Annotated in this window: 39 protein-coding genes, 1 tRNA gene and 1 rRNA gene; 17 read left to right on the forward strand and 24 right to left on the reverse strand. The window is 41.6% G+C overall.

The window, feature by feature from the left end; translation table 11 throughout:
- The 8 genes from NXH67_RS07075 to NXH67_RS07110 all read left to right on the forward strand — a co-directional run.
- Window positions 1–106, forward strand: a 23S ribosomal RNA gene (locus tag NXH67_RS07075); the annotation flags it as partial.
- A 165-nt stretch (window positions 107–271) separates the two neighbouring features.
- Window positions 272–345, forward strand: a tRNA-Asp gene (locus NXH67_RS07080).
- A gap of 171 nt (window positions 346–516) precedes the next feature.
- Window positions 517–804, forward strand: coding sequence for a hypothetical protein (locus NXH67_RS07085; RefSeq protein WP_022779868.1), 288 nt, complete (start codon window positions 517–519; stop codon window positions 802–804).
- Entirely contained in the window at window positions 801–1,211 is a 411-nt protein-coding gene (locus tag NXH67_RS07090) for an SMI1/KNR4 family protein (protein WP_272796891.1), read from the forward strand. Before NXH67_RS07085 ends, NXH67_RS07090 begins: the two co-directional genes overlap by 4 nt.
- 97 nt (window positions 1,212–1,308) lie before the next feature.
- Window positions 1,309–1,935 (forward strand): TetR/AcrR family transcriptional regulator, encoded by a 627-nt coding sequence (locus NXH67_RS07095; RefSeq protein WP_022779870.1) that lies wholly within the window; start codon window positions 1,309–1,311, stop codon window positions 1,933–1,935.
- A gap of 32 nt (window positions 1,936–1,967) precedes the next feature.
- Entirely contained in the window at window positions 1,968–2,816 is an 849-nt protein-coding gene (locus tag NXH67_RS07100; RefSeq protein ID WP_026668865.1) for an ABC transporter ATP-binding protein, read from the forward strand.
- A gap of 13 nt (window positions 2,817–2,829) precedes the next feature.
- On the forward strand, window positions 2,830–3,510 hold the full coding sequence (locus NXH67_RS07105) for a fluoroquinolone export ABC transporter permease subunit (protein ID WP_272796892.1): 681 nt from the start codon (window positions 2,830–2,832) through the stop codon (window positions 3,508–3,510).
- 4 nt (window positions 3,511–3,514) lie between these two features.
- Window positions 3,515–4,228, forward strand: a complete 714-nt coding sequence (locus NXH67_RS07110) for a hypothetical protein (protein WP_272796893.1) — start codon at window positions 3,515–3,517, stop codon at window positions 4,226–4,228.
- Between the two features lie 233 nt (window positions 4,229–4,461).
- Here NXH67_RS07110 and NXH67_RS07115 read toward each other — a convergent pair whose 3' ends face one another.
- Window positions 4,462–4,680: a hypothetical protein gene (locus tag NXH67_RS07115; protein ID WP_022779874.1), complete on the reverse strand. Its 219-nt coding sequence runs from the start codon at window positions 4,678–4,680 to the stop codon at window positions 4,462–4,464.
- A 267-nt stretch (window positions 4,681–4,947) separates the two neighbouring features.
- Between NXH67_RS07115 and NXH67_RS07120 the strand changes: the two genes are divergently transcribed.
- The 6 genes from NXH67_RS07120 to NXH67_RS07145 all read left to right on the forward strand — a co-directional run bounded on the left by NXH67_RS07120 (window position 4,948) and on the right by NXH67_RS07145 (window position 14,593).
- Entirely contained in the window at window positions 4,948–6,714 is a 1,767-nt protein-coding gene (locus NXH67_RS07120) for an ABC transporter substrate-binding protein (protein ID WP_272796894.1), read from the forward strand.
- On the forward strand, window positions 6,711–8,576 hold the full coding sequence (locus NXH67_RS07125) for a sensor histidine kinase (protein WP_272796895.1): 1,866 nt from the start codon (window positions 6,711–6,713) through the stop codon (window positions 8,574–8,576). The genes NXH67_RS07120 and NXH67_RS07125 overlap by 4 nt, the downstream gene beginning before the upstream one ends.
- A gap of 132 nt (window positions 8,577–8,708) precedes the next feature.
- Entirely contained in the window at window positions 8,709–10,145 is a 1,437-nt protein-coding gene (locus NXH67_RS07130) for an ABC transporter permease subunit (protein ID WP_272796896.1), read from the forward strand.
- Between the two features lie 12 nt (window positions 10,146–10,157).
- Complete coding sequence (locus NXH67_RS07135) at window positions 10,158–11,084, forward strand: carbohydrate ABC transporter permease (RefSeq protein WP_272796897.1); 927 nt, start codon at window positions 10,158–10,160, stop codon at window positions 11,082–11,084.
- A gap of 47 nt (window positions 11,085–11,131) precedes the next feature.
- Complete coding sequence (locus NXH67_RS07140) at window positions 11,132–12,943, forward strand: ABC transporter substrate-binding protein (protein WP_022779879.1); 1,812 nt, start codon at window positions 11,132–11,134, stop codon at window positions 12,941–12,943.
- Window positions 12,944–13,060: 117 nt separating this feature from the next.
- On the forward strand, window positions 13,061–14,593 hold the full coding sequence (locus NXH67_RS07145; protein WP_272796898.1) for a response regulator transcription factor: 1,533 nt from the start codon (window positions 13,061–13,063) through the stop codon (window positions 14,591–14,593).
- 323 nt (window positions 14,594–14,916) lie between these two features.
- Here the strand turns inward: NXH67_RS07145 and NXH67_RS07150 are convergent, their stop codons facing one another.
- From NXH67_RS07150 to NXH67_RS07180, 8 genes are all read right to left on the reverse strand, one after another.
- Complete coding sequence (locus NXH67_RS07150; RefSeq protein ID WP_272796899.1) at window positions 14,917–16,005, reverse strand: tyrosine-type recombinase/integrase; 1,089 nt, start codon at window positions 16,003–16,005, stop codon at window positions 14,917–14,919.
- A 246-nt stretch (window positions 16,006–16,251) separates the two neighbouring features.
- On the reverse strand, window positions 16,252–17,943 hold the full coding sequence (locus NXH67_RS07155) for an MATE family efflux transporter (RefSeq protein WP_272796900.1): 1,692 nt from the start codon (window positions 17,941–17,943) through the stop codon (window positions 16,252–16,254).
- An 11-nt stretch (window positions 17,944–17,954) separates the two neighbouring features.
- Entirely contained in the window at window positions 17,955–20,273 is a 2,319-nt protein-coding gene (locus NXH67_RS07160) for an AMP-binding protein (protein WP_272796901.1), read from the reverse strand.
- A 63-nt stretch (window positions 20,274–20,336) separates the two neighbouring features.
- On the reverse strand, window positions 20,337–20,561 hold the full coding sequence (locus NXH67_RS18445; RefSeq protein WP_442870182.1) for a GH25 family lysozyme: 225 nt from the start codon (window positions 20,559–20,561) through the stop codon (window positions 20,337–20,339).
- Window positions 20,558–20,980: a GH25 family lysozyme gene (locus NXH67_RS07165; protein WP_272796902.1), complete on the reverse strand. Its 423-nt coding sequence runs from the start codon at window positions 20,978–20,980 to the stop codon at window positions 20,558–20,560. Before NXH67_RS07165 ends, NXH67_RS18445 begins: the two co-directional genes overlap by 4 nt.
- Before the next feature lie 18 nt (window positions 20,981–20,998).
- On the reverse strand, window positions 20,999–21,934 hold the full coding sequence (locus NXH67_RS07170) for a phosphatase PAP2 family protein (protein ID WP_272796903.1): 936 nt from the start codon (window positions 21,932–21,934) through the stop codon (window positions 20,999–21,001).
- Between the two features lie 29 nt (window positions 21,935–21,963).
- A complete protein-coding gene (locus NXH67_RS07175) occupies window positions 21,964–22,635 on the reverse strand; it encodes a M15 family metallopeptidase (RefSeq protein WP_272796904.1) in 672 nt (223 codons plus the stop codon).
- Window position 22,636: 1 nt separating this feature from the next.
- The gene (locus NXH67_RS07180) at window positions 22,637–23,848 is read right to left on the reverse strand and encodes a DUF819 family protein (RefSeq protein WP_272796905.1); all 1,212 of its coding nucleotides are present in this window, start codon (window positions 23,846–23,848) and stop codon (window positions 22,637–22,639) included.
- Between the two features lie 1,535 nt (window positions 23,849–25,383).
- On the opposite strand from NXH67_RS07180, the gene NXH67_RS07185 reads away from it, so the two are divergent.
- A complete protein-coding gene (locus tag NXH67_RS07185; RefSeq protein ID WP_207643597.1) occupies window positions 25,384–26,310 on the forward strand; it encodes a CPBP family intramembrane glutamic endopeptidase in 927 nt (308 codons plus the stop codon).
- 46 nt (window positions 26,311–26,356) lie between these two features.
- Here NXH67_RS07185 and NXH67_RS07190 read toward each other — a convergent pair whose 3' ends face one another.
- The 6 genes from NXH67_RS07190 to NXH67_RS07215 form a co-directional block, all read right to left on the reverse strand.
- Window positions 26,357–27,205, reverse strand: a complete 849-nt coding sequence (locus NXH67_RS07190) for a CPBP family intramembrane glutamic endopeptidase (RefSeq protein WP_272796906.1) — start codon at window positions 27,203–27,205, stop codon at window positions 26,357–26,359.
- Between the two features lie 51 nt (window positions 27,206–27,256).
- Window positions 27,257–29,869 (reverse strand): clostripain-related cysteine peptidase, encoded by a 2,613-nt coding sequence (locus tag NXH67_RS07195; protein ID WP_272796907.1) that lies wholly within the window; start codon window positions 29,867–29,869, stop codon window positions 27,257–27,259.
- A gap of 85 nt (window positions 29,870–29,954) precedes the next feature.
- A complete protein-coding gene (locus tag NXH67_RS07200) occupies window positions 29,955–32,597 on the reverse strand; it encodes a mechanosensitive ion channel family protein (protein WP_272796908.1) in 2,643 nt (880 codons plus the stop codon).
- 40 nt (window positions 32,598–32,637) lie between these two features.
- Window positions 32,638–33,174: a DUF308 domain-containing protein gene (locus NXH67_RS07205; protein WP_272796909.1), complete on the reverse strand. Its 537-nt coding sequence runs from the start codon at window positions 33,172–33,174 to the stop codon at window positions 32,638–32,640.
- A 15-nt stretch (window positions 33,175–33,189) separates the two neighbouring features.
- A complete protein-coding gene (locus tag NXH67_RS07210) occupies window positions 33,190–34,275 on the reverse strand; it encodes a DUF6765 family protein (protein ID WP_272796910.1) in 1,086 nt (361 codons plus the stop codon).
- A 7-nt stretch (window positions 34,276–34,282) separates the two neighbouring features.
- Window positions 34,283–34,786, reverse strand: coding sequence for a hypothetical protein (locus NXH67_RS07215; protein ID WP_272796911.1), 504 nt, complete (start codon window positions 34,784–34,786; stop codon window positions 34,283–34,285).
- Window positions 34,787–35,020: 234 nt separating this feature from the next.
- Between NXH67_RS07215 and NXH67_RS07220 the strand changes: the two genes are divergently transcribed.
- Window positions 35,021–36,292, forward strand: coding sequence for a hypothetical protein (locus NXH67_RS07220; RefSeq protein WP_272796912.1), 1,272 nt, complete (start codon window positions 35,021–35,023; stop codon window positions 36,290–36,292).
- A gap of 169 nt (window positions 36,293–36,461) precedes the next feature.
- On the opposite strand, the gene NXH67_RS07225 is transcribed toward NXH67_RS07220, so the two are convergent.
- Window positions 36,462–37,946, reverse strand: a complete 1,485-nt coding sequence (locus NXH67_RS07225) for an ATP-grasp domain-containing protein (RefSeq protein WP_272796913.1) — start codon at window positions 37,944–37,946, stop codon at window positions 36,462–36,464.
- Window positions 37,943–39,688: an MATE family efflux transporter gene (locus tag NXH67_RS07230; protein WP_272796914.1), complete on the reverse strand. Its 1,746-nt coding sequence runs from the start codon at window positions 39,686–39,688 to the stop codon at window positions 37,943–37,945. The genes NXH67_RS07225 and NXH67_RS07230 overlap by 4 nt, the downstream gene beginning before the upstream one ends.
- Before the next feature lie 432 nt (window positions 39,689–40,120).
- Here NXH67_RS07230 and NXH67_RS07235 point away from each other — a divergent pair, with 432 nt between their 5' ends.
- Entirely contained in the window at window positions 40,121–40,420 is a 300-nt protein-coding gene (locus NXH67_RS07235) for a type II toxin-antitoxin system RelE/ParE family toxin (RefSeq protein WP_051689341.1), read from the forward strand.
- Between the two features lie 34 nt (window positions 40,421–40,454).
- Here the strand turns inward: NXH67_RS07235 and NXH67_RS07240 are convergent, their stop codons facing one another.
- The 7 genes from NXH67_RS07240 to NXH67_RS07270 form a co-directional block, all read right to left on the reverse strand.
- Window positions 40,455–41,837, reverse strand: coding sequence for a hypothetical protein (locus NXH67_RS07240; protein WP_272796915.1), 1,383 nt, complete (start codon window positions 41,835–41,837; stop codon window positions 40,455–40,457).
- Window positions 41,830–42,837, reverse strand: a complete 1,008-nt coding sequence (locus NXH67_RS07245) for an ATP-binding protein (protein ID WP_272796916.1) — start codon at window positions 42,835–42,837, stop codon at window positions 41,830–41,832. Before NXH67_RS07245 ends, NXH67_RS07240 begins: the two co-directional genes overlap by 8 nt.
- Window positions 42,834–44,777: a hypothetical protein gene (locus NXH67_RS07250; RefSeq protein WP_272796917.1), complete on the reverse strand. Its 1,944-nt coding sequence runs from the start codon at window positions 44,775–44,777 to the stop codon at window positions 42,834–42,836. The genes NXH67_RS07245 and NXH67_RS07250 overlap by 4 nt, the downstream gene beginning before the upstream one ends.
- Window positions 44,758–45,414, reverse strand: coding sequence for a hypothetical protein (locus tag NXH67_RS07255; protein ID WP_272796918.1), 657 nt, complete (start codon window positions 45,412–45,414; stop codon window positions 44,758–44,760). The genes NXH67_RS07250 and NXH67_RS07255 overlap by 20 nt, the downstream gene beginning before the upstream one ends.
- 488 nt (window positions 45,415–45,902) lie before the next feature.
- Window positions 45,903–46,391 carry a cupin domain-containing protein gene (locus NXH67_RS07260; RefSeq protein ID WP_272796919.1) on the reverse strand — a complete coding sequence of 163 codons (489 nt, stop codon included), beginning with the start codon at window positions 46,389–46,391 and terminating at the stop codon, window positions 45,903–45,905.
- Window positions 46,392–46,648: 257 nt separating this feature from the next.
- Window positions 46,649–46,780: a hypothetical protein gene (locus tag NXH67_RS07265; RefSeq protein ID WP_022779882.1), complete on the reverse strand. Its 132-nt coding sequence runs from the start codon at window positions 46,778–46,780 to the stop codon at window positions 46,649–46,651.
- Between the two features lie 80 nt (window positions 46,781–46,860).
- Window positions 46,861–47,391: a GNAT family N-acetyltransferase gene (locus NXH67_RS07270; RefSeq protein WP_330676637.1), complete on the reverse strand. Its 531-nt coding sequence runs from the start codon at window positions 47,389–47,391 to the stop codon at window positions 46,861–46,863.
- Window positions 47,392–47,603 lie beyond the last annotated feature (212 nt).

The following is a 47,603-nucleotide window of genomic DNA, read 5'->3' on the forward strand; positions in this document are numbered from 1 at the left end:
CGCAAGCAGTAAGACCCCTTAGAGAGTATGAGGTTAGATAGGCACAAGGTGTAAGCACGGTAACGTGTTCAGCTGATGTGTACTAATAGGTCGAGGGCTTATCCAACGAATAGTTGGTATAGGAACAAAGGGAAATGGATTAAGATATTCAGTGTTCGTGCTGTGTTGCTTAATGAAGTATTTTTGAATTTAGCGACACACATACCGAAATTATAGACGAAGTATTTTTGAGTCATAATTTCGGTAGTTTGAAGGTTTCATTCAATATAATGGCCCGGTGGCTCAGCTGGTTAGAGCGCCGCCCTGTCACGGCGGAGGTCAGGGGTTCGAACCCCCTTCGGGTCGTCAATATATATCAAAAAATCCGATCTCATGTGAGGTCGGTTTTTTGTTTGCGGAAAATATTTACTATTTGAACGCTTCCTTAGAAATTTCTTCAAATTAGATGTTGGCAATTGCCAAGAGCTGTGTATGCGGCTATAATTGGGAGATAATCGTTCAAGGAGGATGAAAAAAATGGCTAATATTTCAGAAGAGAAGTGCATAGATGCACTTAAGGAAATCTTGGTCAGGTGTTTTGGGGATGAGAACAAGGTAGTTGTAGGAGATTATGCCGAGTGCGCAACCTGCCTGGAGAAGCAGGATGAGGGCTGGGAACTCTATCACGGAGAGAGGCTCAATCATTACAATTCACAGTTTTTTGGGGATATCAAGGACGCATGCCTTGCTGCAATAGACAAGGCCGGTTATCCCGAGGATATGCAGGAAGCAAAGAATGAATTTCTGAGAGTCTGCGAATTATGATTAGACAGATTGTTGAAGAACTTGACGGTAAGGGCAGGATGGAATATCTGGAGCCTGCTTCTGACGAGCAGATAGAAGAATTTGAAACTCGAAATGGTCTGGTTCTTCCGGCTGCTTTCAAAGAATGGCTGAGACTAAGCGACGGCGGAGAATTATTTTTGCCTGCAGGACTTCAGATATATGGAGTAGCCCATAAACCACTTATAGAAGTCGGACTAGGCGACAGACCGGATGACAGCTATGTGGTAATAGGTGCTCTGGCATCAGGAGATCCGGTTTTATGCCAAAAAGGAAGTGAACAGATCTCAATATATAACCTGGAAGGCGGGTGTATTGAGGAAGATGAGATCTACCCGGATTTCGGTGCTTTTCTTTCAGATCTGCAGGAATTATTAGGAATCTGGTGATTAATAAAGTCAATGCGTGAGATTAATGCATTGACTTTATTTTTTTGTGGTGCTATTATGACTAAAAATATGAATTTAGTCAAAAAGAGGAAATGCGATGCCAAAAACATATTCGGAAAGTGAAAGAGAACAGATAATCCTTCGGCTTAAAAAGGCTGCCAACGAGCTTATGATGCAAAAAGGCGTGAAAAAAGCCACTGTAGATGAACTGGTTCAGCTGGCAGGTATCCCCAAGGGAACGTTTTATCTGTTTTATCCCTGTAAGGAAGTACTGTTTTTTGATGCCGCTCAGGATTTTCATGTTCAGGTGGATGAGTATATTTCCGGCGGTCTTATGAGAATAATCAGGGAACATCATATAGACCCCTCTCAGGACGGTGCATTCGCTGAAGTTGTGGATGAGATAGCAGATGTTATTCTTGGGGCCATGGAGATTACTACAAGTTCCTGCCTCAAGGTTCTTCTTGAACCGGAGGCTATGAACCTGGTTTTGTCCAAGCTTCCCGATGATCTTCTTGAAAGGCACAGAGAGCAGGACAAGCACATGGGAGCCGGAATTCTTGAACAGCTGGCTGCCAGAAAGGGGTTAAATGTTGAGGCGGTTGTAGGTTCTTTTTCCATGATACTGTTTGGTTCCATGTACAAGCATGTTATTGGCGAAGAGAATATGAGAGAAAGTATGCGGATGCTAATTAAAGGTCTGGTAATACAGATTTTGGCATAAGGAGGAGGCAAATGACCATGACAGATCAGAAAGTGATAGATGTACAGAACGTTAATTTCAGCTACAGTAAGACTCCTTTTCTCAAAGATATTTCATTTTCTGTGAATAAGGGAGAGATATTCGGATTCCTGGGGCCTTCGGGAGCAGGAAAGAGCACCCTGCAGAAGGTACTTACGGGAATCTGCACTAACTATGAAGGCAGCGCCACTATTCTTGGCGTCGAGAGTAAGGATCACAGCAAAGATTTCTATGAAAAGATTGGTGTGGATTTCGAGTTCCCGAGCCTGTTTGAGAAGCTGACGGCAAGAGAAAATCTCAAATATTTTGCATCTCTGTATAGCGGAGAGAAGAGAGATATTGATGAACTGCTTAGAGAAGTAGGGCTATATGAGCATGCTGACAAGAAGGTATCAGCTTTTTCCAAGGGTATGAAGTCCAGGCTCAATTTCATTAAATCTCTGGTCCATGACCCGGAGGTGCTGTTTCTCGACGAGCCCACAAGCGGCCTGGACCCAAATAATTCCAAGATCATGAAGGATCTTATCAGAAAAGAGAAGGAGAAGGGGAAAACAATAATCCTGACCACTCATAACATGCAGGATGCCACTGAACTCTGCGACAGAGTCGTGTTTATCGTGAACGGGCAAATGAAAGCGCTGGATACACCTCACAATTTTATTATGAGCCGCGGGGCGGTAAGGGTTACCTATACATATCTGGAAAACGGCGTTGAGCGGACAGTCAGCACGATTCTTTCAAATATCAGCTGTGATGAAATACTAAGGAAACTGATAGAAGAGAACCGCATAACATCAATTCACAGCGCGGAGCCTACACTTAACGATATTTTCATTGAGATAACAGGAACACATCTGGACTGACGGAGATAAGAATATGAGACAAGCAAATGTAATTAAGGGCGACATTTTTTTCCAATGGAAATACGGATTTTATCTGCTGTATATCCTGTGCATATTGGTGTATATGATCATTTTCTCTTTTTTCGAGGGGAATCTTAAGAATATTATCGTGGCCTGTTGTGTGTATTCCGATCCGGCGGCTATGGGTATGTTCTTTATGGGAGCGCTGATCCTTCTGGAAAAAAGTCAGCATGTTACCAGCTCCATAGTGATCTCCCCGGTAACGCCTACGCAGTACATAGTCGGCAAAGTTCTTTCGTTTGCGCCGATATCTGAAATAGTGGGACTTATCCTGATTATCTTTGGGCACACCGCAAATGTTCTTCTGTTTATGGTGGGTATTCTGCTTGGATCGGCAATTTTCAGTCTCTGCGGAATAATCGTGGGAACAATGGTCAGCAATCTGAATCAGTATATTCTGGGAACAGTACCGTTTGAACTGGTGGGCTTTGCGCCGGTCATTGCATACAGGGCAGGCGTGTTCTGGGATAATCCGCTTATGCTGATCCATCCGGGATGTGCTGCTATGCAACTGTTAGAAGGTAATGCGAACATGGCATTTTTATCAATTATCAGTCTTGTGATCTGGACTTATGTGATATACAGAATAGCTGATAAGTGTGTTAAAAAAATGTATCAACAGGTAGGAGAATAAGATTATGACCGCTACATACAAAATGTTCAGATATATGGTAAAACAGATAGCCGGGGATCTGATGCTGGCGATGCTGGTTATTATGCCATTCATAGTCGGTGGACTCTTTAAATATGGGATTCCGATCCTGGAAGAAAAGATTCTGGCCGGATTTGGCTACGGAGAAGTGTTAAGGCCTTATTATGACCTGTTTAGCTGGCTGCTGGCCATGTTGACGGGAATGATGTTTGCCTTTATAGGTGGATTGGTAGTTCTGGGAGAGATTGATGAGGGCATAGCTAAATACATCATAGTAACGCCTCCCGGTGAAAGAGGTTATCTTAACTCAAGAATAGTATTGCCGGCAGTTATCTCAGGAATAATGACAGCATTTTTAGTTATGGTATTTGCGATTAACAGGCTTGATTTAATAACAACGGTTGTTATGGTATTATCCACGGCTTTTTGCGGCATTATCACGGCTTTTCTGGTGGTGTCTATATCTTCAAACAAGGTTGAGGGCATGGCAGTGGGTAAATTATCAGGCCTCTTTGGAATAACTTTTTTCGCACCGTTCTTTATTAAAGGGGCAGTAAGGTATATTTTTGTGATATTTCCCATGTATCATGTGGGAAGATGGACCCAAACCGGGAACATGTTGTACCTGATTCCCGCAGGAGGATTGTTTATGATCTGGAGTATCGTTTTGTATAAGATGTTCAGGAAAAAGTTTGGATAAGATAGTTGAAGATGTAGAAGCTCTCTCTTGTTTGCTTTTTTTATGTTGGTAGGGTAGAAGTTTATTATTCGAGAAGTGGTATAGAGGAAAAGGCTATTGATTTATTTTTGTATAATATTATCCTTCGCATAACTATTATATTCCAAAAAAAATCAATTAATTAAATAGCAGATATGCTTCCTGATTGTCTTTTGACCATGATACATATCTGCTTGTTTTTTTATCATATTTAATTATTTAACTTTAACAGGAATGAGCTTAAGATCGCCTGTGCCAAAGAACAAGGAATTTCTTATCATACCTATTCTGTATAGATTTAATATATAGAACATTGTACACATAACAGTAATAATTCCGAAGGTACTGATAAGTTCCTCAACTGTTGGCGCATAGCCATGTTTTCTTGTGTAATTACCGACATATTCCGCAATTTCTGCTTCAAGTCTACTCATATTTACAACCTTTCTTGATTCATTTGTGCTGTATTTAGTTGTTTCATTTAGTTTAAAGTGAAAATGTGTCCATTCTGGGGCAGATATATTAAGAAATTATAAAATGGATTATGAAATAAAGCTTTTTGTACCTGGTACCGGGGTTTAAATATTGATTTGAAAAGACCTTTGTCCCGGTGATAAAGGTCTTTTTTATTGCCCGCGGTTATAGACTTTACAGACTCAAACAGATACAATTGCTTTAATGGGAAGTTGGGGGGATACGGTATGAAAGTATGTGAAATCAGCAAAAGGAAAATTTCTGTGTTTTTATCGTTAATAATGGTAGTCTGCACTTTATGTAGTTGCAGACTGCCTTTTTTTGAAGATGATCGCACGCCGGGAGAAAAAAAGTATCCGGAGTTTATCACAATAGATGTTTTTGACGTTCAGTCCAATACCCGGGGAATCCAGCGGGGATGGTTTGCCAAGATCGTCCGTGACAAGTTCAATATGCAGCTTAACATTATAGCTCCCAATCAGGAGGGCCATGGAAATGCCATTTTTGAGAGCATGAGAGCATCAGGGAATATCGGCGATCTTATTTTTATCGGTGCAGAGGATGGAAATCTTCGGGACCTGGTACGAGAAGGCCTTATTCTTGATATGACAGATTATATTAAGGACTGTGATAATCTTTTGAAATATGAGGACCAGATAAGGCTTACCTCTGCTAATGCAGACGCAGAGGGCTTATTTGCCATTCCCAGTGAGATATCCTCCAATACAGAGGTTGGAGAAGCGGATTTCAGCGAGCCCACCAACGCACCCTCCATCAGATGGGATTTGTACAGGGAACTGGGCTATCCGCAGGTTAATACTCTGGAGGAGCTTTTGCCTGTACTGTCAAAGATGCAGCAAAATGCAGTAAAAAGCGACAGTGGAAAAAACGTCTATGCTTTCAGCCTTTTTTCTGACTGGGACGGAGATATAATGCAAAATGCAGGAGCCATTGCTTCGCTGTATGGATATGATATTCTTGGATTTGTTCTGATGGATCCTGAAACCGGCGAAATGGAAAGCGTTGCAGATGAGAACTCTGCTTATTTCAGAGCGCTGGATTTCTTTTTCGAGGCTAATCGCCTGGGGCTTGTGGACCCCGATTCACCTTATCAGAATTATGATACTGTTGCCTCCAAATACAGAGACGGTGCGGTTCTTTACTCTTTTTGGCCCTGGATGGGGCAGTCACTCTACAATTCAGAGACAAGACTTCGTGAAGGAAAAGGATTTGCGTCCCTGAAAATTGAAGATGCCAGTTACGTTACCTGGGGAAATGATCCCGGGGGCAAGCAGAGTTTTTCCATGATGATCGGTAAAAACACCAAGGATCCCCAGAGAATGGTGGATTTTGCCAACTGGCTTTTTTCCAGGGAAGGTATCGAGTGCAGCGGCTCACCTACAGGAGATTTCAGAGGGCCGGAGGGGTTAACCTGGGAAATGACGGATGATGGGCCCAGATTCACTGAATTTGGAATAAAAGCCTTTATTGATATGGAGGAGAATCTTGAGGTTCCTGAAGAATACGGCGGAGGACTCTGGAGTCAGGGGGTATCTGCCCTTAATTTCAAGCCTGTTGACGTTCAGGACAGCGATGAGAATGGCGTTCCTTACCGGTATCAGCTCTGGGATGACTATACCAGCCGCAGTAAGACTGTGATCTACAGCGATTGGAGCAGACTTTACGGCACGGAGAAGGAGCCAATAGCCTATTTTAGGGAAAACGACATGCTTACGATAATCCCGGGAGTTGAATGGGGAGGATTTGCATATCCTGAGTATCTTCAGACCATTGAAGATCAGTGCCGCCAGACCATTGTCGATCACTCCTGGAAAATGGTATTTGCTTCCACCAGGGCTGATTATGATTTTCTTAAAAAGGACATGCTCAGTACCTTGGATAAGCTTGGGTTCGACCAGGTATTGGAATATAATCTGAAGGCTGCAAAAGAAAAGCAGCAGCTGTTTGACGCTGCATTTAAGGGGGATACATGATGCACAGGGGACGCGTGGGCGGTCAGATGTACCGCGTTTTGATCCTGGCCCTGATAATTCCCATGTTTATTATAGGTGTCGTGTCAGTATCTATCCTTATGAGACAGATGAAGGACAGATATGAGGAACAGTTAAGGGCTGAAAATATCAGGATCAAATCAATAGTATTTGATATAACTTCAATTGTTTATACCAGCCTGGAGCCTATCATATCCTCTCAGGAATACAGGGACATGTTTGCTTCAGACAGCTATCAGGTTGTCACCAAGGGCAGGTATGATGCTCTGGATGCGGCGGTTTCTTCGATAATCCGGACCACAGCCGCAATTTCTTCAATAAATATTTATACCAACAATCCCCAAATACCTACAGGCAGCCATGTGGTCAATGTGGGTATAAGCGGCGCTGAAAGATTCGGAGATAATGCGGATAAAGCGGCCGGCAGCGGAGTTACCGATGATCCCTTCAGCAGGTTTGAGTGGTACAACGATATAGATGATTCAGCCTGGGATTCCTACACCTGTACCCATATTCCGCTGAATGAGTATGAGAATGACTATGAGCTTGCTCTTGTGAGGCGCTTTAATACAGGTTCTTCGGATAACAGGGCTTATATCGTAGTGACGGTGAGCACCAATTATTTAAGAAACAGGCTTCTTACGACGGATAATTATATACTCATCAGTTTGGACAAACATCCTGTGTTTTTTTCATCAAATTACAATGAGCGCGAGATCGAGATGCCGGAGATTGAGGGCAATGGCGTAGATGAGTATAACTTCATGGGCGATATGATGCTTGATGGCAAGCTGGCTCTTACCTGCATTTCCAGCTTTGTGCCCTATAAGATCACTTCAAGATTCTTTGTCCTTACCGGAGATTACACGGCCCATGAGGCCATTAAAGAGATAATGCGAGGCTTTATTCTTGTATTACTTCTGGTAGTAATTGTCCCTTTATTCATAGTCATTCTTTACTCAAGGTATTTCACATCCAGAGTTAATACCCTGAGAGAGGCCATGCACAGAGCCAGTACCGGCAATTATGACATCATTGAGAATATAAGCGGTGATGATGAACTGGCGGATACCTTTAAGGATCTAAAGGCTACCACCCAGCAGATAAGAGAGCAGGAAGCGAGATTTTACGAAACAAAGATCCATGAGCAGCAGCTCATCAATATGCAGCAGAACATGGAATTTAAGATGCTTTCAGGGCAGATCAATCCTCATTTTTTGTACAATACTCTTGAGGCAATCAGGATGCAGGCCATAAGAGGCGGTGACAGGGATGTGGCCACCAGTGTCAAGTATCTTGCCAAAATAATGCATTATGTGCTTGAGAGCACCGGAAAGTCCAACGCAACCCTGGCGGAGGAGCTTACTCATGTGGAAAGTTATCTTCAGATACAGCGGCTCCGGTTCGGGGACCGGATCAACTGGAATTTCTATATTGCAGAGGATTTTGACACATCAAAATATTATCTGTTGCCACTTCTTTTGCAGCCTATAGTGGAAAATGCCGTGAGCCATGGCCTTAAGGATATGGATCAGAACGGACACATTAGCATTATTGTTGAGCCCGAAGGGGAGAAGCTTCTCATTACAGTTAATGATGACGGAAAGGGCATGAGCCCTCAGCAGGTTGAAGAATTGAACCATTCCATCAATGAGAAGAGGCGGGAAGATGACGAAAAAGGAGTAGAGAGTATCGGACTTTATAACATCAACCAGAGGATAAGATATCTTTACGGAAGTGACTATGGTCTTACTATAAGATCAAATCAGGGTAAGGGCACTAGCGTTGAGCTCAGGCTTCCCATAAATACCCAGGCCCGGACCAATGTACAAAATGTACAGTAAAAAAAGTAGGATTAACAGGGTATTTAATTGACAGAGAGTTATATAAAATTGCACGTGTAAGCGATATTAATTATCAGCTTGCAGGTGCAATTTTTATTTGGGGTCTGCGTTTATAGTTGGGGGAGGGGAAACGTGTCTAAAGAAAAACTGGCTGGATATGTCTATTACCCATATCGGGCAATCTCAGTACTGCTTCTGGTAGTTCTCTTTTTTCCTGCGCTTAATGTTGCCAGAATTAGCGGACTCATCAACAGAAGCATTTCTCTTCTTACAACAGGATTTTCCTACGGGAATTTAATCTCCAATTTCGGCAGGGCAATTAAAAAAGGCTGGGTTATGGAATCCACCTTGAAACTTTTGAATATCTCCAGCATGATAATCTGCCTTGGAATTATAGCCTGCGCTGTTGGGGCCTGTTTATCTCTGGGAAACAGAAAATGTAAGTTCTTCGGAAACATACTCAATATAGTCGGAGCCATTGTTTCTGCTGGTTCCATGGCAGGAATATGGTCTGCACATACACAGATTGCAGCAACCACTAAACCCTCCAAGATTGAACCCATGTTTTCCGGATTTTTCTACGTAATGCTGGGAATGCTGTTGCTGATGATCCTCATAGCTGCCTGTGAGCTGTATCTGGTGGGAAAACCCGCCAAGACCGAGAAGTTTGAGATGGAAACAAGATTCAGATTGTTTCTTATGTTCCTTCCCTTTATCCTTCTGGCTTTTGTCTTCAGTTATTTACCTCTCTGGGGATGGAGATATGCTTTTTTCGACTACAAAGCCGGAGATACCTTGTCAATGGATAACTTTGTAGGTTTTAAGTGGTTCCAGCAGCTGATCCGAAACAGATCCACCACAAGGGACATCCTCAGCGTAATGAAAAATACCCTGGCCATGAGTGGACTGGGAATAGCCACCAGCTGGGTTCCCATGGCATTTGCGATTTTTCTTTCTGAGATTAAGAATGACAAATTCAGAAGAATTGTACAGACTTTTACCACCATTCCCAATTTCATCAGCTGGGTTCTGGTATTTGCCATTGCTTTCTGTATTTTCTCCACAGACGGTTTTATCAGTTCTCTTATGATGAATCTTGGTGTCTGGACCGAAGGAAAAAACTTCCTGATGGACGGAAGCCATATCTGGATAAAGATGCTTCTTTGGGGAATGTGGAAGGGCCTGGGCTGGAGCGCCATCATCTATATCGCGGGAATTGCCGGTATAGACCAGCAGCTGTATGAAGCGGCAATAGTGGATGGTGCGGGGCGCTTCCAGAAAATGTGGCATGTAACAGTGCCGGGACTTATGCCTACTTTCTATGTGCTTCTTCTCATGGCTGTGGCAGGAATCCTTTCTAACGGAATGGATCAGTACCTGGTATTTGAAAATTCCTCCAATACAACACAGATCATGGTTCTGGATCTGTATGTTTATAAGATGGGTATCGTTAAAGGTGCAATTCCTTTATCCACCGTTGTGGGAATGCTTAAATCCGTCATCAGTGTGACTCTTTTGTATGGGGCAAATACCATATCAAAAGTGATAAGAGGTGAGACCATAGTTTAATGGGGGAACGAAATGAGTAAGAAGAGCCGGAAAAAAATAAAGCTGAAATTCGGTGACGTTGTTTTTAACATCATCAATTACTCCGCATTTGCTGCTTTTACCCTTATATGCATTTTTCCCTTTTACTATCTGTTCATCAATACCATCAGTGACAATGAACTGGTGAGAAAGGGACTTATCAACTTTGTGCCAAGGGGCATACATTTTGAAAACTACATTCGCCTTTTGCAGGTAAATGACCTGTTTGGTTCCTTTGCGGTGACCCTGGCAAGAACCATATTCGGAACAATTCTCATGGTGCTGGCATCAGCCTTTGTGGGATATCTGGTTACCCAACAGGAAATGTGGGGAAGAAGCTTCTGGTACAGGTTCCTTGTAATAACCATGTACTTCAACGCCGGCATAATTCCCTGGTACCTGAATATGGCTATGCTGGGACTTACCAATACCTTTTGGGCATACATAATTCCGGGAATAGTTGCACCCTATAATATCATTCTGGTTAAGACCTATATAGAATCTGCAATTCCGGGTGAACTTGAGGAAAGCGCTGCTTTGGACGGGGCGTCTCATATGAAGATTTTCATGAGCATCATACTTCCTTTGTCCAAGCCTATCCTGGCCACTATTACCATATTCGGTGCTGTGGGCCACTGGAATTCCTTCCAGGATTCACTGATTCTCATGCAGTCGGCGCCAAAGCTCTATACACTTCAGCACAGGCTGTATATATACCTCAATACCACCAGTAATCTGGCCGCTCTTATGAGCGCCGGAAGTACATCAGGAATCAGCAAGAGCGTTATGGACTCTGCGCTGAACGGAAAAGTAATAAAGTACACCATAGCAATGGTTACAATAATTCCTATTCTTTTAGTTTATCCTTTCATGCAGCGGTATTTTGAAAAGGGAATCATGATCGGGGCAGTAAAAGGGTGAAAGAGAACCCTTAAAGATAGTTTTGAAACCAAAAAAGGAGGAAAGCTATGAAAATGAAAAAGTTACTGGCTCTTATTATGACCGGAGCAATGACGCTGTCTCTGGCAGCCTGCGGATCCGCACCTGCTCCCACAGGGGCATCGGAAGGTTCGGAAGGTGAAACAGAAACCACGCAGGGTTCAGGAAGCTCTGAGACCACAACTATTGAAGATGAGAAATCTGCTACCGCAAGCGGAATTGAAGGCGATCTTTCAGACATAATTCCGGATCAGACCGTTACCCTTGACGTTTACGATCAGCTGGCAAACTATTCCGGAGAGCAGACAGGCTGGTTTGGAAAAATAATGCTTGATAAGTTCAATGTTAAGCTCAATATCATCCCTGAAAACGATGGTGTATATGATACCCGTATGGAATCCGGCAATCTCGGAGACTTGGTAATCTGGGGAAATGACGGTGATGATTATCAGCATGCCATCGACAAGGGAATGCTTTTTGACTGGGAAGAGGATGACCTTCTTAACGAGTATGGACCTTACATCGCTGAGAATATGAAGGCTGCTCTTGAAAAGAACAGAGGAATCTCTTCAGACGGAAAGCTCTATGGTTACGGCTTTGACGTAACCCGTTCAGCAGAAGATCCCGGCTCATTCATGTATACCTGGGATTTAAGATATGATCTCTATGAGCAAATCGGGTCCCCTGAGATCAAGGATTTTGACGGACTGGTTGCAGCTCTTGAGAAAATGAAAGAGATCTGTCCTACAGATGACAACGGAAATCCTACTTATGGCGTTTCTCTTTTCAATGACTGGGACGGTGACATGGTAATGTACGTTAAGTCAACCGCAACAGCTTACTACGGATTTGATGAGTTCGGACTGGGATTATATGATCCCGATACACAGTCCTTCCATCCTGTACTTGAGGAGAACGGTCCTTACCTTACAGCTCTTAAGTTCTATAACACACTTTATCAGAAGGGCCTTCTTGATCCCGACTCACAGACACAGGGCTTTAACGGAATGCAGGAGGATTACCAGAACGGTACAGCATTCCTCAACGTATTTAACTTTATGGGCTCCGCACTTTACAATTCACCTGACCATCTTGCAGCAGGAAAGGGTATGTTTCCTGTAAAGCCTGCAGATGCAACACCTATCAGATATGGTCTTAACGTTTACGGTGGAAACAGAATCTGGTCTATAGGCGCCAATACTGAATATCCCGAGCTTTGCATGGCTATCATCAACTGGCTTACAACACCTGAGGGAAGAATGATCTCTGAATACGGTCCTAAGGATGTTTGCTGGTACTATGATGAAAATGGAAAGACCTGCTTTACAGATATAGGCCGCGCCTGCAAGACAGATATTTCAACAGAAATGGGCAATGGCTATGAAGGAACCTATGATGATGGCTCCTTCAAGATGAATAATTCAACCTGGTCACTGGATGCTCCTAACCCTGACAGTAACGGTGAAACCTTCAACTACCGTAACTGGGCAAGCTATTCCACAGAAGCCGGTTCTGACATCGAGCAGGATTGGAGAGACTGGGCAGGAGCTGATACACCGGATGAGTATCTGGACAAGTTTAAATATGTTCTCGCTCCCGGAACCATGTACACCGGCGGCGTTCGCTCAGATGAGCTCCAGGTAGTCTGGGATCAGGTTTCAACCTGTGTAAAGGACAACTCCTGGAAAGCAATCTATGCATCAAGTGACGAGGAGTTTGACGCAATTGTAGCTGATATGAAGCAGCAGGCAGAAGAGTATGGCTATGCGGAATGTATCGCATTCCAGGAAAATGAGGCCAAGCTCAGAGCAGCTGCAGAAGATGATGCAAGATCCAAATGATTCCCATTTTCCTTACATACAATGGAAAGGCTACGGCGCTGTATGCCGTAGCTTTTTCATGTATAATCCTTATGATAGAATGAAAGAAGCTGATAGACCAGGGGAGTATCGCAGAATATGGAAACAGTGCTTATTGTTGATGACGAAGAGAATATTAGAGAAGGCATAAAGCTCATCATAGACTGGGAGGAGCTTGGCTTTGAGATAATCGGGGATGCTTCTAACGGGGAAGACGCTCTTTCCGCAGCAGAAAGGCTTGATCCTACTTTGATAGTTATTGATATGCAGATGCCCAAGGTTCATGGCATTGATGTTATCAAACAGCTTCGTGGCAGGGGATATAAGGGCTATTTTATCATTCTTTCGGGCTATTCTGATTTTGAGTACGCCAGGGAAGCCATCAGAAATAACGTCACTAATTACATTACCAAACCCATTGATGAGGATGATCTTTTAAAAACAGTCAAAACTATTAAGGCAGATATAGAAAAATCCAAAAAAGAAGGCACACGGCTCGGGGAAATTAAGAATAAAGCCAAGAGTGTGATTGTAAGGGATCTGCTGTCGGGCATACCCGTGATGGAAGAGAACCTGACTTCCATGAATTTGCTGTATCCCAGATACCAGGTTATTATCCATGAGACCTACAACGTGGGAAAAGAGGACATCAGATACCGATTATCAGACCTGATATCAGCTTTTTTGGATGAAAAATGCTATGAACTTTCCACAGTAGAGAGAAATGAGTGCATTCTGCTTAAGGGAAGGACTGCTATATCAAAGTTTGAAGATTTTATAATGCATTATCAAAAATCCCCCATAGAATCTGACAGCCCTCTGGACAATATATTTATCGCCATAGGTAATGAATGTGACCTTCCTTCAGAGATTGCCGGTTCCTATGACAGGGCAAAATGGCTCGCCAAGAGAAGATTTTTCTGCGATGAAGGAGAGCATTTTATAAGGGAAGATAAGGCTGATTTTCAGAGTGTTTCAGATGTCAGGGACAATAATGCCCAAAAGGATCTTTGGGAAAAGGTATTGAATGCCGTTGCCTTCGGAAACAGGAATATGATGGTAAATGCTCTGGATGAAATCTACGAGTATGTGAAAAAACATGAGAAAGAAAGCACGGATGCCTGCCTTTTTATGACTGAGATCATGCTTTCCCTAAAGGAAAAAATGACCAGGCAGTATCCGGTTTTATCAGAGGTTTTTGATACCAGCGCCGGAATTATTGAGTTTATTGAGAGCAGGTTCTATCTGTACGAGATAATCCAGTATATTTCCGACACTTTGGACATCGCAATGAACAGGATTTATTGCAGACAGGACGGAGAAAACGTCATCGAGGACATTATCTCATATATTGACAGATTCTATGCGCAGCCCCTGACTTTGGAAGAACTTGCATTGCAATTTGGCTACAATTCAGGCTATTTGGGACGACTTTTTACCAAGACCACAGGCTGTGGATTTACTTATTATCTTAATGAATGCAGGATCAAAAAGGCCAAGGAACTTCTGTCAGAAGGCAAATACAAGGTATACGAGGTGTCACAGCTGGTGGGCTACAGCGATGTGGACTATTTTGGCCGTAAATTCAGAAAACATGCGGGACTTACGCCTGCAGAATTCAAGAAATTGTGAGAAATTGTGAGAAATCGTTAGATTCGTTAGATACTATTCGTTAAACCTGTGTTTAGCGAATAGTAAAAATGTTGTGCTACACTCAGCCAAGTATTAAGTCAATTAAGTGCTGTCCATTTACATAACTTTTGCCAACTCCTTTACAAGAAGTTGGCCAATAGAGTAGAAAAGCACTCTCAGATGACATTTTTTATCTGAAGAGTGCTTATTTTTTTCATCTATATTGCCAACGATGGGAGAATTATCATTGTTTTTGCCAATGATGAGCGTATTTTATTCATGGATTTTGCCAACCATAGGCGTTTTTACAGCACTTTTGCCAATCATAGTCGATTTTTTTCATCCGGATCTGGAGCATAAACATCAACCTGGGAAGCTTGCCTTTTATGTTCTTCCTCAATTGCCGCATAATGTTTGACTGTGGTATTAACATCATTGTGACCAAGGACATCAGCTACCATATATATATCGCTTGTTTTGTTATAAAGCGCTGTGCCATAGGTCCTGCGGAGCTTATGAGGCGTGAGCTTTTGGGAAAGGCCGGTGTTCTTGCCATATTTCTCAATCATATGCTGGATGCTTCTTATAGACATACGTCTATGTTTTAGAGATATGAAAAGAGCCTGGTCTTCAGCGCCTTCTAATAGAGTGGTACGCTCGTTTTTTATATAATCCTTCAAGGTGTTCCTTATTACTTCATTTATATAAAGATGATCCTCATAACCACCTTTTCTTACAATCGTAATGGAATTCTCATTAAAATTGACATCTGCAAGATCTAGTCCGGCACACTCTGACACACGGATTCCGGTATTTAAAAGAAGAGTTACGATAGCCAAGTCTCTCTTTGCGGTGATCTCAGACATTACTCTTGAGTGATAGCTGGCAGAATTAACATTTTCTACAGAATCAATAAGCTTCTGTACCTGTTCTGAATCGAGCCTCCGAATATCTTTTTTCTCCGGATCTTTCTTTTTTACAACGGCTTTAATCGTTGGATCTGCATTAAGATAGTCGTATTTAACCAAATATTTGAAGTAATTCCTAACAGCAGCCATTTTTCTGGCAATTGCACGCTCATTAGCTGGCTTTATATTGCCTGTTTTGTCCGGTTTATGGCCTGAAGCAACATAATTTTGAAATTCATTGATATCCTGAGGTCTAAGATTTTCAATTACTTCAAAAGGAATGTTTCGCAGTTCAAGATTTCTACAGATAGGATTCTTTTCTTTCAAATATTTATAGAAAAACAGAATATCCTGAACATAGTTAAATGCAGTACTTGGCTGATATCTGAGAAGGCATTCATCTACAAATCCATGCACATGCTGAGGCAATAATGCCTTTATATTTTCTGTATCCTGTCTGCGTTTTTGCTTTAAGGAATTGTAATATGCCGAATTTTCGCCCATTTTGCGCCTCCTATAGATATCATAACACAAAAGAGGAATTTTGTGCAATGATATTTGGATATAAAGCAAGGCGGAACAGAATATAAATTCTTCTGCTCCGCCCGTGTTGTCGGTTTAAGCTAAATCTGTAAAATGTTTAAAGATAGCTGTGTAAAAAGTCAAAAGTTCGGCTTTTTACACTTTTTTATTTAAAAAATTAAAGCAGGAAATTGTAAAAAGCCGAACTTTTTAAGATAAATCTGTAAATTATATTTTCAGCCAAGTTGTATTCATTCCCATGATGTACTCATAATTAATCTCAGACGTGATCTTATTCAGAATAAGGATATTCGCCCGTTCCTCTTCATTAACTACATTCATGGGGTTAAAAGGTTCACCAAGGCTCCTGAATAGTATTCGGCTCTCATTATCATAAATCTGTATCATCACATCAATATAATCAAGGTCTTTAGTGTGGTTGACGCTGTATATGTACATCTCTTCGACTAGAAGCGCTGTTTTTTCAATAATTGTATGCTTTTGAACCTTATCTTTATAAAAATCTGCTATCTCCTTCGCTGGCAACATCGGGTTTGTTTTATTAACGGATAATGTCATATACATCTTCTCGTAGTCCGCAGCAACTTTGTCAACAGGTCTTTTGCCACATGTAAAAAGATATATGGCAACCAGTATGCAACAGACGCAGGATGTTAAGGGAAATGCCAGCCATACTCCATCGAGGCCAATCTGCCTCCCGAGAACCGTACCCAGAATAATTACACCAACAGAGCCCTCTGCCAAAGTGAGCGACATAGCATGATATGGTCGGCCGGTGGTATTAAGATAATCTCTTGCAATAATTGCCATTCCTTTAAACAACACGATAAATGAATATATCCTCAGGGCATGTATAGCCACTGCTCTTCCATCCTTAATACTATATAAGCTCACGAATGATCCAGGGAAAGCCAGGATCAGTATTAAAAGAATCACTCCCCACAGCTCTAATATGACAATAGATTTTCTCATTACATATCGCACCGACGCTTCATCTTCCGTGCTGTTAAGCATACTCACAAAATTTCGTACGTTTTCAGACACACCGTTAACTAAAACTGCATATATAGCCAAGAGCTGAAGACAGACAGAAAAAACCTTCATGGCTTCAGTACCACCCATCTGCGTTACAAGACGATTAAAGTACCAATAGTATACAAGTAGTCCCAGCTGTGATAACCCTGGTGGCAGTCCTCTGATGAAGATGTCTTTTATCGATGATGCATCTAACCCTTTAATTCGCGGAAATGTAAAATGATTTTTTTTCAGTATTATTAAAAGAGCTATGAGTGCCACCACATAGCCGCTTATTGTAGCCCACTGCGCTCCTGAAATGCCCATTTTAAAGATTTTTATATAGACCACATCCAGTAACACATTAACCAGATTTGCTGTCAGAACTATCTTGGAAGTAAGGCCGGGATAGCCCATTGAAGGCAAAAAAGATGCAAAGGTCATAACTATTATGGTTATAGGAATAAGTATCAGTGTCGGAATCAGATATAATCTGAAATCATCCATCAGTTCAATGCTGCATCCCAGAGCTGTGCCAAGCTTTCTGAAAAAAATGATTCCCAAAACAGATGCTGTAAGGCTGATTGCTATTGAAAGAATCATAGCTGCGCTATAAATACCGGCTGCCTTCTCACGTTCCATCCTGCCCATAAGTGTGGCATATAAAACTGCTCCTCCACATCCTACAAGCTTTACAGTAAATGATGTAAACTGGACAATCGGTCCGGCATAGTTTTCTATGGCGACAGCATTGGAATCAATAAGATTTGCGACAATTATAGTATCAACAAATTGTTGAATAGCCCCGCCAATTCCTACCAGAAGTGCTGGAAAGAGGTATTTTATGTAGTTTTTTATTATGACTTTATCTGTACGCGCAAACATTTTTCCTCATGTTATACCATATTACTCCAGCCAAGTATTTCTTCGTTCAGGTTCTCAATATGATACTGATCGTAAAACTCTAAGGTCCTTTGCCTTGCCTCAATCAGCATACCTTCGGTAAATACTCCTGGAATTCGAACAGATGCCAGACATATTTGCGCAGCATGAACTCCCCTAACTATCGATTTTATTCTGGAAAGAGCCGCTGTATCAGCCTTGGAATAATATTTTTCAAGAAATATGTCAAACAAAGTCTCTGCTTCAGTCTGAGTCATGTTGTTCCTTGTCTTATACTCCTCCTCAGAACTAAATGATGGAAGAAATACATAATGTGAGAACATGGCAAGAAGGTCAAAAACAGGATGGCCTTTCCCAGAAAAAGAAAGGTCGATAAACCGCAGCTCTTTATCTGTCATTATTGCATTTCCCGTATGACAATCGCAGTGCGCAAATGTTTCTGCAACAGGGATAATTTCAAAGATTGCGCGAATTTTCTTTGCTTCGCTCTCCGAACAGTAATCCTTGCTAAGCTTTCCGGAATAGTACATCGACAAATCCCTGACATCGGGTAAAACAGGATCAGTTATCCGAATCTTGTGTATTGCTTTTACCGATTCAGCAAATTCGGAAATCAGATCAATCCTTTTTTCCGGATTCTCACAGATCATCTGCTCAAGACAGATTCCCGACTCTTTATCCAGCAAAAATCCATATCTGTCATCGGAGCGGATAATTCCATAAGCATCCGCTACAGGAAGGCCGGACATGTACGCTGCATGAGTCTGAGTAAATTCCCTATAAACAAACTCAAATGTGACAAACGGTCTGAAGAGTTTTAATACTTTGTCTTTCCCCATATCAAATACTTCAGCAATCCTGCCCGCACTTATAATCGACATTACAGGATCGGAACGATCACTGAACTGATTCCAGTTCCCTTCCAGTGGTAGAAGTTTTAACTTGTCAACCTTACCTGTTGAGAGCATCGGAAATTCTTTAAGCCTAATATAATTTGTCGGAATCATATACTCAGGAAGAAGTTTAAGCAGCTTCTGCCTCATCGCAACCGGATTGACCATGACGTCATCGGTATAAAAAACTGTAATAGCTGAAATGTCTTTATATACAAAGCCTCTCACTATTATGTGCCCAAGATTACTTACTCTCGACACAGCACCAGCCACTTCATCCGGCTCAATACGATATCCGCCTATCTTGAACATCTCATCTATGCGTCCGCAAATGGTCAGAACTCCATCAGAATCCTTTTTACCAGCATCTTTTGTACGAAACACATAGTCTCTGGATGGTCCATTTCTATCAGGCGCATCGGTCAGATATCCCCTGACGTATCGATTTTTGAAGCATACTTCACCAATTGTTCCGCTTGGTACTTCTTTCCCTTCCTCATCCGCAACAAACACTTCAACCTCAGAATAAGACTTTCCTACTGGTGCAGGTGTCATAGGCTTCGTTAATTCATAAACTGAAAGAAGACACCCTGATTCCGTAGACGCATATGTGTTGTAGCATTTTGTTCCCGGAACAAAAAGCCCGTCAGCTGGTTCCGAGGAAAGAATACACATGTGCCATTGCTCCCGGAATGGCATATGTTTTCTTAAAATAGAGGGCGTCAAATACCCACAGGTTACACCTGCTCTTTGCAGATACTCGTAAAAAACATCATCGCTCTTCGCATACTCATATGGCATCACAGCCAGTGCACAGCCGTGTGCACATGAATAAGCATAGCAAATAGGCATCGCCACAAAGTTCATTGGGCTCATCACCAGAAATGTGTCTGTATCATACATGATTGCTTTGCCATCAATCATGACAGCCTGCCATGCGTTATCCAGAGAACCATATTCGTGTAGTACTCCTTTGGGATGGCCTGTTGTTCCGGATGTGTAAGCGATATAGCAAAGGCTATGACGATTCACTGGCTCATAGCCTTCAAGCGGTGAGAATTTCTGAATTTCCTTCATGCATTCTTCATCCACCAACAATCTGCAATTGGAATTTGCCCGTATATATTCCGTCCGCTGTGGATCATTGCCAGATTCAGTAAGAACAAATGCAGCTCCTGCACGCATTGTTCCAACCATGCAGGCATAAAGCATAAAACCTCGAGGCAGATTATAAAGGACAATATCTTCGGCACCTATTCCTTTTCCCTTAAGCCATGCATATATTTTCCCGGAAAATTCCCATAATTCCAAAAATGAAAATCGCTCCTCCGGATGAAATATTACCGCTGTTTTCTCCGGAGTTTCTTTGACATATTCCTCAAGCTTTTCCAAAGCAGTTAAAAAGTGCCTGTTCTTCATGCCGATAACCAACCTTCCTGACAACATTAAACTCCAAATTATTACAACATAACTAGACATATTTCATCTAGGAATCAATCTAATATCCATATCTACTCTACTAGGAACACCACTTATATTTCCTTCATTCGAGTATTGCCAATATTCAAAATGATAAGGTGTCTGTGGTAACAGTTCATAGTCAGCATACCAAATAGGATATTCAGCTAGTTCCGTTAAATCGAATTCAAATGCTTCCCACAGCATATTACTATATATCATGGGCTGATACCCGGCATCCTTAATCATGCTGCAAAATAGTTTTGTATTTCGCGTAAACTGATCCCCATCACATCATCCGTTCTAGCTACCGCATCCAATATACTTTCAGGATCATATACAACCGGCAATTCTATCTCATGATCTTTAATGATTCTCAAAATGAATTCTGCTTCTTCCTTTGCCTCTTCTTCTGATATCGCTTGTGAAAAGATGTAAACTCCTACATCAAGTCCGGCTGAATGTGCACCCGTTATATACTCTTCAAAACACTTATCCCTGTTTAGTTTTCCTTCTTTTCCATAGCCTCTATATGCAGCTCTTATGATAACAAAATCAACTCCACTTTCCTTAACTTTTTGCCAGTTAATTGCCCCATTGTGATAAGAAACATCTATTCCTATCTTATAATCATAATGATCATCATTTTCATATACGTTCTCCGCCAACACCGTCATTTGTAATTACTAATTTGTATTCTTTGTTATCACAACAGGCCAGATGGCAACAACGAAAAACCACATGATACTTCGCCCAATAAAATTCCCCCAGTGACCGCCTAAAGCCATCACTATCGTTGCTGGGGCAAAGAACTCCTTCCAGGCAAAAGCGATCAGGAAGCCAATAAATCCCAGAATGGGAAGATTTTTTGATCCTGAGGGAATTTCATAATGGATATAATGACGTTCGATGAAGCTTCCCGCCAGAAATCCGATAAACGCGCCACAGGCCTTAAAAGTGTCATTCATCATCTTATTAGGATCAACAAGGAGAACACCGTTCACATAATCCATAGGATAAGGCTTTACTGTGATATAGATAAGCGTAGCTATAACCACCAGTACGCCAATAATCGACAGAATATCCAGTTTTCTGTCATCACCATCTATTTTCCTCTGCCCGTAACCAACTACAAGGAGCATAATCAAAGTCACTGAAAAGCCAACTACCACATCCTGAGGGGTATGAACACCCAAAAAGTTTCGTGAAAAACCTGTAAGGGCAATCAGCACTCCGCATAGAACAGCAAGCCATCTCCGTCTTTTATGCTGCCAAGCTACAGTTGTTCCATAAACAGCCGTTGCCTCCGTCGTATGTCCGCTCGGGAAAGAATATCCTGTAGCAGCAACCTTCGAATCCCCTGCCGGTTCAATCAGATCCGAGCGAATCCAGGGCCTATAGGCACATACCGTCAGCTTTATAATTCCGTTAAGCAAATCACCAATACCAAGAGTCAAAATGAATCGATAGCCCCATTTCCTGTCCACACACCAGAAAATGACAAACGGCAAAAAAGGCATAAGATCCACTGCAACCTTTGAAAGCGCATTAAAAAATTCATCAAACATTCCGCCTGTCGCATTTCTAAGTTCTTGAAGCCATAACAAATACTGAATATCCATCGTTTCCCTCTCCAAATATCAGATATATTTTATTGTTTCTTGTTAGTTGAAGTATTATAGTCCAAAAGCTTTGTGCATACCGGAAATTTGAAGTATCTGTCTTGATAAGGTTCATCAGCCAATGTGAAGTGCCACCACTCGTTTTCGTAAGGCACAAAGCCGGAACGTACCATAATTTCCCTCAAAAGGACACGGTTTGCGCGCTGAGCATCAGTAAGAGCCGGATAATCATAATGGCTGATATCTCCGAAGAAATCGAAATATCCTCCCATATCCACATCACAGCTCTCGGACATGTCAAATAGAGTCAGATCCACAGTGCTTCCTCTGCTGTGGCCTGAGCGTTCTGCAATGAAGCCAAGGTCAAAGAGCTTTTCCTTAGGGATGTCCGGATAAAAGACCTTCTTCATTCGCTTATCTGGCACATCCTTTGCCCATTTTACGAAATGGTTCACGGCCTGTTGCGGCCTGTAGGCATCATAAATCTTAAGACGATATCCGCGACTGATGACATCATCACTGGCAACCTTAAGAGCCGAAGCTGCCTCTTTTGTCAAAAGAGCTGTAGGCTCATTATAGCCATCTATCCTATCCCCTATAAAATTGAACGTCGAAAAGTAGCGAATTTCCAGGATTACATCGGGAACCACATCTGTAACAGCCACAAACCCCGATGAATCCAGATTCTTAGTATCTTCCATATCATGCTCCCAGAATTGAACCAATGATTATACCAAGCCATGTACCTATCACATAACCGAAAGTCCCAACCAGCATACATGGGCCGACAAGCCTAGCCCAGCCTAGAGAAATAGCCATTCCTGCAGCGGTGGTGGGACCTCCGATATTAGCATTTGAAGCTAGTATGATATCTTCCAGGTCTATTCGAAGAAGCTTACCGAAGCCAAAGCAGAACAGCATGTTAAATACCATCAGGATGAAGCAGAACACCAACAGAAGCGGAGCATTCTGAATGATCATGATTATGGAGGCCGGCACACCAATGACGAAGTAGAACAGATAGATAAACCAGGTTCCAACTTCCTTGGCACCATGCATCTCTTTTGCCTTGTCCTCAAAGAGGGATGCGAATACCATTGATACATTGGTAATCCACACATACTGGCTTCCAAAGAAAGTGTTCAGCATCTTTAGAAATCCGTTGCTCTCAGGGATAATCCCGGCCAAGAATCCCGCAATAAGTTTGGAAACAGTAACAACTATTACTGCATATGCCAGAGATGCTGCTATGTCTTTTAATGAGATGTCGTGGCGTTCCCAGTAGCCTGCAGCAAGAGTTTCGCCAGCTTTGTCAGATCCAGCCCGTTCCACCTCATCTATGTGAGGGTGGCTATAATGTCTTTTGAAAAAAGCACTGGAAGCAATGCCAAGCAGTATCATCAGATAAACTGCCATGTTCAGGTTATCTGCTACTGTGGCGGCAGAGATAAGGTCTCCGCTGACGTGAAAGGCATCAGCAATGGCAGTAAAGTTAACGCCTCCACCGATATAAGATCCGGTCATCATGGCTGCAACGCCGGGAAGCCCTTTGACAAGTCCTGACAAAAGCAATGTCCCCACAAAGGCACCAACAAATGTTCCAGCTGCTCCAATGAGGAATATCAAAAGGAGCTTTCCAGTTTCACGCCATATCTTAATGACGTTGGCATCCAGAAGGAGCAGAGGTATCGCCATAGGAACAGCATACCCCCAAACGATATCATCAAATACGGGAGCACTGGTAGGGATGACTTTAAGGTTTGTCAGTAGAACTGCGATGGCCAGAGTGATTATGGCCCCGGTGAGCCTGGCAGCCCATTTGTATTTCTGTTCAAGATAGATAGCCAGAAAGCTTGATAAAAAAAGAATCGATAATAATGCCCAATTGTTATCAGATGTTATCAGAGTGTTCAAAAATACAATTCCTCCTCAAATGGTGTGCTGCTGCATTCCAATTACTTGTTAATGATTTATGGATTTATGCAGCTTTTTATGCACTAAAAGGTATTTATCACGATTCTTAAATTGTTATAAAAGCTCAAATACATTGCATAACCATCAATGTTTACATCTCTTTTTATTTTACTATATTTCGTCACTTGACAGTCTTAAATAAATATAAAAAGTGCGCAACAGCTGTGCTTTGCCGTTGTGCACTCTAAATAAGCTCTTTTTGAATTCTGAGGAATTCTAAAAGAGAAAACCTATATCTTTTCTATCAGCCTGTCAGGTCTTTTCCTCCAGGCAGTTAAGCTTAGCAATAAATGCATCTATTGATTCGTCACTTAAAGAATATCTGATGAAATCAAGATCCAGATCCTGTGTGGCTCTACGAACATTACAAGATACTTGGAACCATATTTATTTACACATTCGTTATATGTAAATAACATCCTTATCCTCCGCATTTCTATGTCTTTTGCGTATGTTTGGTTAAATATTGGCATAAATACCTATGTTAATCATCAGCGTAAAATAACAAAAATACGGCTTTTTACACTTTTTAACTTAAATAAATAAAGCTTGAAAATGTAAAAAGCCGTACTTTTAAAGAAAAATCTGTAAAAAGCCGCATGGATTAAAGCTAAAATTGTAAAAAACCGGGCACTGTAGTGTGTGCAATTTAATCATTATCCTGGTTATCATCAGTTCCATAAACGTCTACCTGGGATGCCTGTCTTTTATGTTCTTCTTCTATAGCAGCATAGTGTTTAACAGTTGTATTTACGTCTTTATGTCCCAGAAGTCATTGCTGATATCAAAAAAGGTCTTACCATCGGCGTAAGGAAAATAAAAATCCACAAGTCCATCCGATAATATTTCATAGTCTATCATGCAAACGATAATAATATCGGCATAATTATATCCTTGGCACTCATATTCAGCTCTTTACACTTTTATCTTTAAAAATTACGGCTTTTTACAAAAATAGCTTAAATGGTACGGCTTTTTACGATTTTTAGCTTTAATAATTTAACCTAAATGTAGAGTAATGTAAAATGTGAAAAAAAGAAAGCCCCTGTTTATGAACTTTCTCCGGATTGAACATTTTACAGGTTTAAGTTAATCTGACATTAAGCTAAATCTGTTGTCGGTTTAAGCTAAATCTGTAAAAAGATTAAAGATAGCAGTGTAAAAAGTCAAAAGTTCGGCTTTTTACACGTTTATCTTTAAAAGTTCGGCTTTTTACAAAAATAGCTTAAAACATTCGGCTTTTTACACGTTGTAGCTTTAATATTTAAAGCAAAATGGATTATATTGTAAAAAGATTAAAAAAAGAGAGCCCCTGTTTATGAGCTTTCTCCGGATTGAACATTTTACAGGTTTAAGTTAATCTGACACTTAAAAGTTTAGTTGCGTTTATCTAGACGGGAAAACCTTTATATTTAAACGGTAATATGTGTTACAATTATATATAGAATGATTCACTTGAAAGAGAGGGCCTTAATATGGCAGAAAGAAGCAACGAACAGAAAAACTTTTTTAAGAACCTGCACACGGATCAGTATAAATGGAATGATTTCTTTCTTATTCCGCTTATAGTGACAATTGTGATGATGTTTGTCGGGCAGACGGGATTTCTCGTAATCACTAATATTTTATTGAAACCGATTATCAACGATAACAATGTTGATTTTCTAACAATATTTCAACAATATTTAACCTTCCTGGGAATATGGATTATAGCTTTACTTTATTGCTATTTTACCAAAAAAAACAGACCAATAATTAATGCTTTAACACCTTTTTGCAAAGGAAATACAGTGAAATACCTGCTTTTAGGTCTTTTAATTGGTTTTGCTCAAAATGCATTTTGCATTATGGTGGCTTTGCTGCATAAAGATATCCATATTTATTTTGATTCATTAAATCTATTGCAGGTAATACCACTTTTTATAGTTGTATTTATTCAGTCCAGCGCAGAAGAATTACTTTGCAGGGGCTTTCTGTATCAGAGATTAAGAAGGGGATATAAAAATCCTGCTATAGCGGTTGTAGGAAATGCTCTGCTGTTTTCACTGCTGCATGCAGTTAATCCGGGAGTGTCTCCACTTGCTCTTCTTAGTATTTTTTTTGTTGGACTTCTCTATTCACTTATGGTTTATTATTGCGATTCAATATGGATGCCGATGGCAGCACACGCAGCCTGGAATTTCACCCAGAACATTATATTTGGACTTCCAAACAGTGGTAACGTATCGCCAGTTTCAATCTTTAAACTAGATGCATCTACAGCCATGGATAGTTTTGCATATAACGTAGGATTTGGTGTTGAAGCAACAATTGTAGCTATAGCACTTATAATATTAAGCAGCATTGCAGTTTATCTATGGGGAAGCAAAAATAATAAAAAGCCAACTGAAATCTGGAATTAAAAGCAATGCGCCGAACGAAAGTTCGGCGCATTATATTTATCACGATTTAATTCTCTTTACCCCATTTCCGGTTCCAGGTTTCCATAATTTCATCCCATGCCGATGGATGTAAAAGATATATCGCAATAATGATCTGTAAAACAGATAGAATCATATTGAGAACTATATCAGAGGTTTTTAAAGTGCCTTCCATTACTCCAGCTTCAGAAACCAGATCCAAATTCATAAAAGCATAAACATCATTTATTGTATGCATGAGCATTGAAGGAAGTAAACTTCCGCTCCTGATAAATAGTGCACAGAGCAAAAATCCTGCCGCACTGGTTGAAATAACCTGTAAAAGCGCCGCCAGAAGTGTAGCACCGGCAAAAAAATTGAAACCATGAACTGATCCAAATATCAAAGAAGTCACTATTGCTATCCATATTATATGTGACTTCTTTTTATTTTGCCTCATCAGATATGACACAGGAAGTCCTCTGAAAACGGTCTCTTCAACAGTTCCTGCAACACCTGCCATTAGTACAGAGTGAAGAGTCGGTGCTCCCAAATTAGTTTTTAGAATAAGCGAAGTAATAATATCAGGAAGCAGCACGATAACAAGGATAATTAAGCCTATAATTAACCATCTTTTAAGATCTTTTGTCTTTAGGGAACCCTCATACTCAGGATAAAACCACCTTTTATGAACAAGTAAAGTCAATAATGCTCCAAGTATCATTCCTATATACATGATTTCTTCTTTCGGAAGCGGAATCACATTTCCCAAAATTACCGCCACTATAACTGAGATAAAGTATGTAAAAAGGTACCCCCAGATAATAAGCAATATGGATCCAATAAACCAGTGTTCATTAAAAATTTTGTGATTAATGATCTTCTTTTGTCTTTCCATGCTTGAGACTCTCCTTACACATTGTTATATTATTTTAAATATCCTAACTTTTTACTGCACGTTTACTATCTTTGAAGTCATCTTTCTCTGATATACATCAGTTAAAACTCCGCCAATTATATAGTCACCATCCTCTATTGCTTTGAATTCAACCTTCGGACTGCCGCTAGCTGGTACAACAACAGGCCTTCCTTCTGTTGTAGAGCTTGTTAGCTCACCATCCTGTGTGTATCTGTCAAATACAAACTGCAGAGTGTCTCCGGCCTCCAGCTTTCCCATTCCCTTTGAATCAAGGATCGCTCCTACAGCTTCAGAGAAGCTGTTGTCATATCCGACAATAGTTCCTTCTGTCGGTAGATCGCCTTCATTCTGAACAGGATTCCACTCAATGTATAAAATAATATCTTCACCGGCAAGCTTTGCTTTTACTCTTCCATTATATACATAGCCCTCATCCGTCTTTTTTACAGGCTCTGCATCGTAGCTTACAAGCTCACCACCAATATAGACCCAATTTCCTGTGACACCAACCATTGGATGGCCCTTTGAATCATTTTTGCCAAAATGGCTTGATCCCAGATACTTCATTTCACCAGCATTTTCTACCTGATAAAGATTAGTCTTACAGTCAGCTATGATTTCCCAAATACTCTCATCTAGCTCCAGACTGTACCCTTCACCTTCTTTGCTCAAAGGAATATCCACAAGTGCCTCGCTGTTGTCATAATCTTCAAAGCCTTCTATATACCATTCTTCTTGTGTGTCATCCTGCATTTTTAGGACGAGATTATTTAACATTTCTGTAGTACTGGATGAAGATAAAAGGGTTTCCAGTAGAGCGTTGGAAACGTATTCCTCGCTTTCCATTGCCTTTTTCTTCTGAGCTGCCATGATACTGAATGCATCATCATAGAGCCTGTATTCATTCTCATTTCCTAAAGCCACAAGCTGCTTTCTGGTATCTGTGTAGGCAAACGTGAATTTATACGGGAATGCGAATGCTTCACCGTTTATGCCGTCTGCAGAATTCTTATTCCTATATAAGATACTGGCTCTGACTGAATCTATTACCTCATCAATATCTTCATCTGCAGCAATGGTATTGTCATAATCTGCTTCTTTAAGCTTAGACAAAAAGTCTATTAGGTCAATCTGAAGGTCACTGCTAAATGCATATGCATCATTAGCTGCTACTGCTACATCCGCAAAATCCTTTTTGCTGTTCTTTACTGCGTCATCTGTTTTAGCGAATAGGCCGCTAAGCTTAGCATATGCTGTTTTTGCCAGGGATGTATCTATTAATGAAAGTGTTGACCTTGTATCAGTTTTTCCATCTGCTACAGCAGTATTAAGCTGATCAAAACAAGAAATAATATCAGTAGCAAGGGATTCGGTTGGCATAGTAGGATCCTGAGCAAGCTTACCGAAAGGTGATACATAGTACCATCCGCAGCCTCCCTCAACTTCTTCAGATGCAAGATAATAATCCGTATAAGGCTCAAGTGCAGCTGCAATTTCGATGTCCTGCATCAGGCAGGCATCAAACCCAATAAGGTCAAATTTGATACCACTATTGTCTATTGCGCTGATTAGCTCGCTGACCGGCATCGTGCCGTTACCTTCTTGTCTCTTATTCAGATCATCCTGACCATACCCCATGAATACTCCGCCGCCATGATCCCAGAATAACAGCATATATCTGTCAGCCGGGTACTTCTCTTTTGCCCAGGTAAGAAAATCTGAAAGAGCTTCTTCCCGGCTCATACATGTATCATCAGGCACGTCCTCTAACATGGTGAGATTGCCACCTTTTATTTCATATCTGGCCACGGTTTCATTTTTTATTCCTTTTGTAAACCATCTGCCGCAGCCGCCTGCCTGCATGACAAATGTGACTCCATCTCCCTGCTTTGTTGCTTCTTTTATCTGCCTTAAATTAAGGGAAGCAAGTCCCGCCTTGTCCTCAAGGTTGGATCCTATTACATAAGTAAGAACCACTACATTTTGAGCGTCTGAATAGTCTGTGTAAAAATGTTCTCTACTTGGATCAAACTCTTTAATCCTTGCAGAACCAAGGTAATCCTCTCTTTTTATTACATCTGAGTTTCCTTCAATGCCACTAAGGGCGCTGCTAATTTCATCAAGTTGCTTATAAATCAAAAGAGAAGGCGGTGTAGTACTCACAGACTGTTTACCAACTATAAAACCGAAGATTCCAATCTCAAGAACAGACACAACTACAAGTCCGGCTTTAAGAAGGAATCCTACTACTTTTCCATGCTGCTTTACAGGTCCAAGGTCAGGACGCGCGAAAGTGGCCTTTCCAAGCCCTAAAACAGAAAGAAAGACTACCGGGAAAAGAACCAGTAAAAGCGTGAAAAATTTCTTTTTGCCAAATGCCTTTGAGAGCCTGAAATAAAAACGTATTAAGAATAACTCATAAACTATTGCTGCGATATTGGTAAACATCCAGCCCTTGCTCTCCTTAGGCCCTAAGTAAATGGCTCCGAGCATAAGAATCGCCGCTATTGCAAAGGATCTGTAGAAGGTTCGCATTCTCTTAAACAGAACAGTTGAAAGCTCCCGCTCTGCAAGAAATGGCACCACAGCTGTCCATCTCCTTAAGTCTGTCTTTTTAAGCACCAGAAAATACCCAATGGACATTAGTATCCATCCAATGATTAAAATAGGAATGTTTGAAAATAAAGCAATGATCAGCCACATGTTATTTCTCCTTTACTATTCATTCTTACAATAGTTTTATCCCATTTTTCTCTAGCATTTCCCGGATTTCCTTGTTTAAGGAGCGTTCAACCTTATGGATATCAGATTCATCACACTCCGAAATGATAGAAACTGTGACCACATCGCCGCTAAGGCCTATGATTCCTTTATAGATCGGCCCCGAGATAATCTCAGGAATGTTTGCTCCTATTGTCGGAAGCTCTTTTATAAGCAGCTCCTCAGTCGCCGGAAAAGAGGCCCCGCCGGAAAATCTAAGTTCAAGGGGATACCAGGAATTCATTCGTGTCATATTTACGACATTGCTGACATTACTGTTTCCGATGATGAGGATATTGCCTCCGCGTCCCTCCAATTTCGTGGTTCGCACGCCAACCTCCAGAACCTTTCCTCTAAAGCCGCCTACTTCGATAATATCGCCCACCTGGTATTCGCCCTCAAATACCATGGATAAACCGGCAAGAATATCTTTTATCAGCTCCTGTGCCCCAAGTGAAACCGCAAAGGTGATAAGACCCAGGGAAGCAAGCAGTGTTCTTGGATCAAACCCGAGGTTAAGCATCATCATGTATATGAAAAGAATAATACTCGCATACTTTACAAGACTTAACAGGAGCCTTCCTATTGTTTCTCCCTTAGTCCCCATAAGATTGATACTCAAAGTAATGATAAAATTTAGAACTGTAGCAACTGCAAATATCTCGCAGGCCATAATAAAGATATTAGTAAAAGAAAACAGATTCCATCCCTTAGACCAGGTCCCATGCAGTACATAGGTAATCATGGGACTAAATACCTCGGCGTAATCTGACCCCAAAACAATCGTCAAAGCAGCGATGCTGATAACAAGAGCTATATTAAGGACCCTCTTGGCCTCATGTATGGGAGCAAGGGCTCCATAGTCAGAAGTATATGTTTTCCATCTTTTTGAAGGGTCGATTGAGATTTTTTCTCTTCCGTCTTTATCCCTTAGCGTATTGACAGCCTTAAGCTGGTCTCCTATATTTGACCAGATCTCAAAAAACTTTTCATAACCATACATCATGTAAACAACAAGAATCATGATCAAAATGAAGTAGATAGCAACCACAGAAAGCACATATCCTATTATGTTTTTCCAGATTTCCGCCCCTTCAGATGCATAATAGTAAAGAATACCATCAATTTCCTCGCATTTTCCATAGTACTGTCTTCCATTAAAACTAAAACAATCCTTATATCCGCCGGTAAGCACTTTTTCTTCAAGTCCCAGAGCAGTGGCATTTTTCCCAACAAGTGAATCATCACTGGCGGCAATAATCTCCCTGGTCTCAGGATCTACGGCAAAGGCCTCCATGCCATCATAAACCAGTTCGGACATGATGGTTCCCACATCCTTTTCAGCTCCTGCATAAATCACCCCACTGGGTACGGACATAAGCAGTGCCTTATAGTGCCCTGTATATTCAGGTTTCCCCATCCTGACACCAACAAGTACAGAAGTCCGCCCGGTTAACTCGTCTGTATCCAGATCATGCAGAATAGACGGTACACCATTTAACAGTCTCCTGAATTCATATGTGGAAGCTGAGGCATCTGTCTCAAGACTAAGTCCCACGAAACCGGCATTAGATACGTACTCATCACCATTTTCATCGAAAAGTATTATGTAATCCGCTCCAATCTCATCACATCTGTTCTGTAAATAACTCGAACCAGCTCTGCCGGGGTTAGCTGTGATATCCTTTGCAATTTCTGTCGCATAGTTTGTATATTTTTCTTTATTAAGAGCAATTGCGGACTCTTCCTGATCCTTGTTATCCTTAATCCGCTGAGCTAGTACAGAAAAAGAATTGTCCACCTGCTGATAAACTGTAAAAAGTCGTGAAAGAGCTATGAACAGGAGTGCAAATATTAAAATGATAATTCCTCCGATTGAAATACCGTTCCCAATACGCCTGATTATCTTTTTTCTGCCAAGCATTTCTCTTTGTTCGTTATTCAGCGAATGGTCAAACACCAGCTTAATGGTGGCATAAATCCATACAAACAGCACGATTGCAATGATCAAAAAAACAAGAGAAATGATCAGCATCTGCTCGATCATGATCAAACTTGTTTTCAGAACCGGAATTATATAGGCAAATATCATTCCCTCTCTCAAAGAGGAATCTGTTCTTTTTTGCAAAAAGATAAAATAAGGGATCCCATCTATAACTATCCCTTTCGCCTCGCGCATAAGCATATCAGCCGTCACTTCATCGGCCTCATGTACATTCGCAGTCATTTCTTCTTTGATACCATATTCCTCTGCTGTCTCATAGCCAGGCAAATCCTGCGAGGAATAGAGGACCATGTGTTGGCCTGCCCCGTTATCAGAAGCAGAAAAAATGAGAAGCTTTGTGTTATATACTGTCTCAATGCCATTAAGCTCAGCCTTCAGGGCGTAGTTTTCCTTTAAGTCCCCCGTAGCCATAAGCTCATGAACTATAATGTCGTCCAACACTCTCATTCCCATGGTTCGGGATTCCATTTCGTACCTGCTTGCCACGTTATCTACACGCCATGTCAAAAAACCGCCAAAAGCGAGAGTCAAAACGATGATCAGAGCAATACCAATTCTCTTTTTACGTTTTAGTGCATTTAGAGTTTTCTCTTTTTCCAGGCTCACAAATATTCCCTCTCGTTTACAAAAGTATTAAGCATCCGGTCTACTGTATGAGGATAAAGGATGTTCTCTGGAATGCATTAAATATCCTCATTATGGCTGAATAAATTAGTCCGATACTGTAGATCATGATCGCAGTATTGGAATTTCTTATAAATATCAGACACGCAGCGGCAAGTGCGAGGTTTACAAGTCCATGTCCAAATTTCATCTTCCATGGTCCTTCAACTGAATTTTTGGCCTCCATAGCCCGAAGTATCTCAACGACACCGGAAAAAGCATGAATACCTATCAGGTACAAAAGAATGTATATCTTTGGAACACTTGCCAGAGCCCCTGTAAGAATGGCATAATCAAAGATTATAGCTCCCTGGATCAGGATCATCTTGCCACCGATCATATGTCTGGCCATCCTGAAATAGAAGATTATGTCCCTGATGCCTGCTATAGCCAGACCAAGGGCAAGAATGGCAACAATAAGTGTATACACATCCTCTGACGGATAAACTATGAAAATAATTGCAACGATCAGCATGACAAGCCCGATCAAAACTCCACGTATTCTCTGAAAACCACTCATGTTAAACCCTCTTCTTTATTTTCTTACAACGCCGGCAAGTTTGTTGTTAGATTTCTGTATAGCATCAATTACCATGCCTTTGTGTGCAATTGCACCCCTTGTAAATCTTCCGATAAAAGTATCATCCTTGTTTGAGCTTCCGGCGTACTCAGCAAAATATTTATCTATAACATGATCCTCTATCTTTTGTCCGGATAAATCCTCGCCAAAAGCCTTCCAGTCATCACAGGCCAAAAGCTGCCTTTTTTCAATGATCTCTTTTATCCTGTCAAGATGAGCCTCTACAGCCTTCATGTCATAAGTATCCTTTTCAAAGGTTGTAATATCACCTCTTATAAACTTCATGGCGTAGATCATCTGAGTAAAAGCCTTCAGATAGTCACTTGGATTATCCTTTATAAGCTCCTCATACTCTGCCCACATAGGAAGATATTTATATCTAACAAAGCTATAATCCGGAAGATGTCCTGCTCTTCCGTGACCAAGGTTCATAATAGAGTTTTCGCTGGTCTGATATAAACTGTTTGTATAAACACTGTTCTCAAGGTCATCAGGCGTTGATCTCTTATGAACAAAGGTTATCTGTTTTTCTCTGTAACCATCTCCATCCGGAAACAGCTCATAGAAATAGTAATTTGTATTGTTGATTACAAGCGAAGGAGTTCCAGCAAAATTAGCATGAGCCCAGGTATCAGCAAGTACATGCATCGCAATTCCAACAGATTCCAGGGGCTTATCCTTTGCAAGCTCTACGGTCTTTACCACAAGGTCTCCATTGGGTCCGCATATAAGTCTGTATTTATCCAGATACTGCTTTGAGCACCCTTTCTTTTGAGCATAAAGGTCCCTGGGCAAGAAATGGAAAGCTGACCATATCCTTGTGATATCCTGAAGTCCCACAGGATCAGTCCTGGCATCCATAAGTTCCAGCTGCATCTGAGTCGTTGCAGCGTTTGAGGGGCCTTTTATCTTCGCAAGCAGAGTCCTTGTACAAAGATCCACAAATTGGGCGCTATAGGCTACTTTTTGGCTCTCTTCATGGTCATACCCAGCCAGAAAAGCTGCACAGTACGTTGCATAGTAATGAAAATCTTCCTGCATAATTTATTCACTCCTGAGTCTGCGCACTTCTTAGCGCCTTTATTTTTCTTGTTGATACGACAACAGTTCCCAATATATAAATAGAAGTCAGATCTATGATAAGTGAGGCCACAGTTGTTTCGATTTCCTCTAAATTGCCTAATTTTTCTATATAATCAGGCAGGCTAAGTACTGATAATACCAAAAGGATTATGGCCCACGCATAATATCCCTTTTTGTAGGGCAGCCTTTTGGCAGCTCTTGAAGCATTGAAGCCTATGTAAGCATGCAGCCAAAAAATCAAGCCTATGCCTAAAAGGACAATAGCAATAAACACAATAAAAAATAACAGTGCATACCCCTTTTCCCCTTCTTCAAACTGCTCTAAATAGTCGCCTATAACGTCTTTTACTTTTGTCAGAAACTGCATCGCAGCCTTAAAAACATCCCAGGCACTTAAGATTACAACCCCTATCCCACAGACATTAAGGTTATCCTCGTGCTTTCTTAACGCACAACCATCACTGCTCATTGCCTTTCCCTTTCTTATCACATTGCTTATCTTTACAGAAGATTTACCATATTTTATCGGCTATTTCCCTTTTTACCTTTTAATTTTATCAGTTTACCGCACACTAACATTATTATTATTCCGTTAACTTTCCATTAATACTTTCTTAAAAAAATGACAGCGCCGTTATAACTTGAAAGCGGGCTGTACCTGAACTATTATTATTCTATCAAAGCAGTATATATGGAGGCTCATATGGAACAGAAACTGTTTCTGGAATTACGTCCGTTATATGTAACAAGCAAAGAAAGACCCAATGAAATCAGAATACGGATTCGTATGCGAGACCTGATCGATCCGGACATACTCCGCCATGCCGTAGATACCACCATGCAAAGATACCCTTATTTTTGCGTCGAATTGCAAAAAAGGGATAACCAGTACATATTCGCAGAAAACCATCGGCCTGTTGTAATCACCCACTCGCTTCACGGCGTGGCTTTGAATTCCGAGGATTCCAATTATCACATGATCGCGTTTTGCTGGCAGGATAACTGGATCATTCTGGATGTGTTTCACGGCATGACAGATGGGACAGGCGCGTATGAGATAGTGCGTACGCTCCTCTATTACTATTGCTCTAAGCGGTATGACGTCAGACTGAAGGAAAATGGCATCCGCCTGGTTGGTGATGAAATTCCTAAGGCGGAGTGGATCGACCCCGTGGCGAACAGGACCGATCTTCCGACCCCCAGACGCAACGAAGAGATGTCAGACGCGCTGAACCTTATCGCATCTGCAGGACTGGAGGAGGATCACCGGAGTACTGTTTACAGCATCGCCATATCTGAATCCGAGTTCATGAAATTCAATCTGGACAACGATGGCAGCCCCGGAACCATGGTCTCTCTGCTGCTCAGCCGGGCCATTGCGAAGCTGTTCCCGGATGCGAATGACATCATCCGTATCACACTGTGCGTGAATCAAAGAAAGGCACTTCACGCACCTACAGCACATCAAAGTCTGGTCGGCGGCATTATGCTGGAATACAAGGATAAAATGCGCGACTGGCCTCTTGACCAGCAGGCCACCGCTTACAGAGGTATGGTCTTAGCACAGAATCAGGAGGAAAATGTTCTGATGGGAGTAGCCTCCATCAAAGGAATCAATGGCCTTATTCTCTCCAAAGAAAACGACCAGGAGCGCCTTGGCGTGACGAGCTATATCAGTGCTCTGGCGGCCAGGGTCATAACTGCCACAGTGAGTTATGTTGGCAAGGCCAACTATCATGAAGCCGAGCAGTATATCCGTGATTTCCGGGCTTGGACCTCCTCTGCTGCTGATGGCTTAACTGTAGAAATATCCGCGGTGAATGGACGTTTCACCCTTGATTTTCTCCAGACATTTTCAAGCCCTGTTTTTGTGAATGCCTTTCTGAAGGAGCTGGAGGAAAATGGGATTGTGTACGACCTGCAGGATGTGAATGAATTGGAGCTTCCAAACATCAAACTTCCCTGGACAGAATAACAAATATTCAAATATTGTATTCATCTCCCAAGAGACTTAAGATATCCTGCTCAGGGGTATAATGGGTATCGTTTGTTGAAGATGCCGTCACCACCTGTAGAGTATGCAATAAAAAGCCGGGAATCATTCCATCATTTGTGATAGCCTGACAGCTTGAAATTTAGATTCTCTATATTAGTTTAAGTATTTCCATGATCCCCTGATTGTAAGGATTTGCTTCCAGCAGCTCCTTGGGAACAATTGCCTTCCCCTTAGCTCCGTTTTTATAAAATCTAAGAATATCTAAGATCAAAGTTTCAGGATCCCTGTTCAAAATATCCTTTATCTCCGGAGTAATATCTGATTCATTAGTCGGGGGAAGAAACAAGGACTTTTCCGTGTGCAGTAAATCCGGATATTCTTCTTCCAAACGCATAAGGATATCAAAATCACTTTTGGATACTTCCGGATCGTCATGAACAAGATAAACACAGCCTGTCTCTGTTTCAAGATCAACTGTCTCCGGAATTATATCCGTCTTTCCGGCATTTTCCACCCACCCGGAATAATAGCTTCTCATGTTGAGCAGGATTGGAATAATACCTGATGCCTTAATTGATCTTTCTCCTGCAGAATAAAAATCCTTGACATATCCTTTCCGAAAAGGCCGATACGGTCTCCTGGAAAATTCCTTGTGAAACTCAGCATCCAGCAAGCAATCCAGTACTATATCGGTTTCATGATACCCGAAAATCCTGTCAAGAAATCCTCTGGGAGCACTCCCTCCCATCACCCGACAATTCGCTTCAATCAGCACCGGACCTTTATCATCTATCATATATTCGCCATGTACAGGTCCATCCTTTATTCCCAGAGCCTTAACCGCCTGAAATGCGTATTCGACAAGTTCCTTCTCCTTTTCGTCAGGCTCATCGATTACTTCAAGGCCTCTGTATACGATAGCTCCTGTAGGCAATCTTTTTTTATGATACCGAAAGATGGATGTCAATGCAGGAATACCGTTTCTGCTGATGGAATTTACTATGTACTCCTCACCAAAGATACGCTCCTGCACCATGAGCCGGTTTTCGGCTTCACCGAACATATTGTTATGTGCCGCCCTCTCCTGTTCAAATGCGTCAAGCAGTTCCTTCTTTCCATGGACAAGATGTACTCCCACAGATGCACAACCATGAACGTGCTTCAGCACAACATCGTCGGTTCCTGTTGTTTTCAGAAACGAAAGACAATCTTCACAGGACGAAACCTCTTCTCCCCGGATATATCTCAATCCTGCTTCTTTTAGAGTTTTATGCATAACGCTTTTCTCTGTCATATTCGGAATATTGGAAAATGAATTACCCACCATTCCAAGATCTTCCGCAAGCCGGGTGCCTACTATAACACCTTCCTCCCCGCCAGCGATTACAAGATGCGGATCAAGAGCACGCACTTTGCGCAAAGTAGCCTCATAATCTACATCCTCCTTGATTATCTGAATAGGATAATCAATCCTGGAATACTTGATCCGTCGTTCTGCATCCATCATGTCTCTTGCATATCCTTCAGGAATATATGATTCAAGTATAACCGGTTCATATCCTCTTTCCCTAATGTCCTCAAGAAAATTGAATGCGGTGGACATGGGCTCTGCGACAACAATTCTACCTTTCATGCATTTACTCCTATCGTAAGTTTGGTTGAATTCAGTCCGAATACATACTCATGCCGGATCTCAAAAAGTCCCGTCAGAATCAATTCATTCGGAGATAACTCTCTATTCTCTTCCGCTATGGGGTAAAAGGGCTTCCCGGGACTTCTGCAGGTAAGTATGTACTCTCTTTCGTTGGAACTGATGAGAAAATCCACAGCCGTACCAACGCCGCAGTGATCAATGATATATATTCCCATCTCTTCCGCGGCAAGGCATAGTTTATTTGATATATCTGCACCTGGCGCCATATCAGAGAGGCTATTTCCGATATATGCCCCAACCCCTGCCACATCATCCAGAGAATTAACCGAATAACTGCACAGCGACTTCATGGGATACTCTTCATCCAGAAGCAAAATCGGCGAATATCTTCCCGAGGACCTTTTTACAATACTCTGGTTTATTCCCGCTATCAGGCAAAGGATAAGAAGCATGCTCACCGGAAATGCAGCGACAAGTCCATATCCACCAAATAAAAGATATAATGCGCCTCCGACTAAAGGAATAGAAACAACCTTATCAAGGATACCAAGCAGCATTGCATACATACTTCTGTCCAATGTATTGTAAATATCTCTGAGAACCAGAATTATACTGCGAAGAGGATAATACAAAACATATATCGGCATAAGGCTTTTGATCAATGCAAGAGCCCCGCTATCATTGATGTTAAACAGAGCAGCTACCTGCTGCGGGAAAATAACAAAAGCTGCTGATAACAAAGTACAAGCGGCTACAATCATCAAAGTAACTCGCTTGCTCAGACTCCGGATTCCGAAATAATCTCCTTCTCCCTTCAGCATTGCAGCAAAGGAGGCATTGTTGTCAACGATGCCGGTCAAAGCTATGGAAATAAAGGAATCCAACTGAGCAAACAGAGACATCGCCAATACACCGTTCATTCCAAATGCCAGATTCATGAAATGATTACAGAAAACCGTTGTCACTGCATAACCTGCCTGAACGCTGCCAGAAGGCATGCCTTTTTTCACAATTTCCTTTCCGTTCGTCCATATATCCTTACACCTGCAGAAGTTCAAGGACAATTTCCTGAAACGCCAGATAAGCAGGGTCACGGCAAATACGACGATATATGATACCGTTGTAGCTGTCGCTGCACCTACACATCCCATTCCTACGGCTTTGATGAAAAATACATCCAGGACGATATTCAAAGCATTTACCGCAACGACCAGGCCCATAGAAAGAAACGGATTTCCGATGACAGGAAGGAAATAGCTGAAATGCATAAGAAGGACACCGGCCGGAACAAACAGACTCAACCTCAAGATATATGCATCAAACTCCGTCCTTAATTCATCGGGACAACCGAACAGATTTCCCAGCATAGGACTAAATACAATAAAAAACGCAAACAGAAGCATTCCCATAAAAAGTGCTAATGACGAGGATATGGTAAAGTAATTCTCAGCGCCTGCCTTGTCCTTTTTTCCAAGCGACTCCGCAAATAAAAGTGAACCGCCAATCCCTGTGATGGTGTAAAGCATCGAAACCATTAAAGCAACCGGTGCACCAAGATTGACGATTGCAAAAGCATCCGAGCTTAGCAGATGCGAAACAACCATACTATCTGCAAATTCACTCAGCGATATTCCTATAGCAGACAGCATCGCCGGAATCATAAATCGGATATATACTTTATTTACGACAGTTTCTGTTCTCTGAAACTTTTTACTTGTCATTTTCATTTGTCAGCCTTTTCTGTAATATGGACTCCAACTGCCCCATATGCTATTCATAATAAAACATCGTCATATTCGGAGTTGTGGCGGTGGTATCTTCCGTTGTTTCATATGTGTAGAGGCCACTTGATATGCCATATACAGTTAAAGACTCGCCCTCCTGAATATGTCGTTCATCGTCCGAACGTCTTAAATATGAGATATAAACCTGCCTTTTTGAGCACCAGGAAGTACCCAATGGACATGAGTATCCAACCTATCAGTAGAAGGGGGATATTTGAGAATAAAGCAATTATTAACCACATATGTTTTTCTCCATTGCTGTAAATAATACGTACACATTAATTATCCGATAAAAAAGTAATATTTTGACGTTTAATAGAAAAATTTTATTTTTTTTTAATACGTATACCTATTTGGGGAAACATATCTATGGACTCAGATTGCATCATATGTCCCCTGCCAACAATTAAAAAAATAAAGCACCGGGGATATACGATACCTGTGGTGGATGATCTGGATGAAGTATTTGAAACAATCTCACAGAATCCCGAAAGGCAGTTCCTTGTTGAGCAAGAGCTCTGGCACAGTGAAGGCGTCAGAAAGATCAAGGTAAAGAATTACCTGGTCTATTTCTGGATCGATGTAGAGAACGCTGCAGTACAGGTGATCGGTGTATGTTATGCAAAACGCGATCAAAAAAAGTTTCTAAAAGGTATAGATACAGAATGATGAAAAGCAGCCATTACGGCTGCTTTTCAAAATATCACTCTTCTTTGTAAATGTAAATCTGTCCACCCTTTTCTTCGGTGAGATATGTTGGAACCTGGAATAGTTCAAGTTCATCCTTCATTCCGACTCCGTTTCTATTCCATTTCAATTCATAGGACAAATTCCTGAAAAACGCGAAATAACAGAATTTGAAATGATCTTCCAATATGTGCATGGCGGCTGCTAATCCATATTTACGAATAAAGGATGGTGACAGGAGGTTCTGAGCGCAGTACCTTTTTTCCAGAGCATATTTATTATCCTCAACATTGAAGTCATCAAAGCTTCTCATGGACAAAAATCCATGAAGGTGTTTGCAGCCAATATAATCCCACAGGAACATAACTTTGGCATCCTTACTGCTGGCCTTTAGTATCTTACCTCCCATTATCAAAAACCCCTCGGATCTTCTTACTTCATCAAGCGTCATCCCTTCAATAAATCTTCTGGCAATGGTGTAAAGTATCAGGTTTTCTAATACTCTGTAATGATCAAACCGATACCTGACATTGTACTCAATGTCATCAGTTTTTATCCCATAAAGATCACACTCATTTATCAGATTGCTCCAGGATTGTAAGTCAACGGACTGTCTGTCATAGATGGCTACAAAAGGCTTTCGTCGGGCATCCTCAATAAAAAATCTTCCTCCGGATATGTCTGAATTAATAAATGGTGACGAAGAAGATGCTGCTACCAAGCTCTCATATTCATCATAAATCTTGATGCTGCCCATCTCCTCATATAAATTCGACGACATTTTCCAGTGTGTTGGAAGCTGGCCTGCTTCTAGACTTTTTTCATTAGTAAGTTCATATCCAACAGACATGGTGACGATACGCTCTAGATACACCCCATCTTTAAAATCATAATTAAAACGCTCATCTTCTCCCCATATATATGTTTGGCGATAGTCCATGATCAGTTTTTCTTCACGATGGAACGGACATTTGCTTATTCCTGACAATTGATGCAGATATGAGTGATAGCCTGATTTCATACATTCCGGGCAATAAAAGAATTTCCGTGTAATAAGCCTTGGCGCATATTTCATAAGTTTTGATAATGGAGCCATATCTGCGTGATAATCCTCTGGCAGAAGCATCTTGTTTATATTGTCTCTCCAGTTATCTTTAATAGTATATCTGGAATAGATGACAAACTCACCATCTGGCTGGAAATCCTGCTTTCTGGATGTAAGTGGCCCAATGTCCAGAAGATTCAGAGCTTCTTTGTAGCTGCATTGGCCATTTACTATCTTGAAATTTCTCATAACTGACCACAGGGATTCATGAGGCCTTACCCATTCTTTCTTCCACATGTATTTAGGCTTACCTGCCGGATCCGGAATATCTTTTATCATGGTCATATTACTCATCTGAACTTATCCTCCCATATCCTGTGACTTCTATCGCAAGTGCGATATCCTTCTTTCTAAGGAAATACTGTGGCCCTATACCGCCTGTGCCGTATGAAATGAGACATTGCAGGAACGACTGCATGAAATACTGCATAGGTATGTCCTCAACGCTGATAGAATATTTGATCTTCACCTCATTGAATGCATCCCAGTAGTCTCCAGCTATACTAAGGAATGTTGCCTTTTTGTCAGCATATGCGTATGGGAAGAAGAATTCCGCAAGCCCTACGTTGCTGTCAATAGGGAGTGCTTCGTGGATCTTGATCTTATCCAGTTCCGCAAGGCAGTATGACAGCTCTTCGCAATTTCTTATTCCGCAGAACTTATACTCGTTGAGGAAGAACCGCTCTACTATCTGGTTCTTTTTCTGAAGTATGAAAGCATTCTTTGTGCTGAGCATCTCCTGAGGAGTGCCAACAAAGAAGATCGACAGCTGTACCTGGTGCTGAAGACGCAGGGTGTTGTATATATCCATCAGCCAGTAATACTCATCACCATCCAGCTTATATGCCTCATCAATTATAAGGACCGCCTTAAAGAACGGCGTTTCTGCAGCCTTTATGGCAATGTAATTGATGACCTTTATCTTCAGTTCCAGTGCTGTTATGCGGTTATACTTTCCGATATCTATCCCAAGAACATTGAGTATACCGGCATAGAATGCTTTATCAGTGGCCTTGGTGCCATGTTCTGTAAGCGACCATACGATTATTGGGAATTCCTTGCCGTATCTTACGTGGAGTGCGTCCACAATATATGCAATGGCTGATGTCTTGCCTATTCGTGACCTGCCATATATCATTGCTCCGCACACACCGGATAATAGCCATCCGTTTATCTTGTACAAAAGCTCAAAGATACTGTTTGTTGCTATATGGAAGCTTGCAGACTGCATGTAGGAAATCGTTGCCGCAGCTGTGATGGCCTGCTGGTCTTCGTAGATACTCTCGGTTATCATAGGGACCTCCTTTCCTTATTGCTCAGCATATGTATCCAGGTCTCTTCTGACGTCATGTCCTGTACTTTTGGATCGAGAGCCCTGTCTTTTTCCCGGGCCTTTGGATCAATCGGTATAAGCTCTGCCTTCTTTTTTCTGCCTGGACCTTTCTTTTTGGCATCCTGCTCCCGCTGCATTATATCCACTCTCGTTCTGGCTTTTTTGCTCTTTGCCGCCCTCTTTTTAAGGCTCTGTTCCAGATCAGTCAGCGGGGTTTCAAAGTCCGAATGTTCTTTCTTATTTGCGTTTGCGTACTTTATGGCCAGCTTTCTGGTGACGATCGAGTGTTTCTTATGCCCATACTCTCCTACGGCCCGTATCTTTTCGATATAATCACAATCTTCGCTGTATGCCTCAATGCTGGATATATCATCGGGATCGATCCTAAGAAAGAGCTTCTTTCCCAGAAACTCATAGTTCACAGATAAAATATCCCCGCGGTATCTGGCACCAAGATAGTTTATATGTGGCCTCTTTCCACTCTTTATGCTGCCGCGTACAGTAACCTCTTTGTCAAAAAAGAGCATCCTGTCAGCTTCCTTCTTTTCCATGTCCGAAGCTATATGGGGCAGCATCCCCTGTTCCAGACGCTCTCCCATTACCTCCAGCGGAGTCCTGTTGAGGAGCGCACTATGAGGAGTATTGTTATACTCACAGATGAGGTACTCCATGATCTGGCATACTTCATCAAATGTGATGCCATATTTTATTGCCTGCTTCCTGGCATCTTTAGCCTTGATATCCCTGCTGTTACTGCCGGTTGTCCCGGGAAGTGTATGAAACCCCTTTATTTCTATGGTCTTAAAGAATCTCTCGACAATACCCCGGGTCTCAGGCGTTGAAACTGCTCCATAGTTTAATGTAATGCCCAGCTTTTCAGTAAATGTATCCATTACATGATCAGTCAGGTGGGACTTCGCATTATCAAGCATGATCTCATCAAACATGGCATACTCAAGCTCCGGATATCTTGATGATGGGAATCCGTCCATATCCTTATTTTCAAGATCTTTAAGGGTATAATTCATCTTCCTGTGAGGGAGGATAGTATTTTTTACAGCTTTACAGATGTCGTGCTGGTTATAGTTTATCTCCTGGCTCATGTGATAGCCGACGATACATCTGGTCGCCACGTCTATAACAGGCAGAAACCAGCATCTTTCACACACATCATTTACTTCTGTTCCATCGTCCAGCTCTATCTGGGTAATATATAAAAGATCGATCTTATGCCCGTCTATCTGGCCGCAGGAAAAAGGAGCAACAGGAGACGGACTGTAATTCTCACCATATCCGGTACTGGCGGCTTTCCTTGCTGAGTCCTCATCAGTCCTTCTGTTCGCAAGTTTTACGCACCCCGCCTCAAGTGATTTCACATAACGCCTCAATGCCTGGTATCCTTTAGACGCCGTATTTAAGGGATAATCATCAGGCCCTATGCCGATCTTAAGACACTCAGACACGAACCTGCCGTGGAGCCTTGTAAGGCTCATGTTCTTTTCAAGGGTATATTTTTCATATCCAAAATAGTTTCCCTCAATGAAAGGAATCAGTTCCTCATGGCATTCAAGGAGCTTTAAAAATCTTCCGTTCGAAGCCACACCTTCCTTATCGCCTGTTCCCTTTGTTTTTTTCCAGGGGCAGAGAGCTGCATAGCCAGTAAAATTGCCGTTTCCGTCCCTTGAGTAGCACTTAGAGACATATTTGACGATATGGCTCTTATCTATCCCGGTCTTGCTGTTGATTTCCTCAAGCGTCTCACCATCTATGTACATGTCAACGGCTCTTTTACGGGCTTCATACAGAGCTTTTCTTTCCGCAGACATTGCTTCCGCCAAAGGCTCCGGCCATATCACCCTGATATCCATGAGCTCTGTGCGGTCAAATTTTCTGTTCGCCATTACAATGCACCTCCGTTTTATACGAGATCTGTTTGTCCTCAATACCGGTAAAAGAAATGGCTCCCCTAAAATAAAGGTCTGCCAGATAGTCAAATCCTGATGAGGATGTGATCCTTCCTGCTGTTATGAGCTGGCCTATGGTCATGGGGCCTTTTATGGACAGGTACCTTAGAAAAGCATCATCTGCTCCTGCATCTATACCATGTATGCGTCTGGCCTTTCCAAGCAGATATGATATATTCCGCATCCAGAATGATCCCTTATAGATATCCTTATGACCAAGTATCTCAATATGTTCATTTGCGCTCACTCCCCACAGGCTGAATTCATCAGCTGCACTGCTCTCATCCGGTTTTGAGATGACAAGCTGGAATGCATCTGTTCCATCTGCGTAGACAACATAGACCGAGGGGCAGACTGTTATCGCCCTGCCATCAACATGATATTTCTGCTTCAGCGGCCTTTCGCAGTACCAAAGCACCCGGTGGTCCATCTCAAGGCATAACAGGTTGTCAAACTGGAGCTGTCCAAGCGCAGAGATTTTGCGTGCAAGCTTTCTGCTGAAGCATACATGATAGCTCTTCATGTACGATTTGCTTCTTGGTTCTTCTAAAGGTACAGTAAACCTATACTTCACAAAGACCTCCTCTATTCTGTTTTGGCTTGTAACTATCCAGGAAAAGATGGAATATACCCCAAAAGACGCTATAACAATTAAATATTTGTTATATCTCGTAGATTTGATTGAAAAATAACCTGGGGTATGGTACGATTTGTGTACAGAAAGTGGTCACAGCCATTTGCCAGATGGCTGCAACTCTACTGTAACCTGGCATCACAAATTGCTGCGCGTCCGTCAAAACATGCTGCAATAAGTGGTGCTTTTCTTTTCCCATAAATCGAGATTAACATAATATTGATATTTAATCTACGCTTTTATGTGTAAAAGTTTATTTATTTTCGCCCATCTTTGGCAAAACTCATGTAAAATCTCCTATCATTGGCAAACTCCATGAAAAATCGACCATAAATGGCAAGCTGGGTGAAAAATTTTTACATCAAGGTTGCCAATGTACAAAAAAGGAAGCCCGAAAAATCGGGCTCCCGAAAGATCATTTATTGGCATCATTTATGAAAATGGACAAGTGCCAGATACAGCACACGTTCTGCACCCTCACCGCATATGTCTCTTATTTCCTTTTTCCCAATAAGCCTAAACCCGTCGTAAGTAAACTTAGGCGAAGTAGCACATGACATGAAGCAAAAGCTATCCTTATCAAGATTCTCCGCAGCAAATATGGCTCCTTTGGGAATAACTGCCATTGCCTTTTCGCCGTTTTCAATGTCCCTTCCAAGGAGAAGTTCTTCTGTCTTTCCATCCGTGATCACCGTGATCTTAACTGCACATCCCTCATGGTGATACCATATCTCTTCGCAGTCTATCTGATGAAAATGGGAAATCTCATCTCCTGCCAAAAGAAAATATATGCTTCCTGCAAGTGCTCTACCACCCTTATCTTCAGTGGATGTGTAACATTCAGAAAACCATCCACCTTCAGGATGTACTTCAAGGGCATAGACTTCCTTCAGTTTTTCTATTCGCTTTTTATCCATATCAGTTTCCCCATATATACAATGTACATAAGTGTCTCAATCGCCCCAGCTCTTTCACTTCCTAATCTCCGACCTATTAAGAATATCGCACAGTTCCTCGAAACTATCACAGATAAGTCTTGGATTCTCAATATTGTCGCCCCTCACGAGATATATCTTAGCGTCTTTGTTGCTCCAATAATAAAAATCGCCACCTCTGTGCATGGAAAAAGGGACCAGTTCTTCAGGAATAAAGCCATCTTACAAGATCATTATCCTTAACGCTTTATATAGGGAATAACAGACTTTTTTCGCTTCTGCCCTTCATGGGCTTCTACTGCGTAGTCCACAGCCTTCAGCGCATTGGGGAGTTTGTAATTCCTGGCTGTGGTCTTCACATAGGTCTTCATGTGCTCCCAATAATGATTGCTTCCTTTGTCTTGAAAGCCTTGCGTCGCTCCTCTGCAATAGCAGACACTGATACATCAATCTACAGTGCTAATTCCATCAGCCAGCAATCTACTTTTTCTTCCTCAAACATCTCATGTTTTGGAAGTGATTTAATGATTTTAAACCCGGCTTTCTCGTATGCCCTTATAGCCCTTTTATTATCTTGGTGCGGGTCAAGAAGAACTCGTTCCGCAGCCATATTTTCTTTCAAATGAGAAGCCATCATTTTCAAAAAAGATGAGCCTATTCCCTTACTCCAGTATTTCGGCTCACCTATAAACTGATCCATAGCAAACACTATATGTCCATCGTCAGGATAGTCATATTCATCGAACAATTCACCACTCAATTGATAGGCCTGTGCATATCCGATGGGGGATTTCTTATACTCGATGATCATTCTGAATCCATCTGGAATTTCTTCCAAAAAATGTGCAGACAAAGTATCCATCGTAAACCTGACGTCACGACCTTCGTAATACTCCAGCACTCTCTTATCTGTCAACCATTTAAACATGAGTGGAAGATCTGTTTCCGTAAAATCTCGGATTGTTATTTCATCTTTTTCTATTTTCACGTAATCCTCCCCGCAAACTGGAAGTTGTCGTTCTCTTTTCCTAAAACGGCAACTCGTCAAACTGCGATTGAACAAAATCGCTGCGCGATGGCCTGCCTAGGCTGTGTGCAGTGATTTTCTTTTTATCAAAAAGGCAGTAGAAAGTAAGTCCTAATAGTAGTATTGTTGTAGTCGCGAAACTTAACAATCAAACAGGATCATTACTA

Source organism: Butyrivibrio sp. DSM 10294 (assembly GCF_028539135.1).
In the GTDB taxonomy this organism is placed as follows: domain Bacteria; phylum Bacillota; class Clostridia; order Lachnospirales; family Lachnospiraceae; genus Butyrivibrio.

Bases quoted from the DNA above. Each gene is read 5' to 3' on its own strand.
- NXH67_RS07210 (WP_272796910.1), bottom strand. From the start codon at position 34,275: ATGCAGGAAGATTTTCATTACTATGCAACGTACTGTGCAGCTTTTCTG.
- NXH67_RS07140 (WP_022779879.1), top strand. From the start codon at position 11,132: ATGAAAATGAAAAAGTTACTGGCTCTTATTATGACCGGAGCAATGACG.
- NXH67_RS07105 (WP_272796892.1), top strand. From the start codon at position 2,830: ATGAGACAAGCAAATGTAATTAAGGGCGACATTTTTTTCCAATGGAAA.
- NXH67_RS07250 (WP_272796917.1), bottom strand. From the start codon at position 44,777: ATGGCGAACAGAAAATTTGACCGCACAGAGCTCATGGATATCAGGGTG.
- NXH67_RS07095 (WP_022779870.1), top strand. From the start codon at position 1,309: ATGCCAAAAACATATTCGGAAAGTGAAAGAGAACAGATAATCCTTCGG.
- NXH67_RS07220 (WP_272796912.1), top strand. From the start codon at position 35,021: ATGGAACAGAAACTGTTTCTGGAATTACGTCCGTTATATGTAACAAGC.
- NXH67_RS07125 (WP_272796895.1), top strand. From the start codon at position 6,711: ATGATGCACAGGGGACGCGTGGGCGGTCAGATGTACCGCGTTTTGATC.
- NXH67_RS07090 (WP_272796891.1), top strand. From the start codon at position 801: ATGATTAGACAGATTGTTGAAGAACTTGACGGTAAGGGCAGGATGGAA.
- NXH67_RS07155 (WP_272796900.1), bottom strand. From the start codon at position 17,943: ATGTTTGCGCGTACAGATAAAGTCATAATAAAAAACTACATAAAATAC.
- NXH67_RS07185 (WP_207643597.1), top strand. From the start codon at position 25,384: ATGGCAGAAAGAAGCAACGAACAGAAAAACTTTTTTAAGAACCTGCAC.
- NXH67_RS07150 (WP_272796899.1), bottom strand. From the start codon at position 16,005: ATGGGCGAAAATTCGGCATATTACAATTCCTTAAAGCAAAAACGCAGA.
- NXH67_RS07235 (WP_051689341.1), top strand. From the start codon at position 40,121: ATGGACTCAGATTGCATCATATGTCCCCTGCCAACAATTAAAAAAATA.
- NXH67_RS07110 (WP_272796893.1), top strand. From the start codon at position 3,515: ATGACCGCTACATACAAAATGTTCAGATATATGGTAAAACAGATAGCC.
- NXH67_RS07145 (WP_272796898.1), top strand. From the start codon at position 13,061: ATGGAAACAGTGCTTATTGTTGATGACGAAGAGAATATTAGAGAAGGC.
- NXH67_RS07085 (WP_022779868.1), top strand. From the start codon at position 517: ATGGCTAATATTTCAGAAGAGAAGTGCATAGATGCACTTAAGGAAATC.
- NXH67_RS07245 (WP_272796916.1), bottom strand. From the start codon at position 42,837: ATGATAACCGAGAGTATCTACGAAGACCAGCAGGCCATCACAGCTGCG.
- NXH67_RS07160 (WP_272796901.1), bottom strand. From the start codon at position 20,273: ATGAAGAACAGGCACTTTTTAACTGCTTTGGAAAAGCTTGAGGAATAT.
- NXH67_RS07260 (WP_272796919.1), bottom strand. From the start codon at position 46,391: ATGGATAAAAAGCGAATAGAAAAACTGAAGGAAGTCTATGCCCTTGAA.
- NXH67_RS07195 (WP_272796907.1), bottom strand. From the start codon at position 29,869: ATGTCCATTGGGTATTTTCTGGTGCTTAAAAAGACAGACTTAAGGAGA.
- NXH67_RS07225 (WP_272796913.1), bottom strand. From the start codon at position 37,946: ATGAAAGGTAGAATTGTTGTCGCAGAGCCCATGTCCACCGCATTCAAT.
- NXH67_RS07115 (WP_022779874.1), bottom strand. From the start codon at position 4,680: ATGAGTAGACTTGAAGCAGAAATTGCGGAATATGTCGGTAATTACACA.
- NXH67_RS07175 (WP_272796904.1), bottom strand. From the start codon at position 22,635: ATGGAAGATACTAAGAATCTGGATTCATCGGGGTTTGTGGCTGTTACA.
- NXH67_RS18445 (WP_442870182.1), bottom strand. From the start codon at position 20,561: ATGATTAAGGATGCCGGGTATCAGCCCATGATATATAGTAATATGCTG.
- NXH67_RS07135 (WP_272796897.1), top strand. From the start codon at position 10,158: ATGAGTAAGAAGAGCCGGAAAAAAATAAAGCTGAAATTCGGTGACGTT.
- NXH67_RS07265 (WP_022779882.1), bottom strand. From the start codon at position 46,780: ATGAAGACCTATGTGAAGACCACAGCCAGGAATTACAAACTCCCCAAT.
- NXH67_RS07190 (WP_272796906.1), bottom strand. From the start codon at position 27,205: ATGGAAAGACAAAAGAAGATCATTAATCACAAAATTTTTAATGAACAC.
- NXH67_RS07230 (WP_272796914.1), bottom strand. From the start codon at position 39,688: ATGACAAGTAAAAAGTTTCAGAGAACAGAAACTGTCGTAAATAAAGTA.
- NXH67_RS07215 (WP_272796911.1), bottom strand. From the start codon at position 34,786: ATGAGCAGTGATGGTTGTGCGTTAAGAAAGCACGAGGATAACCTTAAT.
- NXH67_RS07170 (WP_272796903.1), bottom strand. From the start codon at position 21,934: ATGGATATTCAGTATTTGTTATGGCTTCAAGAACTTAGAAATGCGACA.
- NXH67_RS07120 (WP_272796894.1), top strand. From the start codon at position 4,948: ATGAAAGTATGTGAAATCAGCAAAAGGAAAATTTCTGTGTTTTTATCG.
- NXH67_RS07240 (WP_272796915.1), bottom strand. From the start codon at position 41,837: ATGAGTAATATGACCATGATAAAAGATATTCCGGATCCGGCAGGTAAG.
- NXH67_RS07205 (WP_272796909.1), bottom strand. From the start codon at position 33,174: ATGAGTGGTTTTCAGAGAATACGTGGAGTTTTGATCGGGCTTGTCATG.